Source organism: Phytohabitans aurantiacus (assembly GCF_027923225.1).
In the GTDB taxonomy this organism is placed as follows: domain Bacteria; phylum Actinomycetota; class Actinomycetes; order Mycobacteriales; family Micromonosporaceae; genus Phytohabitans; species Phytohabitans aurantiacus.
Map to the genome: position 1 here is coordinate 153,002 of NZ_BSDI01000001.1, position 53,838 is coordinate 206,839.

At 71.1% G+C, this 53,838-nt stretch carries 68 protein-coding genes, 3 tRNA genes and 1 pseudogene (2 of these 72 only partly in view); 16 read left to right on the forward strand and 56 right to left on the reverse strand.

The features are described from left to right. Together QMG73_RS00720 and QMG73_RS00725 are read right to left on the reverse strand one after the other, a co-directional pair. Positions 1-1,895 carry the 5' portion of an FtsX-like permease family protein gene (locus tag QMG73_RS00720; RefSeq protein ID WP_281891709.1) on the reverse strand. Its footprint begins 763 nt before the window's first position, so 1,895 of the gene's 2,658 nt are visible here — the first part of the coding sequence; the start codon lies at positions 1,893-1,895; the stop codon falls past the left edge of the window. Beyond that, positions 1,892-5,122, reverse strand: a complete 3,231-nt coding sequence (locus tag QMG73_RS00725; protein WP_281891711.1) for an FtsX-like permease family protein — start codon at positions 5,120-5,122, stop codon at positions 1,892-1,894. The genes QMG73_RS00720 and QMG73_RS00725 overlap by 4 nt, the downstream gene beginning before the upstream one ends. A gap of 40 nt (positions 5,123-5,162) precedes the next feature. Between QMG73_RS00725 and QMG73_RS00730 the strand changes: the two genes are divergently transcribed. Continuing rightward, positions 5,163-5,729: a hypothetical protein gene (locus QMG73_RS00730; RefSeq protein WP_281891712.1), complete on the forward strand. Its 567-nt coding sequence runs from the start codon at positions 5,163-5,165 to the stop codon at positions 5,727-5,729. After that, on the forward strand, positions 5,726-7,051 hold the full coding sequence (locus tag QMG73_RS00735) for a PrsW family intramembrane metalloprotease (protein ID WP_281891714.1): 1,326 nt from the start codon (positions 5,726-5,728) through the stop codon (positions 7,049-7,051). Before QMG73_RS00730 ends, QMG73_RS00735 begins: the two co-directional genes overlap by 4 nt. A gap of 36 nt (positions 7,052-7,087) precedes the next feature. Here the strand turns inward: QMG73_RS00735 and QMG73_RS00740 are convergent, their stop codons facing one another. The 3 genes from QMG73_RS00740 to QMG73_RS00750 form a co-directional block, all read right to left on the reverse strand. Next, positions 7,088-7,327 (reverse strand): hypothetical protein, encoded by a 240-nt coding sequence (locus tag QMG73_RS00740; RefSeq protein WP_265246994.1) that lies wholly within the window; start codon positions 7,325-7,327, stop codon positions 7,088-7,090. A 94-nt stretch (positions 7,328-7,421) separates the two neighbouring features. After that, positions 7,422-8,039 (reverse strand): hypothetical protein, encoded by a 618-nt coding sequence (locus tag QMG73_RS00745; RefSeq protein WP_281891716.1) that lies wholly within the window; start codon positions 8,037-8,039, stop codon positions 7,422-7,424. 92 nt (positions 8,040-8,131) lie between these two features. After that, a complete protein-coding gene (locus QMG73_RS00750) occupies positions 8,132-9,466 on the reverse strand; it encodes an ABC transporter substrate-binding protein (protein ID WP_281891717.1) in 1,335 nt (444 codons plus the stop codon). A gap of 184 nt (positions 9,467-9,650) precedes the next feature. Here QMG73_RS00750 and QMG73_RS00755 point away from each other — a divergent pair, with 184 nt between their 5' ends. The 4 genes from QMG73_RS00755 to QMG73_RS00770 all read left to right on the forward strand — a co-directional run bounded on the left by QMG73_RS00755 (position 9,651) and on the right by QMG73_RS00770 (position 12,810). Further along, positions 9,651-10,001, forward strand: coding sequence for a PaaI family thioesterase (locus QMG73_RS00755; RefSeq protein WP_281892184.1), 351 nt, complete (start codon positions 9,651-9,653; stop codon positions 9,999-10,001). A 59-nt stretch (positions 10,002-10,060) separates the two neighbouring features. After that, on the forward strand, positions 10,061-10,450 hold the full coding sequence (locus QMG73_RS00760) for a hypothetical protein (RefSeq protein WP_281891718.1): 390 nt from the start codon (positions 10,061-10,063) through the stop codon (positions 10,448-10,450). A 62-nt stretch (positions 10,451-10,512) separates the two neighbouring features. Continuing rightward, the gene (locus QMG73_RS00765; RefSeq protein ID WP_281891719.1) at positions 10,513-11,202 is read left to right on the forward strand and encodes a DUF2786 domain-containing protein; all 690 of its coding nucleotides are present in this window, start codon (positions 10,513-10,515) and stop codon (positions 11,200-11,202) included. 360 nt (positions 11,203-11,562) lie between these two features. Further along, complete coding sequence (locus QMG73_RS00770) at positions 11,563-12,810, forward strand: helix-turn-helix domain-containing protein (RefSeq protein WP_281891720.1); 1,248 nt, start codon at positions 11,563-11,565, stop codon at positions 12,808-12,810. Here QMG73_RS00770 and cutA read toward each other — a convergent pair. Then, entirely contained in the window at positions 12,743-13,078 is a 336-nt protein-coding gene (gene cutA / locus QMG73_RS00775) for a divalent-cation tolerance protein CutA (protein ID WP_281891721.1), read from the reverse strand. The two genes, QMG73_RS00770 and cutA, sit on opposite strands and share 68 nt — an antisense overlap. A gap of 186 nt (positions 13,079-13,264) precedes the next feature. On the opposite strand from cutA, the gene QMG73_RS00780 reads away from it, so the two are divergent. The 4 genes from QMG73_RS00780 (at position 13,265) to QMG73_RS00795 (ending at position 14,606) form a co-directional block, all read left to right on the forward strand. Further along, positions 13,265-13,495 (forward strand): hypothetical protein, encoded by a 231-nt coding sequence (locus QMG73_RS00780; RefSeq protein ID WP_281891722.1) that lies wholly within the window; start codon positions 13,265-13,267, stop codon positions 13,493-13,495. Beyond that, positions 13,492-13,758, forward strand: coding sequence for a hypothetical protein (locus QMG73_RS00785; protein WP_281891723.1), 267 nt, complete (start codon positions 13,492-13,494; stop codon positions 13,756-13,758). Before QMG73_RS00780 ends, QMG73_RS00785 begins: the two co-directional genes overlap by 4 nt. After that, entirely contained in the window at positions 13,742-13,921 is a 180-nt protein-coding gene (locus QMG73_RS00790; protein WP_281891724.1) for a hypothetical protein, read from the forward strand. Before QMG73_RS00785 ends, QMG73_RS00790 begins: the two co-directional genes overlap by 17 nt. Positions 13,922-14,099: 178 nt before the next feature. Continuing rightward, entirely contained in the window at positions 14,100-14,606 is a 507-nt protein-coding gene (locus QMG73_RS00795; RefSeq protein ID WP_281891725.1) for a hypothetical protein, read from the forward strand. Positions 14,607-14,684: 78 nt separating this feature from the next. Here QMG73_RS00795 and QMG73_RS00800 read toward each other — a convergent pair whose 3' ends face one another. From QMG73_RS00800 to QMG73_RS01000, 42 genes and pseudogenes are all read right to left on the reverse strand, one after another. Then, complete coding sequence (locus QMG73_RS00800) at positions 14,685-15,074, reverse strand: hypothetical protein (RefSeq protein ID WP_281891726.1); 390 nt, start codon at positions 15,072-15,074, stop codon at positions 14,685-14,687. Positions 15,075-15,308: 234 nt separating this feature from the next. Then, positions 15,309-15,722: a hypothetical protein gene (locus tag QMG73_RS00805; RefSeq protein WP_281891727.1), complete on the reverse strand. Its 414-nt coding sequence runs from the start codon at positions 15,720-15,722 to the stop codon at positions 15,309-15,311. 3 nt (positions 15,723-15,725) lie between these two features. Continuing rightward, a complete protein-coding gene (locus QMG73_RS00810) occupies positions 15,726-16,568 on the reverse strand; it encodes a hypothetical protein (RefSeq protein WP_281891728.1) in 843 nt (280 codons plus the stop codon). Positions 16,569-16,583: 15 nt separating this feature from the next. After that, entirely contained in the window at positions 16,584-17,096 is a 513-nt protein-coding gene (locus QMG73_RS00815; RefSeq protein WP_281891730.1) for a hypothetical protein, read from the reverse strand. Positions 17,097-17,106: 10 nt separating this feature from the next. Then, positions 17,107-19,227 carry a hypothetical protein gene (locus tag QMG73_RS00820; RefSeq protein WP_281891731.1) on the reverse strand — a complete coding sequence of 707 codons (2,121 nt, stop codon included), beginning with the start codon at positions 19,225-19,227 and terminating at the stop codon, positions 17,107-17,109. Continuing rightward, positions 19,220-21,205, reverse strand: coding sequence for a phage tail tape measure protein (locus tag QMG73_RS00825; RefSeq protein WP_281891732.1), 1,986 nt, complete (start codon positions 21,203-21,205; stop codon positions 19,220-19,222). Before QMG73_RS00825 ends, QMG73_RS00820 begins: the two co-directional genes overlap by 8 nt. Further along, positions 21,096-21,623: a phage tail assembly protein T gene (locus tag QMG73_RS46580; RefSeq protein ID WP_456107246.1), complete on the reverse strand. Its 528-nt coding sequence runs from the start codon at positions 21,621-21,623 to the stop codon at positions 21,096-21,098. The genes QMG73_RS00825 and QMG73_RS46580 overlap by 110 nt, the downstream gene beginning before the upstream one ends. After that, the gene (locus QMG73_RS00830; RefSeq protein ID WP_281891733.1) at positions 21,530-21,925 is read right to left on the reverse strand and encodes a hypothetical protein; all 396 of its coding nucleotides are present in this window, start codon (positions 21,923-21,925) and stop codon (positions 21,530-21,532) included. The genes QMG73_RS46580 and QMG73_RS00830 overlap by 94 nt, the downstream gene beginning before the upstream one ends. Positions 21,926-21,927: 2 nt before the next feature. Continuing rightward, entirely contained in the window at positions 21,928-22,365 is a 438-nt protein-coding gene (locus QMG73_RS00835; RefSeq protein WP_281891734.1) for a phage tail tube protein, read from the reverse strand. Positions 22,366-22,368: 3 nt separating this feature from the next. Beyond that, entirely contained in the window at positions 22,369-22,797 is a 429-nt protein-coding gene (locus tag QMG73_RS00840; RefSeq protein WP_281891735.1) for a DUF3168 domain-containing protein, read from the reverse strand. Continuing rightward, positions 22,794-23,183 (reverse strand): hypothetical protein, encoded by a 390-nt coding sequence (locus tag QMG73_RS00845; protein ID WP_281891736.1) that lies wholly within the window; start codon positions 23,181-23,183, stop codon positions 22,794-22,796. Before QMG73_RS00845 ends, QMG73_RS00840 begins: the two co-directional genes overlap by 4 nt. Further along, positions 23,183-23,344, reverse strand: a complete 162-nt coding sequence (locus QMG73_RS00850) for a hypothetical protein (protein WP_281891737.1) — start codon at positions 23,342-23,344, stop codon at positions 23,183-23,185. The genes QMG73_RS00845 and QMG73_RS00850 overlap by 1 nt, the downstream gene beginning before the upstream one ends. Further along, entirely contained in the window at positions 23,334-24,008 is a 675-nt protein-coding gene (locus QMG73_RS00855) for an Lsr2 family DNA-binding protein (RefSeq protein ID WP_281891738.1), read from the reverse strand. Before QMG73_RS00855 ends, QMG73_RS00850 begins: the two co-directional genes overlap by 11 nt. Continuing rightward, entirely contained in the window at positions 23,998-24,636 is a 639-nt protein-coding gene (locus tag QMG73_RS00860; RefSeq protein ID WP_281891739.1) for an FkbM family methyltransferase, read from the reverse strand. The genes QMG73_RS00855 and QMG73_RS00860 overlap by 11 nt, the downstream gene beginning before the upstream one ends. Continuing rightward, the gene (locus tag QMG73_RS00865) at positions 24,633-25,334 is read right to left on the reverse strand and encodes a hypothetical protein (protein WP_281891740.1); all 702 of its coding nucleotides are present in this window, start codon (positions 25,332-25,334) and stop codon (positions 24,633-24,635) included. The genes QMG73_RS00860 and QMG73_RS00865 overlap by 4 nt, the downstream gene beginning before the upstream one ends. Then, positions 25,331-25,987 (reverse strand): NTP transferase domain-containing protein, encoded by a 657-nt coding sequence (locus QMG73_RS00870; RefSeq protein ID WP_281891741.1) that lies wholly within the window; start codon positions 25,985-25,987, stop codon positions 25,331-25,333. Before QMG73_RS00870 ends, QMG73_RS00865 begins: the two co-directional genes overlap by 4 nt. Further along, the gene (locus QMG73_RS00875; RefSeq protein ID WP_281891743.1) at positions 25,984-26,154 is read right to left on the reverse strand and encodes a hypothetical protein; all 171 of its coding nucleotides are present in this window, start codon (positions 26,152-26,154) and stop codon (positions 25,984-25,986) included. Before QMG73_RS00875 ends, QMG73_RS00870 begins: the two co-directional genes overlap by 4 nt. Further along, positions 26,151-27,095: a glycosyltransferase family protein gene (locus QMG73_RS00880; RefSeq protein WP_281891745.1), complete on the reverse strand. Its 945-nt coding sequence runs from the start codon at positions 27,093-27,095 to the stop codon at positions 26,151-26,153. The genes QMG73_RS00875 and QMG73_RS00880 overlap by 4 nt, the downstream gene beginning before the upstream one ends. Next, complete coding sequence (locus QMG73_RS00885) at positions 27,082-27,432, reverse strand: phage head closure protein (RefSeq protein ID WP_281891746.1); 351 nt, start codon at positions 27,430-27,432, stop codon at positions 27,082-27,084. The genes QMG73_RS00880 and QMG73_RS00885 overlap by 14 nt, the downstream gene beginning before the upstream one ends. After that, positions 27,429-27,869 (reverse strand): hypothetical protein, encoded by a 441-nt coding sequence (locus tag QMG73_RS00890; RefSeq protein WP_281891747.1) that lies wholly within the window; start codon positions 27,867-27,869, stop codon positions 27,429-27,431. The genes QMG73_RS00885 and QMG73_RS00890 overlap by 4 nt, the downstream gene beginning before the upstream one ends. Further along, a complete protein-coding gene (locus QMG73_RS00895; RefSeq protein WP_281891748.1) occupies positions 27,869-28,750 on the reverse strand; it encodes a P22 phage major capsid protein family protein in 882 nt (293 codons plus the stop codon). Before QMG73_RS00895 ends, QMG73_RS00890 begins: the two co-directional genes overlap by 1 nt. A 57-nt stretch (positions 28,751-28,807) precedes the next feature. Beyond that, positions 28,808-29,440 carry a hypothetical protein gene (locus QMG73_RS00900; RefSeq protein WP_281891749.1) on the reverse strand — a complete coding sequence of 211 codons (633 nt, stop codon included), beginning with the start codon at positions 29,438-29,440 and terminating at the stop codon, positions 28,808-28,810. Positions 29,441-29,489: 49 nt separating this feature from the next. Then, positions 29,490-30,257: a VG15 protein gene (locus tag QMG73_RS00905; RefSeq protein WP_281891750.1), complete on the reverse strand. Its 768-nt coding sequence runs from the start codon at positions 30,255-30,257 to the stop codon at positions 29,490-29,492. Continuing rightward, positions 30,241-31,671, reverse strand: coding sequence for a phage portal protein (locus tag QMG73_RS00910; RefSeq protein ID WP_281891751.1), 1,431 nt, complete (start codon positions 31,669-31,671; stop codon positions 30,241-30,243). Before QMG73_RS00910 ends, QMG73_RS00905 begins: the two co-directional genes overlap by 17 nt. Continuing rightward, complete coding sequence (locus tag QMG73_RS00915; protein WP_281891752.1) at positions 31,671-33,428, reverse strand: terminase; 1,758 nt, start codon at positions 33,426-33,428, stop codon at positions 31,671-31,673. The genes QMG73_RS00910 and QMG73_RS00915 overlap by 1 nt, the downstream gene beginning before the upstream one ends. Next, entirely contained in the window at positions 33,412-33,873 is a 462-nt protein-coding gene (locus QMG73_RS00920; RefSeq protein WP_281891753.1) for a phage terminase small subunit, read from the reverse strand. Before QMG73_RS00920 ends, QMG73_RS00915 begins: the two co-directional genes overlap by 17 nt. A gap of 135 nt (positions 33,874-34,008) precedes the next feature. Further along, positions 34,009-34,314 carry an HNH endonuclease gene (locus QMG73_RS00925; RefSeq protein WP_281891754.1) on the reverse strand — a complete coding sequence of 102 codons (306 nt, stop codon included), beginning with the start codon at positions 34,312-34,314 and terminating at the stop codon, positions 34,009-34,011. A 141-nt stretch (positions 34,315-34,455) separates the two neighbouring features. Then, positions 34,456-34,788 carry a DUF6221 family protein gene (locus QMG73_RS00930; protein WP_281891755.1) on the reverse strand — a complete coding sequence of 111 codons (333 nt, stop codon included), beginning with the start codon at positions 34,786-34,788 and terminating at the stop codon, positions 34,456-34,458. Next, positions 34,785-35,978, reverse strand: a complete 1,194-nt coding sequence (locus QMG73_RS00935; protein ID WP_281891757.1) for a hypothetical protein — start codon at positions 35,976-35,978, stop codon at positions 34,785-34,787. The genes QMG73_RS00930 and QMG73_RS00935 overlap by 4 nt, the downstream gene beginning before the upstream one ends. Next, positions 35,975-36,130, reverse strand: a complete 156-nt coding sequence (locus QMG73_RS00940; RefSeq protein WP_281891758.1) for a hypothetical protein — start codon at positions 36,128-36,130, stop codon at positions 35,975-35,977. Before QMG73_RS00940 ends, QMG73_RS00935 begins: the two co-directional genes overlap by 4 nt. Beyond that, on the reverse strand, positions 36,127-37,290 hold the full coding sequence (locus QMG73_RS00945; protein WP_281891760.1) for an HNH endonuclease: 1,164 nt from the start codon (positions 37,288-37,290) through the stop codon (positions 36,127-36,129). Before QMG73_RS00945 ends, QMG73_RS00940 begins: the two co-directional genes overlap by 4 nt. Positions 37,291-37,445: 155 nt before the next feature. Further along, a complete protein-coding gene (locus tag QMG73_RS00950) occupies positions 37,446-37,838 on the reverse strand; it encodes an LPXTG cell wall anchor domain-containing protein (RefSeq protein WP_281891761.1) in 393 nt (130 codons plus the stop codon). Continuing rightward, positions 37,835-38,203 (reverse strand): hypothetical protein, encoded by a 369-nt coding sequence (locus QMG73_RS00955; protein ID WP_281891762.1) that lies wholly within the window; start codon positions 38,201-38,203, stop codon positions 37,835-37,837. The genes QMG73_RS00950 and QMG73_RS00955 overlap by 4 nt, the downstream gene beginning before the upstream one ends. A 20-nt stretch (positions 38,204-38,223) precedes the next feature. Further along, the gene (locus QMG73_RS00960) at positions 38,224-38,463 is read right to left on the reverse strand and encodes a hypothetical protein (RefSeq protein WP_281891764.1); all 240 of its coding nucleotides are present in this window, start codon (positions 38,461-38,463) and stop codon (positions 38,224-38,226) included. Positions 38,464-38,466: 3 nt separating this feature from the next. After that, positions 38,467-39,375: a hypothetical protein gene (locus QMG73_RS00965; RefSeq protein WP_281891765.1), complete on the reverse strand. Its 909-nt coding sequence runs from the start codon at positions 39,373-39,375 to the stop codon at positions 38,467-38,469. 5 nt (positions 39,376-39,380) lie between these two features. Next, the gene (locus tag QMG73_RS00970; protein WP_281891767.1) at positions 39,381-39,860 is read right to left on the reverse strand and encodes a DUF6011 domain-containing protein; all 480 of its coding nucleotides are present in this window, start codon (positions 39,858-39,860) and stop codon (positions 39,381-39,383) included. A 5-nt stretch (positions 39,861-39,865) separates the two neighbouring features. Further along, complete coding sequence (locus QMG73_RS00975; RefSeq protein ID WP_281891768.1) at positions 39,866-40,129, reverse strand: hypothetical protein; 264 nt, start codon at positions 40,127-40,129, stop codon at positions 39,866-39,868. Then, positions 40,122-40,457, reverse strand: coding sequence for a hypothetical protein (locus tag QMG73_RS00980; protein ID WP_281891769.1), 336 nt, complete (start codon positions 40,455-40,457; stop codon positions 40,122-40,124). Before QMG73_RS00980 ends, QMG73_RS00975 begins: the two co-directional genes overlap by 8 nt. Continuing rightward, positions 40,448-41,017: pseudogene (locus QMG73_RS00985) on the reverse strand (sigma-70 family RNA polymerase sigma factor); the annotation flags it as partial. The gene QMG73_RS00980 and the pseudogene QMG73_RS00985, both read right to left, overlap by 10 nt. A 178-nt stretch (positions 41,018-41,195) precedes the next feature. Beyond that, a complete protein-coding gene (locus QMG73_RS00990) occupies positions 41,196-42,023 on the reverse strand; it encodes a hypothetical protein (RefSeq protein ID WP_281891770.1) in 828 nt (275 codons plus the stop codon). After that, complete coding sequence (locus QMG73_RS00995; protein ID WP_281891771.1) at positions 42,020-42,349, reverse strand: hypothetical protein; 330 nt, start codon at positions 42,347-42,349, stop codon at positions 42,020-42,022. The genes QMG73_RS00990 and QMG73_RS00995 overlap by 4 nt, the downstream gene beginning before the upstream one ends. Before the next feature lie 144 nt (positions 42,350-42,493). Next, positions 42,494-42,772 carry a helix-turn-helix domain-containing protein gene (locus QMG73_RS01000; RefSeq protein ID WP_281891772.1) on the reverse strand — a complete coding sequence of 93 codons (279 nt, stop codon included), beginning with the start codon at positions 42,770-42,772 and terminating at the stop codon, positions 42,494-42,496. Between the two features lie 207 nt (positions 42,773-42,979). On the opposite strand from QMG73_RS01000, the gene QMG73_RS01005 reads away from it, so the two are divergent. The 3 genes from QMG73_RS01005 to QMG73_RS01015 all read left to right on the forward strand — a co-directional run bounded on the left by QMG73_RS01005 (position 42,980) and on the right by QMG73_RS01015 (position 45,461). Then, positions 42,980-43,405, forward strand: coding sequence for a transcriptional regulator (locus tag QMG73_RS01005; protein WP_281891774.1), 426 nt, complete (start codon positions 42,980-42,982; stop codon positions 43,403-43,405). 141 nt (positions 43,406-43,546) lie between these two features. Continuing rightward, positions 43,547-43,996 carry a hypothetical protein gene (locus QMG73_RS01010; protein WP_281891776.1) on the forward strand — a complete coding sequence of 150 codons (450 nt, stop codon included), beginning with the start codon at positions 43,547-43,549 and terminating at the stop codon, positions 43,994-43,996. A 28-nt stretch (positions 43,997-44,024) separates the two neighbouring features. Next, positions 44,025-45,461 carry a tyrosine-type recombinase/integrase gene (locus tag QMG73_RS01015; RefSeq protein WP_281891777.1) on the forward strand — a complete coding sequence of 479 codons (1,437 nt, stop codon included), beginning with the start codon at positions 44,025-44,027 and terminating at the stop codon, positions 45,459-45,461. Positions 45,462-45,538: 77 nt separating this feature from the next. On the opposite strand, the gene QMG73_RS01020 is transcribed toward QMG73_RS01015, so the two are convergent. From QMG73_RS01020 to crtI, 7 genes are all read right to left on the reverse strand, one after another. Then, positions 45,539-45,612: transfer RNA gene (locus QMG73_RS01020), tRNA-Phe, on the reverse strand. Positions 45,613-45,617: 5 nt separating this feature from the next. Then, positions 45,618-45,691, reverse strand: a tRNA-Asp gene (locus QMG73_RS01025). 25 nt (positions 45,692-45,716) lie between these two features. Beyond that, positions 45,717-45,789, reverse strand: a tRNA-Glu gene (locus tag QMG73_RS01030). 142 nt (positions 45,790-45,931) lie between these two features. Then, the gene (locus QMG73_RS01035) at positions 45,932-46,768 is read right to left on the reverse strand and encodes a polysaccharide deacetylase family protein (protein ID WP_281891778.1); all 837 of its coding nucleotides are present in this window, start codon (positions 46,766-46,768) and stop codon (positions 45,932-45,934) included. A 74-nt stretch (positions 46,769-46,842) separates the two neighbouring features. Continuing rightward, complete coding sequence (locus QMG73_RS01040; protein ID WP_281891779.1) at positions 46,843-47,724, reverse strand: MerR family transcriptional regulator; 882 nt, start codon at positions 47,722-47,724, stop codon at positions 46,843-46,845. Beyond that, positions 47,714-48,277 carry an isopentenyl-diphosphate Delta-isomerase gene (idi, locus tag QMG73_RS01045; RefSeq protein WP_281892185.1) on the reverse strand — a complete coding sequence of 188 codons (564 nt, stop codon included), beginning with the start codon at positions 48,275-48,277 and terminating at the stop codon, positions 47,714-47,716. The genes QMG73_RS01040 and idi overlap by 11 nt, the downstream gene beginning before the upstream one ends. After that, positions 48,277-49,743, reverse strand: coding sequence for a phytoene desaturase family protein (gene crtI, locus QMG73_RS01050; protein ID WP_281891781.1), 1,467 nt, complete (start codon positions 49,741-49,743; stop codon positions 48,277-48,279). Before crtI ends, idi begins: the two co-directional genes overlap by 1 nt. A gap of 65 nt (positions 49,744-49,808) precedes the next feature. On the opposite strand from crtI, the gene QMG73_RS01055 reads away from it, so the two are divergent. The 3 genes from QMG73_RS01055 to QMG73_RS01065 are packed head-to-tail and all read left to right on the forward strand — an operon-like array spanning position 49,809 to position 53,300. Then, positions 49,809-50,729 carry a phytoene/squalene synthase family protein gene (locus tag QMG73_RS01055; protein WP_281891783.1) on the forward strand — a complete coding sequence of 307 codons (921 nt, stop codon included), beginning with the start codon at positions 49,809-49,811 and terminating at the stop codon, positions 50,727-50,729. Continuing rightward, on the forward strand, positions 50,726-51,922 hold the full coding sequence (locus tag QMG73_RS01060) for a cryptochrome/photolyase family protein (protein ID WP_281891784.1): 1,197 nt from the start codon (positions 50,726-50,728) through the stop codon (positions 51,920-51,922). Before QMG73_RS01055 ends, QMG73_RS01060 begins: the two co-directional genes overlap by 4 nt. A gap of 19 nt (positions 51,923-51,941) precedes the next feature. Next, positions 51,942-53,300 carry a dihydrolipoyl dehydrogenase family protein gene (locus tag QMG73_RS01065; RefSeq protein ID WP_281891785.1) on the forward strand — a complete coding sequence of 453 codons (1,359 nt, stop codon included), beginning with the start codon at positions 51,942-51,944 and terminating at the stop codon, positions 53,298-53,300. A gap of 46 nt (positions 53,301-53,346) precedes the next feature. Here QMG73_RS01065 and QMG73_RS01070 read toward each other — a convergent pair whose 3' ends face one another. Continuing rightward, positions 53,347-53,838, reverse strand: the 3' portion of a protein-coding gene (locus QMG73_RS01070) for an EamA family transporter (RefSeq protein ID WP_281891786.1). Its footprint extends 402 nt past the window's final position; the window shows 492 of its 894 coding nt (coding positions 403-894); the start codon falls outside the window, past its right edge — the gene reads right to left on this strand; the stop codon is at positions 53,347-53,349.

The window sequence follows — 53,838 nt, forward strand, 5'->3', positions numbered from 1 at the left end:
CCGGCCGAGACCACCGCCGGCACCGGTCCCTCGCCCGGCTTGGCCGCGCTCAACGCGCCGGGCAGCCGTACGTCGACCCCGCTCGCCTTGACCACCTCGGCGAACCTGCTCCCGTCGACGACGAGCACCTGCGCCTGCGTGAGGTCGTTCGCAGTCGACCGCACGGTCGTGCCCGCGGCGAAGGCCACCGGCGCGACCGCCGCCACGCCCGGTACCTCGGCCAGCCGCTCGGCGGTGCCCGCGGCGAAGACGTAGCCGTTGAGCACGGCGTCCGCCGGTACGTCGTGGTTGGCCGCCCGGTCGCGCGCGTCGTCGACGGCGGTGAAGACCGCGCCGCTGAAGATGCCCGTGCTGATCGCGATCACAAGCACGGCCAGCGGGCCGGCCGTGACCGGACCGCCCCGGCCGGCCCGGGCCAAGCCGATGAACGCCACCGCACCCCGGGCCCCCGCGGTGAGCCGGCCCAACTGGCGCAAGGGCCACGGGAAGATCCGCAACGCGACGAGCGCCGCGCCGGTCGCCAGCAGCACCGGTACCGCCGACAGGAACGGGTCGACGCCCCGCTCGGCGGTCAGCCCGCGCTGGCGCAGCAGATACGCCCCCAGTACGGCCACCACCAGCACGAACACCTCTGCGGTCAACCGGCGCACCGACGGCTTGTGCCGGGTCAGGTCGTGCCGGCGGGTGACGAAGGTCAGCCTGCGCTGGCCCGCCGCCGCCAGCACCGGTACCGCCAGCGTGGCGACCACGCCGATCACGAGGGCGAGCCACTCCATGGCGCTGGGCCGCCCGGGCGCCAGCCGGCCCAGGAGCCACCCCGCGACCGTGGCGGCCGGTACGACGACAACCGCCTCGGCCAGCGTGCGCCCGCCGATCGCGAGCACGGCACCCCCACGCGCCCGCAGCAACGCGAACTCGGACCGCCGGCGCTCCACCGCCAGACTCGCCGCCAAGGCGATCAGGCCGAACAGGGTGGCCAGCAACCCGGCCTGCACGACGGCCAGCAGCGCCTGCACGGCCCGCAGCTGGTCGGTGAAGCGGGCGAGGTTGCTGTCGAGCGCGGAGGTCACCGTACTCAGGGCAGGGGGCTGGCGCTTGACCTGTGCCAGGGCGGCCGTCACCGCGTCCAGGTCGCCACTGTCGAGCCGGTTCTCATCGATCCGGTACCGCCACGAGTAGCTCAGCGCTCGCAGCCGCTCGGCCGCGATCGTCATGCCCATGTGATCCGTGACCGCGATGCTCCGGGGCGGTACGTCGGGCGGGAGGCCGGGGAACGGCTCCAGCGCCAGCCTCATGTCGTCCCAGACCGGGGCGGTGGCGTCCAGCGGCTCGAAGATCCCGACCACGACCGCCGGGAGCGGCCTCGGGTCGGCCGCGGTCACCGGCAGTACCGAGCCGACCGTGACACCGAGCGCCCGCGCCACCGCTGCCGAAAGCGCGATCTCCACCTGGGGCGCGGACTCCTCGGTCGCCGGCCACCGCCCCGACGTGATCCGGCCCGCTTCCTCAACCCCGGTCTGCGTGCGCAGCCCGAAGTCGACAACCGGTCCCGAGCCCACACGGGTGCTGACCCGGTCCGGGCCGGTGCTCGCCGCGAACCACTTGTCGCCGATCAAGCCGGGCAGCGGCTGCGGCAGCGTCGCGCGGTACCGGTCGAGCTCGGCTTGGGCCCTCGCCACGATCAGGGCGTCTCCGAATGGCTGCGGCTTCTGCGAAAGGGTGAGGTCACGGGCGGCTGTCGGCAGCCTGCGGACGTCCTCCCGAAGTGCCCGGTCAGCGAGATCGTTGGCCATTCGCGGCGCGCCCGTGACAAGCGCGGCGGCGCCCGCCGCGAGTACCGCCAACAGCAGGAACTGGCCGACGAACACCCGCACCCGGTGAAGTACCTGGATCACGTGTCGGCTCCGATCCTGAGCTGGGCAGCGGCCAGGCGTTGTCGAACCGTGGTGGCTACCAGGGCGCTCAGCACGAGCGTCAACCCCAGCAGTCCCGCCGCGGTCGCGAGCACCGGCGTCCAAGCGATGTCGAGCAGCGGCTCGGGCACCGGGCGGGCCGCCGATGGGGTGAGGATGACGAGCGGTGCCATCGTGGCGGCGACCGCGATCCCGACGGCCGCCCCGGCGAGCACCCCGATGCCCGCGAGGAAAACCTGCTCGGCGAGGAGCGACCGGGCCAGCAGGCGCGGCCCGGCACCCAGCGTGTGCAGGACGGCCAGTTCGTTGACCCGCCTTCGCGCGGTGGCTCGCATCTCCACGCCGACCCCGGTGCCGGCGAGCAGGATCGCGCCCAGCGCGGCGGCGAACAGGGCCGCGCGTGCTCCGACGCCGTACGGGTCGCGGCTGGCGTCGGCGGCGAGGGTGACCCGGTCGAGTACCTCCATCCCGGCGAGCTTGGCCGCGGCGTCAGCGGCCACGGCGTGCTCGCCGGGCCGGGTCGCGAGCCACCACTCCTGTGGTTGTCGCACGGTGCCGTGTTCGTAGAACATCTCGGCTGCCAGCGCCGCCCGGTCGACCAGCATCGCGGAGGCACCCGCCGTTCCCGGTACCGCCGCCACACTGCCCGCGACCCGGACGTCGACCTCGGACTGGCCCAGCGTCAGCCTTGTCTTGTCGCCGACGCCCATCCGCAGGCCCGCGAGCGCCTCGGGCGTGGCCACCAGCGGCACCGTGCCGGCCGCGCGCTGGCGGGTCACGACGAGGTGCGTGGCGCTGTTGATGCCCCAACCGCCCTGCGACACCGACTCGTACCCGATCGACAGGTCGGGCTTGATGCCCACTTTGCCGCCGGACCGGTCGCGGGCCTGCCAGGGACCGGCGCCGGGAAGGTCGACGGCGGCCGCGCCGACCCGCAGCGACCTGACCTGCCAGTTCACGATCATGTCGCTCGCGCCCCGGGTGTCGACCAAGAAGCCGGCGAGCTTGGCGGGTTGGAAAGTGGCCAGGTCGATCGAGAAGCGCAGCGGCTGGCCGGTGCGGCTCTGGCCAAGCGGCACCCGGTGGTACCCGGTCGCCGTCGCGAAGACCGCCTCCGTGGCCACGGGCGGCTCGACCACCACGAACGGCGGCGCCTCCCACCGGGACAGTCCGGTGACCACCTCGCCGGTCAGGCGGTCACCCGCCGGCAGGTCGACGGTCGGGGCGTCGACCGGCTCTTCCATGCCGGCGAAGAGCCCACCGGGAGCGATATCTTTCCGCGCGCGCATGACGTCGCGGGCGGCTCGCGTGTCGACGACCACCACCGAGGTCTCCTCCTCGCTGCCGTCCTGGCGCAGGCTCTCCCGCCAGCCGGACGCGGCGGCGGCGACGCCGGGCAGCTTCGTCACCTGCTCGGCACGGCCGTCGGGTGGGAGGTTTCCAAGCTCGGTCAGCCGCAGGTCGGCGCCCACCTGGTGGTCGACCTGATCGACCTGCGACTGCTCGGCGGTACTGGCCAGGCACCAGGCCAGCGTGCTCACCGCCACCGCGAGCGCCAGCAGGAGCACCGGACCCGCCTGCGGCCGCCGGCCCGCCTGCCACATGCCGAGCACCGTCGCTGTCCAGTTCCGCCGGGCGACGTACCGCTCCGCGAACCGGGTCACCGGTGGCAGTACCCGCAGCGCCACCACCGCGCCGGCGAGCACGCCGAGCGTCGGGGTGGCCGCCAGCAGCGGGTCGATGCCGAGGCCCGCGCTGGTGAGCGGCGACGAGTACTGCCGAAGCTGCACCCAGCCGAGAACGGCCAGCCCGATCAGTGCCAGGTCGAAGCCGACCCGCTGCGCCGCCGCCCACCGGGTCGGCCGGGACCGGGCGGCCAGCTCGGCCACGTACGTGCTGCCCCGGCGCAGGCTCGGGCCCACCATGGCGAGCGCGCATCCGGTGGCGGCCGCCGCGGCGACCAGCCAGGTCAGGGCGTCGAGCCGGGGCGCGAGCTGGAGGACTCCCTCGGTCAGGACCGGTGCCCGGTCGGCCTGCCGAAGCACTTCGGTCGCCAGGATCGGCGCGAGCGCGGCCGCTGGCAGTACGACCAGTGCCGACTCGCGGATCGCCAGGCCGGCGAGCTGCACGCGGGCGGCTCCACGCGCCCGCAGGAGGGCGGTCTCGCCCCGGCGGTGCTCGTTGAGCAGCCCTGCGACCAATATCAGGGCGTACCCGCCGAGCACGACCATGAGGAGCATCGGCGTGACGAGCGCGGACCGGCCCACCAGGTCGGCTCGTTCCTGCCGGTCGGCGAGCTGGTCGATCCGCGACGTCACCAGGCCCGACGACCCGAAGCCGACCTCTGTGGCGAGGTTCGTGGTGAGGCTGTTGGCGTCACGGCGCGCGGCTTGCAGCCCGGCGACGTCGGCGCCGACCAGGTCCGGCTCGATCAGCCAGGCGGCCGACGCGGTCGTCGCGAATCCGGCGCGGAAGTCGTCGGGCGTCACCACCAGTGGCCCGTACGTCGAGGACGACGGCAGTTGGCCATCGGCGACCCCGGGTACCAGCAGCCAGAACGGGTCGGTGAGGTCACGGGGGCGCCAGATGCCACTGACCGTGACGCTGCCGACCTTCTTGCTCAGCCGGTCGGTGATCTCGATCGGGTCTCCCACCTCGGCCCGCAGGGTGGCGGCCGCCGCCTCGGCCAGCGTGGCCTGCACCGGGGCGGCTCCCGGCTGCGGCCACGCGCCGGCTATCAGGTCGGCGTGCTCGGGCAGCCCTTCGAGGAAGAGCACGGACGCGAAGACCACGCCGTCCGCGTTCGGCACGGCTCCACCCGTGTCGCCGCTGAGCTGCCGCCCGGTCGCGTACCCGGCCGCGATGACCTGGGTGTCGAAGCCGGCGAGTCCACCCGCGAGCTTGTCCCGGAGTGTCCGATCTCGCTCGGACAGCTGGGTCGGTGACCCGGCCGGGCCCTGCACCAGTACCGAGCGCTCGTCGGGCGCCGACGAGAGGATCGCGCTACGAGCGCCCGCGTCGACCACGTCTCTGCTGTAGTCCGCAAGGCCGGTGAGCAGCACGGTAGCGATGAGGGTGGCCCCGGTGGCGGCCAGCAGGAGGCTCTTCGCCGCGCGAGCCCTGCGAAATACCAGCGTCACGTGGATGTTGAGCGGCTGGCCGGCGTGGAAGGTTCGCTTGGTTACCTGAACGTGATAGACCGTTCCCAAACACCGAACGAGATTGGGTCGTTACCGCTAGCTTCGATGCATGAGGGTGGCGCGGGGCCGGCTGCTGTCGAATCTCTGCGGCAGCCTCGGCATCCTGCTCACGCTGGGCCTGATCTACGCCGGCCTGCCCGCTCTCGACCGTTCGCTGCCCGCCGACCGGCCGGTGTCCACTGACCGGCCCTACACGGTGGGCGGCGGGGTCACCGTCGTGCCGCCGGCCGGCGCGAAGATCGACGTGACACAGACCCGTCCCAGCGCCCGGCAGGGCACGGTGCTCTTCGTCCTCGGCAAGGTCCGCTACGTGCTGGTGGTCACCCCGTTCCGGGGCGACCTCCACGCGGCTACCGACCGCCTCATCCGCAAGATCGCCAGAGCGGGTGGGCATCAGATCGCCGGGTCGGAGCGGGGCGTCGACACCACCGCCGGCCTGTACGGGCGGCAGGGCGACTACACCGCGAAGGACCGCGGCGGCCGGTACGCGGTGTTCCTCGTCGACGGCGTGTCCATCGAGGTGACGGTCAGCGGCGACGGCGCCGACCTGAACCGGGTCTCCGACGAGATCGCCGCCAGCACCCGCACCATCGCGTACCGGGGCGGCACCTCGTGACAGCCGTGGCGGGCCGGCCCGAGGACGCCAGCGGGGCGAGCGTGCCGCGCAGTGCTCGCACGGCACCGGTACACCCGACGCCGGTGTGGGCGGTGGCTCGCAAGTCGCTGCTGCTGCCCGCGTTCTGGCTGGTCGCGATCCTGCTCGCGGTCGGCGCCGTGCATCTTGTCTCGATCCTGCGGGACGCGTTCCTCGAGTACCCGAAGGCGACCACCCTCACGGTGGCCCTCTTCGCGGTGTACGCGATCCCCTTCTGGCTCTTCGTCGGCGCCCTCGACTACCTGGAGCGTGAGCCGCCGCTGCTGCTCGCCACGGCGTTCGGGTGGGGTGGCCTCGTCGCCACGATGGTCGCCATCCCCGGCAACACCGCCGTGCACAACCTGCTCGCCAAGGTGTACTCGCCGGAGTTCGCCGCCTCGTGGGGGCCGGCCATCGCCGGCCCCACCATCGAGGAGACCGCGCGGGTGCTCGGCGTCGTCGCGATCGTCCTCATCGCACACGCGCAGATCAACAGCATCCTGGACGGCGTCATCTACGGTGCGCTGGTCGGGCTCGGCTTCCAGGTGGTCGAAGACATCGTGTACGCCGTTGGCGCCGTCGACATCGCCGGGCGGGGCGACGACGTGGGCCCGGTGTTCGCCACGTTCTTCGTGCGGGGCTTCCTCGCGGGGCTGTGGAGCCACACCCTCTTCGGGGCGCTGGCCGGGTTCGGCGTCGGCTACCTCGTGGTACGCGGTGACCGGTCGCTCGCGCGGCGGGCGGGTATCGCGGCGCTCGCGCTCGGCGGCGCCTGGGCCTGTCACTTCGTGTGGAATTCGCCGCTGCTCGCCGTCGAGGTCGGCGACAACGGGTACGCGCTGATCGCGGTGCTGCTGGCCAAGGGCATCCCGCCGCTGCTGATGATCCTGCTACTGGTGCGCTCGGCTCGGCACCGGGAGGCGGACTTCTACATTCAGCAGCTCGTCGACCTTCACGATCCGAACATCGCGACACCGGCCGAACTGCACGTGCTCAGCATGGGTCACCTGCGTGCCAACGCGCGCCGGCACGCGTACGGCCGGGCGGGCACCGCGGGCCGGCGGGCGGTGCGCCGGATCCAGCGGGCACAGGCGCGGCTGGCGGTCGCCGTGAGCCGCTCCGACCCGATCGCCGTCGACCGCTGGCGCACCGAGGTACTGGCGCAGCGGGGCAGGCTGCGGGTACTCGGCCATCCCGAGGCGGCCGCGCCAGACGAACGTACCGGCTCGATGCGCCGCCGGATGCTGTACCTACTCATCGGCATAGCGGTGATGGCGGCTCTTTGCACCGCCGCCCTTTTGTGATCAGGGCGCCCGGTCCGGGCGCCCTGATCATGCGACTCACGCCGCCGGCGGGTGCCCGCCGTCGCCGTCGACAACGGTCTCCGGCGTGCCGTCCTGGTCGATGTCGACCATGGTCACGTCGACCTTGCCGTCGTTGTCAGTATCGAACTGGAACAGGTCGGCCTTGCCGTCGCCGTCGGTGTCCGCGGCCCACAGCTCGGGCTTGCCGTCCTTGTTGGTGTCTGCGGTCAGCAGGTCGACGCGCTCGTCGCCGCGGGTCTCCACAGGCTCGCTCATCCCGTCGTCCTTTCTTGTGGTGGAAGTCCTAGGGCACCTTACGGCTCGCACGCAAAAGGCGCCCGCCGTGTCGGCGGGCGCCTTTTCGCGTCTCTCAGCTCGCGGCGTACGGGTTGACTACCGGGTCGGGGTCGCCGTCGCCGTCCGTATCCTGGATCGTCACATCCGGTACGCCATCGGCGTTCACGTCGATCTTCACGACGTCGGGATCGCCGTTGTAGTCGGTGTCTTCGACCCAGGTGTCCGGACGGCCGTTGTAGTCGCTGTCGACAACGAGGTGGTCGATGTTGCCGTCGTCGTTGCGGTCGCTGGCGACGTAGTCGATCCGCCCGTCCTGGTTGGTGTCGGCGAGCACCTGGTCGACGTTTCCGTCGTCGTCGTAGTCACGCAGGATCGTGTCGAGCCGCCCGTCGTGGTTGCTGTCGACGTAGCTGACCTCGGGAGTGCCGTCGCTGTCGCGGTCGTGCTGCACCAGGTCGGCGTAGTGGTCACCGTCGTGGTCGGTCACCACGTCGGTCGAGCCGTCTATGTTGTGCTGCACGATCGAGTGCGGCTCGTGGCCGGGGTCCGACTCCGGGCCGTAGCCGTCGTGGCCGTACGCGTCGGGCGTGTAGGTGTCGCTGGTGTGCTCGTATGACTCGTCACTGGAGCCGAAACCGTCGTGCTCGGTGGTCGGGTCCTCGGTGAGTGTGGGGTCGTCGAGTTCGCTCATCGTGGGCTCCGTCTCGGGATCGCTGTGGTGATGAGAAGACCGTACGGCTCCCGAACCACCCAGTGATCCCCGAAACGTGCCACTGACACGACCTAGTGCTGGAGTTGGACTCCGGCCTTGGAGAGCGCCTTGATGACGTCGGCCGACTCGCCGAAACCGATCACCAGAACGGCGTCGGCACCGAACTCCTTGATCTCCTCGGCGCCCTTGGTGAAGTCGAGGCTGCTCTCGGCGTCCGCGGGCGGCTCGTACGTGATGAGCTTCAGGTGGTCGGCGGTCACGCCGGCCTTTTCCAGCTCGGCACGCACGTTTCCCTGCAGGCCCTCGCCATACGAGTCCTTACGCGCCACGATCACGATCTCCTGAGGCCCGTCGCGCATGATCACGTCGGCCAGCGCGCGGCCCTGGAGGAGGTCGGAAGGCGCGGTACGGAAGTACAGGCCCTTGTCGTCGACGGTGCTGAGCCCCGCGTCGGTGTTGCACGGCGAGAAGAGGATCAGCCCGGCGGCCACCACGTCGGGCAGGACGGCCCGGGAGATGCCCGACGCGCCCGCTCCGATGATCACGTGGACTCCGGCCCTGATGTGCGAGGCCACCGTCTGCTTGGCCTTGTCAGGGTTGGTGCCGTCGTCGCCCGGGATCCACTCGACCGGATCGCCGAGCACGCCACCAGCGGCGTTGACCTCGCGGATCGCGAGCGCGGCACCCGCCTCCAGCGGCGGGTTGGCCAGCGCCAGGTCACCCGTCTGCGGCAGCAGGCCACCGATCTTCAACGGAGCGCCGGCCTCTTCACCGGTCGCACCCTTGCGCGGGTTCGGTGCGCGCTTGGTGCTGGTCGTCGACTCGTCACCCGCGCCGACGAACTCGGTCTTGTTGTCGTCGAGCTTGTCGGACGAGTCGAAGTGCAGCGTGGCGTACGAGGCCGTGGACGGTTCACCCACATCGGTGAATCCTCCGCGCTTGAGCGAGACCCCCCGGTACTCGATGTCGCGCCCGGCGCGGGCCAGGTCGAGGCAGCTGTCGACGGTGTCGCACCGCTCGCCGCCCGTGGTGACGCCGTTGATGTACTTCGCGATTTCGGCCGGCGCGGTGCTCCCGGCGAGCTGTGCCGCCAGCGAGCTGATCACCACCGCGTCGTACGACTCGCCCGAGTACACGAAGTCGCCCAGGTCAGGGTCGACCGACCGGAGCCGCTGCTTGAAGTCGTCGCTCAGCGGCGTGAGGGGTGTGGTGCCCTTCATGCCAGCGAGCAGACCACTCTGGTCCTTGAACTCGTCGCCAAACGAGTTGATCATGTTGCCGTCGGAGCCATAGAGCCGGACGGGACCGTCGGTGGAACTGTCCGTCTCACTCTTCGACGCGCAGCCGACGGTGGTCAGCAGGAGCGCGGCGCAGGCGACCAGGGCGGCGTTGCGCGGGCGGTGCATCTAGGTAGTCCTCCCTCCCCGGGGGTCGGCGGGGGTCCGCTGGGCACACTAGCGTGCCATCGGTACGCAGTGTGATTGCGGTCGTAGGCCATCTTCATACCAACCGGTAACGTGGCGCCACGTGGACGCTGTCACAGACGTCTCGCCCCAGACGTATCCCGCCGCGGGGGCGCTCGCCGAGCGCATGGGCATCACCATCGTCGAAGTATCGGCCGAACGCGTCGTCGGCACCATGCCTGTCGATGGCAACACCCAACCCATGGGACTGTTACACGGTGGCGCGTCCGCCGTGCTGGCCGAAACGCTCGGCTCGTACGGTGCGGCCGTCCACGGGTACTCGGTCGGGCGGCCCATGGCGGTGGGCGTCGAGTTGAACGTCACACACCACCGCAGCGCCCGCACCGGCATCGTCACAGGTGTGGCCGTACCCGTGCACCGGGGCGGCACGCTCGCCACGTATGAGATTGCTATCACCGACGAATCCGGCCGCCGGGTCTGCTCCGGCCGTCTGACCTGCATGTTGAAGTCTGTCTGAATTTCGTTGTGCGGGCCGTTCCGCTGCGGTGCTTGACCGGGCGGCATACCCTTCCGCTCGTGACGGATGTACCGCCCGAGGCGCTCGACGACGCCGCTCAGGTGTTGCGCAGCGCGCTCGCTGGCGACAGCGACGGGGTGGTCGGCACGTTCGACGCCGTTGTCGACCGCTCCGGAGTCGCGGGCGCGTACGACGTCGCGTGGTGCATCGCCGCCACGATGGTGGGCGACAACGTCCCCCGCGGCCGGTGGACGCTCGACTTCCCCGGCATCGACGAAGCCGGCTACGACACCCGCTGGGTGGCCCGCTTCGTGAGCGCGTACGCCAACTCCGACGCCTCCACGGGCGAGGCCCTCTTCGGCGCCGCGATCGCCGACGGCCAGCTCCCCGAGTGCCTGCTCACCCTGGCCGGATCCGCGGTGGCCACCCTCCGCCGCCGCGCCGCCTGACCCCTCCGCCGCGATCAGGGCGGGGTCCCGGCGGGGCTCGGCGCTCTCGTAAGGTCGGCGGCATGTCGGACGCGATTCTCGTCAAGGTCCGCAAGCTGCTCACCAAGGCCGAGGACCCCGCCTGCACCCCCGCCGAAGCCGAGGCGTTCACCGCCAAGGCCACGGAGCTGATCGCCAAATACGGCGTCGACCGGGCATTGCTCGCCGCTCAAGACCCCAGCACAGACCGGGTCGGCGACCGCGTCATCGACGTCGAGCCGCCCTACGCGCTCGACAAGGCCGGCCTGCTCGCCTCCGTCGCCGCCGCCCTGCGCTGCGGCTCGGTGCGCCGGCGCGAGCGCAACGGCCTCGCGGTGCACCTCTTCGGGTTCAGCAGCGACCTGGAGCGTGTCGAGCTCCTCTTCACCTCGCTGCTCGTCCAAGCGGCCCACGGGCTCGCGGCCACCCCGGTGCCAGCCTGGGAGCACGCGGCGGCCTTCCGGCGGTCCTGGCTGGCCGGCTTCGCCGGCGCGATCGCTCGCCGGCTCCGCGAGGCAGAGGCCGCCGCCGCGGCGACACCGACGACATCGGGGCCGTCGGTCGCCCTGGTCCTCGCCGACCGCACCAGCGACGTCAGCCGCCGCATGTCAGAGGCCTACCCAAACGCCCGCACAGCGAGCCGTCGCCGCCTAGCCGGCACCGGCATGCGTCAGGGCTACGCCGCCGGCACAGCGGCCACCCTGACCGACTCCCGAGCCGTAGGCCACACGTAGGGCCTGCACATAGAAGAACGCCCACCGGCGTTTCCGCTGGTAGGCGCTCGATAGCCCGGCGAAAGGCTATGTGGCCAGGGGCGGGGTCGAACCGCCGACCTTCCGATTTTCAGATCGCTGGAAGTGTGTGCCGGCGCATGCCAGCCGCAGCTCAGGGACTATGCCGCACACCCAGGCACACCCCGGCGCACGCCGCTACTGCGGCCATCCGGTGCGGCCACGTTTGCGATCACCAAGCCGCCAACCCGTCCCCCGCCGGCATGTGCCCGTACGCGCCGTCGGGTGCCAGGCGAGCGCGAGCGGTTACCTTATATATGTGTCCTCGGACACAACCCGGATAGGCGACCCAGGGGAGCCACCATGCCGGCCCGGTCCATCGTGGACCCGCGCTTTCCGTCGGAGTTGCGACGCCGACGCATCGAGCGCGGGTACTCCCTGCGCGAACTCGCCCGATCGCTCCACCAAGGGAAGACGTACCTGCACGAACTGGAGACCGGCACCAAGGTGCCCACCGTAGAGGTGGCAAGACGCCTCGACGTCGGTCTCGATGCTGGCGGCGAGCTGGCCGCCCTCGTGTCCGCGGACACCGGAGTACGTCGCCGCGACGTCATCGCCGCTACCGGTCTCGCCGTCACCCTGCCCCGCACAGCCGCGGGGTACGGCCGGCAGGTCGGCGCCGACGTACCCGCCCAACTCGTCGAGCGCACCGCCCGGTTGCGGCGCCTCGACGACTACCTCGGCGGCGCCGACACCTACAGGCTGTTCTCAGCCGAGGTCGCCGCGACGGCAGCCCTGATCCGCGATGGCGCATACACCGAGAACACCGGCCAGAAGTTGCTCGCAGTGCTCTCCGAGCAGGCTCAGCTGGCCGGATGGTCGGCTTTCGACGCCGGCGCGCACACCGAGTCAGACCGGCTCTACCGGATGAGCCTGGACGCCGCACGCGACGCCGACGACCAGGCCCTCGTCGCGAACGCGTTCGCGTTCCTCGCCTACCAGGAGCTCGCCCACGGCCGCCCCGGCGTCGACCTCGCCACCTCGGCCGTCGAGACCGCGGGCGACACAGCGACACCCGGCGTCCGCGCGCTCCTGCACTGCCGGCGAGCATGGGCACACGCGGTCGCCGGCGACGCAGGTAGCACCGAAACGCAACTGGCCCTGGGCGCCACCGCGCTGACCGAGCACGATGATCGGCCAGACCCAGACTGGGTCTACTGGGTCGACAGGTCCGAGATTGAGATCATGACGGGCCGGTGCTGGACCGTGCTGCACCGGCCAATGCGGGCGATCAAGACCCTTGAGCAGGTCCTCGACACGTACGACGACACGCACGCCCGCGACAAGAGCCTCTACATGAGCTGGCTGGCCGACGCGATCCTGGACGGTAACGAGATCGAGCAGGCATGCAACGTCGCATCCAGGGCGATCGACCTTGCCGCCGGCGTCGGCTCGACCCGGCCCTACCGACGTATCGGCGAGGTCGTCGACCGGACCGAACCGCACAAGGCCCTGGAGTGCGTCTCCGATCTGCACGCCAAGTTCAGGACGTGGACTGAGCGGCGGCAGTTGACTGCCGCAGCCACTCCAGACACGCCGCCGAACCCTTGACGATCGGCGTGGCAGTGACCTGCGGCTTGTCCCAGGGATGCTCGTTGATCAGGAGTTGCTCCAACTCCGGGTACCGGTCCCCGGTGGTGTAGAGCAGCACACGGTACTCCTCGCCCTGGCCCTGCTCGCCCAAGTGCCAATAGACCGAGATGACCGGCCCGACGATCTGGGCGTTTCCAGCGAGCCGTGCGCTAACGGCGGATGCCGCCAGTGCGACCGCCTGCTCTCGGGTCTCGGTGGCGGTTGCTACCTCGAAGTATTCGGTCACATCGGCGAGCGTAGGCCACCGATCGGGTGACAGCGCGCTGTCCGCGGACAGCGCGGACAGGATGCGGACACCGACGCCCTGGCAATCACGGACAGCGATCGTGAAGCTACCTGCGTCGGGTCGGCGACCTGGGATGCCCTCCGGTCGTCGACCCGGCCCCCACCGGGCAGCGGAAGGCGGGTAGCGATGGACTGGTCACGACTGGCACCGTGGGGACGCCGGCGGCGGGCCCGTCAGGCGGTGCGACGATCGATCGAGGCGGCTCAGGCCGCGCAGGCTGCGGAGCAGCAAGCGGCCCGGATGCGAGTCATAGCCCAGGCCCACGTCGATCCGCCGCACGGGCGCAACGAGCCAGCGGTCCTGATGACGCCGGGCCAGCAGCACCGGGGCAACGGCGGGACCAGGTGGCCGCGGTGACAGCTACTCGCGACGTCGGGCTCGTGCGGGTCGACCGGCTGAAGGTCGGGACCTGGATTGTCGTCTTCGGCCAGGCCGCAGAGGTGTTGTCCGTGCGCGACAGCAAGGCGTTTCCCGACGTCAAGGAGCTGTGCCTACGCCCGGTCCGCGACAGCAGCGTCACTGCTACCGCCTTGTTCCCGCCGGACTGGGAGTTGCTGCCCATCCCCTGGGCCCTGTCCGGTACCGGTCCTGCCGTGAGCCATCGTGCCCAGCGGCGGTGACCGGTGGGCGGTGCTCGACGACGACAGCCTGCACTGCGGCCGCCCGATGCGCCCCAGTCCCGGCGTGCCGGCCGTCGACCACCCGGACGACGCGGCCGCCGCCGATCATCCCATCGATGGCACCCAAACGCCTGAATCATCGTCAGCCCGGCAGTCGCGTTGAACCTCCCGAGCGCGCGACTCACCCGACGGCCGACGCGAGGGGGTGCCGCGCCTGCTCACGGCAAGAGCGGCGCGGCGCCCCTCAACCTCGAGCTTTCGTTGACTGAGTCAACGGTGCTCGAGTACCCCCGGGCGGTTGTGTCCGGTATCCGTCGAACAACTGCACGGAGGTTCCCCTCATGAGCACCCTGTCACCGATGACTCACCCGCCACAGCCGTCACAGGCGGCCGCCCGCCGCCGGCGCACGAACACCGTCACCATCGTCGTCGGGCTCGCCGTCCTCGGCGTGGTCCTCGGCCTGGCCGCGATCGGCGCGGCGATGAGCAGCTCGTCGGACAAGGACGCCCAGGGCACCACCGCGGCGGCCGCCAGCGAGTCGCCCGCCGCCGCGGCCGCCGTCGACGCGGGTATCCCGCCGGCGCCGGACGCCGCCACCACCACGGCGTACATCACGGCGCTGAAGAAGATCGACCCGGCGATCGTGGGCGACAAGGACCCCAAGACGATCGTCAACCGCGGCCGCGACCAGTGCGGCTCGATCAAGGAACACCCGGACGACGAGCAGCGCCTGGTCGACCTGACGAACAAGCGGTTCACCGCGCCCGGCCACCCGAACGGCTTCGGCGAGGTCAAGGCCAAGAAGATCCTCGCCGCGGTGCGTACCCACATCTGCCCGACCTACTAGCGCCGGCGCCGGACACACGACGAGAGCGCCCCCGGGCCAAGGACCGCAGTCCTCGCCCGGGGGCGCTTCGCGTGGTGCCTAGTACCGCGGTACAGCTCGCGGGGCGGCCGGCGCGGACCCGCGCGCGGCGGCACTCACCGCCGGCGTCGCGCCGACCACGATGACGCCGAGCACGGCCAGGCCCAGGTTCACCGCTTCTGCGGCGGTGATGCCGCCGTGGATGATCGTCACCAGGAAGTTCAGCCCAGCCAGGAGCATGGCCAGCGCGGTCTTGATACCGGGGTGCTGGGGCAGGTTGGGCACAAGCCAGACGCCAGCGGCGGTGGTGACGCCGATGGCCACCTGGACACCCTCATCGGCGCTGATGTGGTTGTCGGTCAGCGCCGATGCCAGCGCGGTGAGTCCGGCGACAATGAGCGCGGCCACGCTCTTGCCGAACCGGCGGTAGATGTCGCGGAGTTTCCGCATGGTCGACCTCCTCAGATCGGGTCGGAAAACTAGAAGCGCCTGCCCGGGGGTCCAGGTCAGGCGCGGGGCGGCCAGTACGCCGCGGTGGTGACGGCGAGCAGGGCCGTTACTGGCATCCGAAGCGCTTGTGGATCTCGCAAAGGTGGATGCAGTGGAATGGCCGGTCGATGGGGGCGACGCGCAGCCTGATCAGGTTTAGCGGGGTCGCGTCGATGAGTGGGCGGCGGCCCGGGTTCACGCCGGCGGCGTCGGCGCGCCGCCGCCGGCCGCGGCGGCGGCCTGGCCGTGGGCGACCAGTGCCTTGAGGTCGGCGACCTCGGCCATGGCTGCCGCCAGGGCGGCCTCTTTCGCGGCGAGCTGCGTGCGCAGGGCGGCCAGCTCTGCGCGCGCGTGATCTCGCTCGCCGCGCAGCTCCTCGACCAGGGCGTCGCGCTCTTCCAGCCGCCGGCGCAGGTCGGCGACCTCGCCGCGGAGCCGGTCGACATCTTGCAGCGCGTCCGCGAGCTCCTCGTCGAGCCGCTTCAGCAGCCGCTCGGCGATCGCGGTTTCCAGGTCGGCGAGCTGGGCGCGCCGCTGCCGACGGCCGACGACGAGGCCGGCCGCGGTGCCGAGCAGGCCCGCGGCGGCGGCGATGGCGGCCGGGTCCATCGGTCAGCCGCTCGCCGGCAGGGCGGGCGCCACGGCGAGCTGGGCGGCCAGCCCGCGCAGCGCCGCGGTGATCGAGGCGGTCAGCTCGGCCTCGTCGATGCCGGCGAGCTGGGCCCGCACTGCGGCGACGATCGCGGGTACGGCGTTGGTGGCCAGGTCGTCGGCCAGCTCACCGCGCAGCACGTCCATCGCGGCCAGCTGCGCGGCCGCGCGGTCGGCGGCCGCGGCCTCGATCGCGGCGAACTCCGTGCGCAGCCGGGCGGCGGTCTGCTCGTCGACGCCGGCGACCACGTCGGCCAGCGCGGCCAGCTTCTGCTCCATCGTGACCTGCCGCTGGTTGATGACGACGGCCTCGCCGCGGGTCGGGCCGCCAGCCACGGCCAGGCGGCCGGCGCCGATCGCCTCGACGCGCCAGATCAGAGCGCGCTGGTCGTCGTCGGACAGTGCGGGCATGATTGCCTCCTCCACGAGCCCCCAGGGGCGCCGGTCCTGCTCCGCCGCGGCGCTTTGGCGGATGCTGAAGTGCACGTGCTGGTTGTGCGGGTTGTCACCGCTGTACGAGCGGCGCCGCCAGCCGTCATCGGCGTCGGCGATCTGCTCCTGGAAGATCCAGTAGTGCGCCGATGGGTGCCGCTGGAAGGCCCGGATGACCTCCCACACGTCGACGCCGTCCTTGTCCATGTCCCAGGCATCGACCGACTCCCGCAAGTTCGGGTTGTGGTCCGACCGGCTGGCCTGATGCGCCGCGTCGCCGATCGTGCCGTCGGAGTCCTTGTCCCGCTTGGGCCACCGCCGGTTCACCTCCGACCGGCCCACCGCGAGCGCAGGTGCGAGATACCAAGCCACGATTGACCTCCCGGTTCAGACCTGCGCGATCCACAGCGATGAGCCCTTGCGCATCACGGTGTTGACGCCGACGGTGTTGGTGTTCTGCGCCCACTGGAGCTGCAGGGTGCCGCCGGACCCGCCGACGAACAGGGTGAACTCGGCGATCGCGCACAGGATGCCGGTGCCCGCACCGACGCCGATTGTGGCCGAGTTGGTGACCGCGGTCAGAGTCTCGCCGCCGTAGTCCACTGTGGTGCCGGCACCGGATGACACCGACGTGGGGATGCGCAACTGGCCCCACGCGAAATCGGAGCTGGGGAATGTCAACCTGAACTTCATGTCCGCGGCGGTGCCGGCACTGATGCTGTAGAGCATCCGGAGCTGGCCCTGGCCGGTGAAGTTTGCTGGCACCGGGATGAACAAGTGATCATCGTTTTGGAGGGTGTCGTTGCCGACGCTCTCGTCGATGGTCTTGACCTTGCGGTAGCCGATGGCGGCGTTCAGGGCGCCGGCGGTGAGTTCTTGGCCGGCGAGAAACGTGGTCATCGGGTGCCTCCTACAGGGCCAACACGATGGGGTTGGCGATGTTGACCGCCGCGCCTGCCAGGTGGGCCTTCGCGGTAGCGGACCGGGTGACGGTGAACGTCTGCGGCGAGGCCGCGCCGGAGATCGCGGTGACGGTCATGACGTCGCCGCCGATCCGGATGACGAACGGCATCTCGCCCGCGTCGGTAGTCCACAGAGGACCGCGGGTCGTGGCCACCGACAGCGAGGTGTCGTTGTCGTCGATGCCGGTGGTCAGCTCAGAGCCCTCGGTGTTGAGCCGGCCCAGCACCGGGTCGTCGAGCTGGGCGACGCTGTACGGGCTGGCGGGCACGCAGTTGAAGGTGATGGTGCGCGTGTGCGTGTGGATCGTCTCGGTGTAGCCGAGCACCAGCAGCCGGACTAGATCGGCTTCGAGGTTGGCGATGGTGAGCACGTCGCCGATGTTGATAGCGTCCACGTCCGCGGTGAGGTCGGGCGCGGCGCCCAGGTCGACGGTGACGGCCGCGTAGCGGATGTCCGGGGTGACGCCCAGGTGCAGCCGCCAGCCGGCGATGTCGGGCAGCGCGGCGTCGAACGCGGTGTTCACGTCGTACTGGGTGACGTACCGGCCGACGCCGTCCGGGTCGGTGGCCGGATCGTTGACGTTGAGCACGCCGGTTTCCTGTACGGCGCGGGCGCTGGAGCCGTTGACACGCTTGACGGTGACGTCGTTGCGCACGTGCGCATCGTCGATGTCTGGGTCGAGCGGCGGCGCGATCTGCCCGGCGGCGAAGTCGAGTTCCAACACCGGGGTCTGGTTGTAGAGCGCGGTGCGGGTGACGTAGGTGAGCCCGAGGCCGCCCCGGGTCTCGTACAGGATGCCGCCGTCGGCGCGTTCGCATTCGGCGAGCTGCTCGGTGAAGGTCGCGATGGGCTGCGGGCCCATCGGCATGGTGTCGCCGGCGGTGCCCTGGAGGTCGAACGTCACGTCCTGCTCTTCGCAGAGCCGTTCCGCGCGGGCGGCCGCGGTCTCCCCTACCCAGCCGGTGAACGCCCGCTCCAGGCCGTCGACGGTGGCCGAGCTGGAGCCGACGACGAACGCGGCCAGCGCGGTGTCGACCAGCCCCGCATCCGGGCCGACGTACACCTCGTCGGGGATGCCGACCGTCTGCGCGGTGAACGTGCCGGTGGCCGCCACACCGGTCTGTGTGCCGTCCGGGTTGAGGCGGTGCGCGGCGAGCTGCCAATCGACGTCGACGCCGTCTTCGGTGACCTCGAAGCCGAGCATCCACGTGCTGCCGTCCAGGCCGGCCGCGATCGGCAGGATGGCGCCGGAGTCCTCGACCACAGCGAACGTGGAGTCCAGGCCCTGCAACTGGAAGGTGCCGTCGAACGGGTTGTCGTACAGCAGCCGCCATACCCGGACGCTGCCGGTGCCCGGGGCCGTGTAGAGGTCGACCAGGCGTTGGGCGGAGCCGAGGCCGGCGGCGGGGAAGGAGATGAACATCCGCCACTTGATGGTGCCGGTGTCCGGCGAGGTCGGGCATCGGCCGTGGAACACCGCGGTGGGCGCCGCGCCCATGTCGATGCACGGGGCGGTGCCGGGGAACGCGTCGGACGAGCCGAGCTGAGGGCTGCCGCCGACGATCCGCATCGGTCCGTGCGTGGTGAGGCCGGCGGCCAGCTCGGTGGCGCCGGCGCCGTCTTCGCCCGGCCACCAGGCGACCACGCCGACACCGGTCTGCCGGTCCACCTCCGCGTAGGCGGGGGAGAGCAGCGGGCTGGTGCCCTGGCCGAGTCGGCGCGTCACACCAGAGGCGGTGACTTCGGTCCAGGCGTCGCCCTTGAGCGCCCGGCGTGGCTTCCACGAGGAGACCTCGCCGACGAACCGGCCGCTGCCGCCCCCGGCGACGCTGACCCAGATCGGTGTGTTCCGGCCGATCTTCCCGAACAGGTCGCTGGAGGGGTTGCGGGGGTTGTACCGGTCGTCGCGGTTGTCGAACGTCAGCGACAGCGTCGACGGCACGAGTTCGGCCTGCTCGTCGCCGCGGCCGCGGGTGATCTCGATCGGGTCGCGGGTATACACGCGGTCGGCGTGGTCGTGCCACCCTCCGTCGTAGAACAGCTCGACGACGACGTCCTGCTCAGCCACGTGCAGCCACCACCTTGTTGTCGCGCACGGTCAGCTGCAGCGCGTTGGTGCGGATCAGCTCCAGGACCAGCTCGGCCACCTTCCGCTGAACGGTGGTGCCGCCGCTTCCGGCCTCGACGGTCGCCGTCATCTCGCCGCCGCCGAGTTGCGATGCGCCGCGCGGTAGCGGCACCACCGCTTCGTCGTGGCGGCCCTCGCCGATCACGGCGAGTGTGCCGCCTGGGGTGGCCGGCACGATGCCGCCGTCCTTGAGGAACGGGATGTTCGGCGTGTTCAGGGTGACCGATGGGATGCTCAGGCCGAGCACCGAGCCGCCACCAAGAGTGAGCGAGAAGTTGTTCCACATCCTGATCAGCGTGTTGATCGCAGACTTGAACGCGCCCACGATGCCGTTCCACATGCCCTTGGCAGCGCTGGCGATCTTGCCGGGCAGGCCCTTCACGAACCCGACAAAGCTGGTGATCTTCCCGATGATCCAGTTCCAGGTATCGGCGGCGATCTGACCGACCTTGCCCCAGAAGCCAGAGAACACCGTCCACCACAGCTTCAAGATCCCGACGACCGTGTTGAACACGAACTTCCAGCCGCCGACGATCCAGTTGAACACGAACATGGCGGCCGCCTTGATCGCGCCCCACACCGCTTCCCAGATCGTCTGGAACCACGTGGTTTTCGTGGCGATGAGCACGATGATCGCGATCAACGCGACGATCGCCAGCACGATCAAACCGATTGGGTTCGCCGCGGCCACGACGTTGTACGCCATCTGCACCGCAGTCCAGATCTTGGTGAGCACGATGATCGTGCCGATCACCACGGCGAGGATGCCCAACCCGATGGCCAGTGGTTTGACCCAGGTGGCGTTTTCCTTCAGGAATGTGCCCGTGTCCCGCAGGTGCGGCACCGCGTCGGCTAGGACGTTGACCAGGGCGGCCTCGGCCTGCCGCTTGAACGCGGTCAGCTCGGTCTTGGAGTTGTCGTTCAGGGTCTTGCCCAGCTCGTCGGTTGCGCCGGCGACCTTGCCCAGCCCGCCCTGCGTGGCGTCGAGCTGCTTGAGGAACTTGGGGATCTCCGAGACGTTCAAGTCCTCCAACGGCGTGCCGAACAGGGCGAGCGCGGCCTGCGACTGCTTGACCGGGTCCTTGATGGCCAGCAGCCCGTCGATGATCTGCTGGAACGCCTTGGCGCCGACCTCGCCGCCGGACAGCAGCTTGCGGGACATGGCCTCTTGCGACAGCCCGAGCGCGTCATAGCCGGCCTTGCTCGTCGCGGACATGTCCGTGGTCAAGATCGTGAACTCTTTGAGCGCGTCGCCGGTCTTGTCCAGACCGAACATGCCCTTCTCAGCGCTCTTGACCAGCAGCCCGAACGCCTTCTCGCCGGTCACACCGATCGAGGCCATGAACGGGCCGTACTCGTCGAGCGCGTCGACCAGGTCCTCGCGGACCGCGGCCGGTACCCGCTGCATCGACACGGTCAACAGGTCCATGGCCTGTGTGGCGTCCTTGGCCAGCCCCGATGAGACGACCTGCCCGACGACCTGGGTCGCCCGGGTCACGTCGAGCTCGAACGCGGCGGCGAAGTCGAGTGCTTTGGCGGTCATCGACTCCAGCGCGGCCTCGCTGGCGCCGCGCATTCCGTCGATCGAGGTGACGACGGCGCCGACCGCGTCGTTGACTTGGCCTATCGACTCGCCCCACGCGCCGGCGTACAGGTCGCCGGCCACCTTGCCGAACCGGCCGGCCTCGTCGGCGCTGGCGCCGAGTTGCGCGGACAGCTTGTCGCTGGCGGCCTCCACGTCGAGCGCCTGAACCGCCGAGGTGGCCACCGCCAGACCGATCGCCGCACCGGCGAGCGCCGCGGTGGCCTTAACCCGGCTCCACGTCTTCTCGAACTTCGACTCGGTTTGCTTGGTGCCCTTGTCGACGCCGGTGTTGTCGACGCCGATCTTGACCAGCAGGTCCGCCAGTGTGCTCATCTGCGTCACCTCCTCGCGTGCGTGTGCGGCCACCCATGGCCTTGTTCAGTTGCTGAACCAGACGCAGGTGGTCCTGTTCGGTCTGGTCGACGGCCGTCCATCGGGCAGGGTCGTCCCACTTGGGCAGGAAGTCGGCCGGCTTGAACGGGCGGCCCTTCTTGCCACGCATCGCGTTGGCCACCGTGCTGGCCACGATCGCGGAGTGCATGTCGGCCCGCTCCGGACCGATCGGCCCGGCGATGCGCTCGTACGCCACCCACGCGGTCAGCTCGCGGGAGTCGATGCGGTGCAGCAGCTCGCGGACGGTGCAGCCCAGGGCGAGGGCTAGGCGGTAGTGGAGTCTTCGCCCTGGGTCTCGTCGAAATCCTCGGTGAGCTTGTCCACGTCGTCCTCGGACAGCCCGGACAGCCGCCGGCAGGCGTCGAAGAGCCGATCTAGCGGCTTGGCGTTCTTCTTGCCCAGCGCGGCCACGTCCTGCTCGCTGAACATGCGCCGGCCGGCCTCGTCGACCGCGCACAGCACGATCAGCTTGGCGCGGGCGTTGCGCATGTTCATCTGCCGGCTGTTGCCGCGCTGCTGGATCAGGCCCTGCTCGTAGCCGTCCCGTTCGGCGCCGGAGATGGAGCGCAGCCGGACGGTGCCGCCCCACTCCGGGCAGTCGACCTCTTCGAAGGTGCGGTCCTCGGCGCCGAGGATCTGATCACGCGAAAGCAGTCCCATGGTCAGCTCCCCGTGGGTGTCAGGGTCGGCTTGCCGGTGATCTTCACCGTCATCGACCGGGACATCTTGTCGTCGTACGGGAACTCGTCGCCCAGCTCGGTCAGGATGCCGGCGAAGTCCCAGGTGTGCTCGTCCTCGGTGTCCGGCAGGATCACGATCTGGTAGTTGCGCGGGTCGTCGTCGTCGAAGTCGTCGTCCAGGTCGTGGGTGGACTCGGCCGGGTCGTAGTTGATGTCGAGCGATACCTCGCCGCCGTCCTTCAGACCGCCGATGAACTCCATGTAGGCGTCCGGCGAACCGTGGGTGGTGACGTCGATGGTCTCGCGGGTCCGGTTGGGACCACCGATGTTCGTGACGTTCGCGATCGTGGTGAACGTCTCGGTCGGCGTCGCGCCGTTGCCGCGTCGGAACTGGGTGCCGAACGCGTTGCGTCCGCTCATGGCCTACTCCTCTTCCTGCTCGGTGGTGATGCGGAACCGCAGCACGTGGTGACGGATCTGCGGGTCTGGGTCAGGCAGCGCCTGGTCGTACTCCTGGCGGATGGACACCACCCGATGCCCGGCCACGTCCAGCTCGCGCTCCTGGTGGTCGAGCAACTCGCCGATCCGCGCGGCGATCTGCTGGCCCTGGCTGTTGCGGCGCGTGCGGGTCCAGACGTGGATGGTCTCGGTGATCTCCCGGCCGTAGCTGGTCAGGTCGTTGTCCGGTGTGGACAGGTGGTCACCGATGCGCACCCACGGGTACGCCTTGTCTTCCGGGACCTGGTCGTACACGCCCTCGACCAGCGCCATGAGCGTGTCGTCGCCGGTGAGCCGGTCGTAGATGGCCTTCTGCACCGGCTGCGCCGGCGACCGGGAGATCGGCGCGGTCACCGCAGCACTTCCTTCAGCTCAGCGCCGACGTGCCGCTTGACCGTGTCTGGGAACCGCTGCCGGGCCCGCTCGGCGGCCGGCAACGCGAACGGCTGGGCCTCGGTGTCGCTGGTGCCGTGCTCGACGAACGTGGAGTGCCGGGCGGTCGCCGCTGCGGTGCCCGACAGCCCGTCCTGACTGATCTCGGCCTGGACGCCCTCGGCGAGCGTGACGGGCTTGGTGGGCGGGTTGCCGCGGGCCGCGTTGCGGCGCATGTCGTCGGCGGTCTCGTCGGTCTCCTCCGTGACCGCCTCGCGGACGCCGTCGGCGATCGTCTTATCGAGCTGCCTGAGCCGCTTGGACAGCAGGCCCATGCCGTCGACGGTCACCGTCTGCTTGCGCGGCATCAGCGACGCCCCTGCCTCAGCTCACGACGCAGTGCGGACAGGTCTCCGGAGATCGCGAGCAGCGCCCACATCACCGACTCGCCGACCTCGCGCTGCTGCGCGGCCTGCTCAGCGCGCCGGCGACATTCCGCCGGCGACAGCTCAGGCAGTTCAGTCGCCACCGTGCGCCGCCCGGTACTGCTCGATCACCGTGGCGGGGATCTTCCCGCGCGGCGACACCTCGATCTCCTGCGTGGCGGCCCAGGCTCGCACAGCGGCCCGGAACTCCGCACTGTCGGTCAGGTACTCGTCGGCCAGCCGCCGCGCGTCGACCAGAGCGGCCTCGCTGGCCAGGTCGGCGGCTGTGTCCTCCGGCTGGTTGACCACGGTCACGCCGCCGTCCAGGGTGCGCGCCTCGATCGGCCCGGGGTCGGCGGTGTGCAGGTCCATGCCGTACGCCGCCGGCGGCTGCGCGGCGTCGTCCTCGGTCGCGGTGCGCTCGTCGATGACGGCCAGTGCGGCGAGGACGACCGCCATCGGCACGGACGCTTCGTCGCCGGCGGCGACCTGGACGTCGTGGCCGCGGTCGGCCAGGCCCTCGGCCAGTGCCCGCAGCGCCTCGTAGACCGGCACGCCGGCGGCCGCGACCGCCGCGTCGTACGCGTCGCCGGCCGGGCCCGTCAACCCGGCCGGGTAGTCGACCTTCAGCCGCTCCCAGAGCCGCGGGTGCTCGGTGACGATGGGGTGTGTGGAGTGGGCGGTGGTGCGGCCCTTGCGGACCATCCGCCGCTGCCCCTCCAGGTACACGATGCCGGGCTTGGCGGCGATCATGATCTCAGGCTGCATGGCTGGACTCCCTTGCGAAGATGACGTCTCGGATCTCGCCGGCGCGCCGGCTGGCGCGGCCGCGGGCCCACCGGTGGACCCGGTCGTAATCGCGCACCCACCGGTCGACCTCGACGAACCCGGCCGCCGCCATGAACGCCACGACGTGCTCGTACAGGTCCGCCATGGTCGGGTCGACCACGGTGCAGGTCTCGACCACCGCAAGATCAAGTAACTCGAGGTCGGCGCCGCGCAGCACGTCGAGCTCCAATCCCTGGGCGTCGACGACCGCGACGTTCGCGCCGGGTGCGACGTCGGCCAGGCGGCGCACGTCGACCGGGATGCTGCCGGTGATGCGGTCCCGGTGGTCCGGGGCGGCGAGCGTGGACATGTTGCTGCGCCGCATCAGGTGCAGCGTTTCCCGGCCGGCCCGTTCGGCGCACGCCACCTGGACGACCTCGGCGTCCGGCCAGTCGGCGGCCAGCTTCGCCGCGAGGGCCGGGATGGGCTCGATCAGGGTGATCCGGCGGAACCCGGCGGCCTGGTAGTAGGGCATCTCCTGGCCCTCGTGGGCACCCACGTGGACCAGATGCCGCGGATCCACACCCAGACGTGCGACCAGGTCCGGGAAGGCGTGGAAGACGTTCACGAGCGGCTCCTGTGGCGTCGGATGGTGGCGACGTCGCGCTGCATGTGCCGGTCCCGCCACCGCAGGTACGCGACGCGGTCGGCGCGGTATCGGGCGGCGGCGTTGACCCGCTGATAGCCGGCGTCCTTGACCGCCTTGTGCGCGGCGTAGTGCAGGTGCTCGATCACGGTGTCCGGCAGGTAGCGGATGCAGCGGGCGGCCCGGCCGAGGTCGAGCACCGACCGGTCGGAGTACAGGTGCTCGACCGGTGCGGGCACCATCCGGCCCAGCAGCCGCACAATGTCGGCGGTCATCGCCCACGCGGTGGGCAGGTCCGGGCCGCGGTGCAGGTCGTTGCCGTACACGATCCCGGTGCCCAGGTGCCGCAGCCCGTCGACGAGCTGGGCGGCCCAGCCGGCGGAGCGCGGCAGGTGGTCGTCGCCGAAGCAGCCCAGGAACGGGTACTGGTCGACCAGCGGCGCCAGCGCCGCCTCCAACGTGGGCACCATCGGCGTCTGCGACCGGTTCACATGCCGGCGCAGACCTGCGCCGGCGGCGATGTCGGCGTACTGGTCGGCGGCCGGGTCGTCGGCGTCCCACGCGATCAGCAGCTCGGCGACACCCTGCGCGCCGGTCGCGGTCCAGGCGGCCAGCATCCGGCGGATGTTCTGCGGCCGCCCACGCGTCGGCACCACGATCAGCAGCTCGGGCAGGCTCATCGCCGCACCTCTCGACGCACCGCGGGGTGCCGGTCGTAGTCGGCCGGGCAATCGAAGTCGTCGGTCGCGTCGTCGACGTCGACGAACGGCGGCCGCCGCACCTGGTGCCGGTGCAGTGGGGTGCCCTGGATCGAGCGCAGCAGCATCCACCCAGGCGGCCGGGTCACCGTGCCCGCGGCCCGGGCGGCGTGCACGAGGGCCAGGTGCCGGTCGAGCAGCTCGTGATGCTGCCGCCACCAGGAGACGGCGAAGATCTCCCCATATCGGGTGCCGGTGACCCGTGATGGGCCGTACCGGCCGAACACCCGGTACTCGGCCGCGGCGGTGCGCATGACCGTGTCGATCGCGTCGTCGGTGAAGTAGACGTCACCGAGCAGCAGCACCGTGCGGCGCCACAGCGACCACCACGTACGGGAGCCGGCGTACTCGCTCGGCGCCGGTCCAGGGTGGACGGTGCGGGCGCCGTCGACCACATAGCGGGGGTCGTCGGCCGGCGCGGTGATGAGCACCTCGTCGGTGTAGCCCTGGGCCTGGCGGACGGTGCGGTGCAGCAGCGGCTCGCCGCCCACCGGCGCGAGGTGCTTGGGCACGCCCAGGTGGTCGCCCCACTTGTCATCCGGTGTCCGGCCGGCGCACGCGATGATCACTCTCATGACGTCCACCGCGCTGCCCAGCGCAGCGTGAACGCGGCGCCGGCGGCCAGCGCGGGCCCGCGCAGCCACCACGGCACGCCGGCGAGCTGCGCGGCGCTCAAGGCGACCGAGAACACCGCGCCGGCGGCGAACCCGAACACGGCCGCCTGCCCGCTTGCGCCGGTCACGGCAGGACCGTCCGGGCGATCTCGGCGAGGCGGTGCCGCCACAGGTGCCGCTCGGACACGAGCGTGATCGCGGCGTCGGTCATCCGGCGGCGGGCGGCCGCGTCCATGCCGGCCAACTGGGCGCCGATCTGGGCGTACCGGCCGCGGTCGTACAGGATCATCACGTCGTCGGTGAAGCCCTGCTCTTCCAGCCCCGGTGTGCGCGGGTAGGCGAACAGCCCGCCGCGGCCCAGGGTGCGCGGCACCCGGTCGGACCAGTAGTGCGGCGCCGGCGCGCTGTCGCCGAGCACGACGTCGACGGACGCGTACAGGTTGTTCAGCTTCCGGTGGTAGAGCCGGGTCCGGGAGGTGCTACCGATGTGGAGGAAGTCGCGCCCCCACTTGCGGCGCCCCCAGGCCAGGAGCTGGGCGCGGTGGTCGCCGTGGATCGAGCGCACATAGCCGCCGACGAACACCGCCCGGGCCCGCACCGTCGGGTCCGGGGTGCCGTAGCCGAGGAAGCGGGTACCGAACGGCGGCGGGCACCAGTGGTGGTTCACCCCACGGGCGGTGAACTTGGCCTGGTTGCCGCCGTCGGCGGTGAACACGTGCTGGGCGGTCCACCACGGCTCGTTGCCGACCCGCCGCTCGCGGGCCGGGATGCCCCAGTACAGGTCCAGGTGCAGCCCGACGGTGACGGTGCCGGCCGCCTCGATGCGGCGCAGCATCGAGTAGCCGTCACCGACCAGGTTGTGTGAGTGGGTGCGCAGCCACAGCAGCATGTCGGCGCCTTTGGCGGCCCGCTCGATGTCCTCGGCGGGCACGTCCCGCACGCGCAGGAAGTCGACCTTCCAGCCCAGCTCGTGGGCGCCGTCGACGACGTCGTCGTGCCACCGCTCGAACGCCTCGCCGCCGATGCCCGGCGCGCCGAGCAGAACCAGGCGAAGTTCACGACTCGTCATTGGGCGGCTCCGATTCGATCCGTTCGCAGTCCGCCCGCAGATACACCGGTTCGGACGGCGTGATGGTGGCCTTGATGCGGAAGGTGTCGCCGTCGCCGCGCAGCTCGTCGCCGCGGCGCACGTCCGCGCTCGGGTGCAGGTACACCGCGGCGGTGTGCTCGGCGCCGGCCTGCATCGCGACGACCCGCTCGGCCGCGGTGGGCTGCGAGACCCGGCCGCGGACCTGGCCGACCTCGACGTACTCGACGTCCTGGCCGCCGGCGCCGTCGTCGACGAGCTCCGGGCGCCACACCTCGAACGCCCGCGGTAGTTCGTGGGCGCCGATCGGGGCGGTCACGAGCCGAGCAGGCTTTCGGTCGCATCACCCGAGTAGGGCGATTCCAGGGTGACCGCCCGGAAGGAGGAGCCGCCGGCGGCCTTGCGTACGGCGCGTTCCTCGGCGTCGGTCAGGTACACGTCCTCGCCGCCTTCCCGGCCGGACCGGTCGAACGACTTGGACGAGTCCGCGATAGAGCGCTGGGTCAACGCTTCCGGGTTGGTGAACGCCCGGGCGGCCGCCGCGAGGCAGATCTTCTCCACCCGCGACGGCACCCCGTCCAGCGCGCCGCCGCCGTCGACCCAGGTCTTGCCGGCCTCGTCGCGGATCAGCTCGCTGACCTCGACCAGCAGCGCCTGCGCGCGGTCCGTCTCGGCCTCGGTGGGGAACCCAGCATCCCCGTAGCCGAGACGGACCGCGAGCTGCGCCGCCGTCGCCAGTGGAGGCAGGTCAGCCATTAGCTGGACGCCGTCTCCATCACGAACACCCGCGGGAACTCGGTGCCCGAGTCGTTGTCCGGCACCGCCGCCGCACCCGCGAACGTCGACACAACGGTCGCGTCGGACAGCTTGTCGGGCACGTACTGGAAGATCTGCCGCATCCCGACGCCGCCACTCTCGGCGGTCGCCGAGGACGTGACACCGCGCGGGGTGACCGGCACCCGGTTGGAGAACGCGAACCCGGACCGGTGGTACGCCAGCGCCCGGCCCGCGCTCAGCCCGTTGGACTCGACCACGGTGAAGCCGCGGTAGCGGCCGATCACCGCGTCGCGCAGCGCCGAGCTGTTCCCGGACCGGTCCACATCGGACAGGTTCTCCAGCGCCAGCACGAACGTGGCCACCTCCGGCGACACCGCCAGGAAGCGGTTGTCCGGCGGGCAGTCGTTGCGGGTCAGCTGCTCCCGGGCTTCCAGGATCAGCTCTTCGATGTTCGACCCGTCCACGTCGATCGTGCCGTCCGCGGTCAGGTTGTTCATCGCGGTGCCGAGCAGGTTCTCCGCCCGGGTCGCGACCGCCGCCACCTGCGGCCGGGTGATCTGCCGGCCGAAGTCCTCCAGCTGCATCGACAGCTCCTGGTCGGAGACCAGCTTGGCGTGGTACAGGTGCGACATGGTCACGTCGACGGGCACCTCGTCGACGTCGTCGTACGTGATCGTCGCCCCGGGCGTGGCCTGGGTGCGGGCGGTGCTGGGCTGCGGCACCCGCACCGTGAGGGTGTCGCCGTTGCTGCCGGCGAACTCGGCGCCCGGAATCCGGGAGACGGTCATCGGCAACACCAGGGTGCGCGTGAGCAGCTCCACGGCCAGCGAGGAGATGCCCTGCGCGGTCAGCACAGTCACTGCGATTCACTCCACTTCGTACAAAGGTCCACACAGCGCTGTGCCATGGGACGCGGGTCAGAAATCGTTCGCGAGGATCGCGTCGGCCAGCTGCGCCGGCGTCTTGTCGCCGGTCGGACTGGCGCCGGCGGCCGGTACCGCACCGGCGGTCAGCTTCTCCTTCGGCCGCCCGGACGGCGGCAGCTCGCGGCGGGTCTCGCCGCTCTCACTGCCCTTGCCGTCACCGGCACCCGTGGTGCTGCCGGTGCCGCTGGCGGCGTCGCCGGCCTTCCCCTCGCCCGCCTTGCCGTCACCGTCGGTGCCGTCGCCGTTCGTGCCGTCCTTGTCGGCCGGCTTGAACGCGGTCAGCAGCTCGTCGGCGTCGGAGAGCAGCTCCTCGCGGGTGTTGCCCTGAAGGCGTCGGGCCTGCGCCGCGGTGAGCTTCTTCTCCGCGGCCACGTCCGAGATGAGGGCCTGGCGCTCCGCCTTGGCGGCGCGCTCCTCCATCGCGGCCAGCTTCTCCATCACCTTGTCCATGTCGGACTTGGTGGCGTCGCTGCTGGCCCTGAGCTTGTCCAGCTCGGTGTGGTTCGCCTTGGCCTGCTCCTCGTGCTTACGCGCGAGGGCCTTCCACTTCTCGGCCTCGGCTTCCCAGTCCTTGCCGCCCGTGCCGGCCGGCGCGTTCTGGGTGTTCTTTTCGTCATCCGCCATCGCGGTTTTCCCCTTGTCGGGATTGGCCAGCCCCTGTCGGGCCGGTGGTCTACTGCGGCTGCCCGGCGCCGGCCAGGTGCCGGCGGAACGCGTTCAGCGCGTCGTTGGACGTGCCGCGGTGCAGCTCGTCGGCCTCCTTGGCCTCGCGCTGCGCGGTCTCCCACTGCTTCGCGAACCGCTGGTTAGCGGCCAGCTCCCGCGAGCCGGTGTAGAACGGCTCAGCGGTGCACGCGCAGTGGTCGTGCGCCTGAAACCTCGCGGAGCGCTGGCTCTTGAACGTCGGGCCTCGGCTGGCGACCATGGCGCAGAACGCGCACGGCGTGCCCGAGGTGGCGCGCTGCCAGCCGCGGGCCTGCCGATCGGCGCGCACCGAGTCGACAATCGTGTTCCGGCCGCCACCGAGCACCATGGACACTGCCGACCCGGACGCGCGCACGAATCCGTTGCGGGCGGCCGCCTGCAAGCTTTGCCCAGCACGGCGGGCGTTGAGCGCACCCATGAGTCCGGACGCGCGCAGCCGGTCACGGACCAGCTCGCTCGCCGGCGTGGCCGCGATCCGTGGTGTGGCGGTGCCGGGGATGCCCTCGACGAGCCGGAACCGCTCGAAGTAGGCAGCGGACAGACCGGCTGAGTCGCCGTGCCGGGTCCGGATCAGGACGTCGGCGGCCGCGGCGAATCGGGCGAACGACGCGCTCAGGTCGGTCGCGTCGAAGGTGGCCCACAGCCGGGTCATGTCGCGCAGCACATCCGCGCGGAGCACGAGCTGGGCGTGCCGGTGCTGACGGGTCAGCGTGGCGCCCTCAGCCGTTATCGCCATCGTCCGGGTCGACTTCGGGGTCCGGGCCGCCGACGGCCTGCCGGTCCAGCATTCCGGTCAGCTGTGCCAAGGCGTCGCCCTGTGCGGCCGCGGCCTTCCACCGGCGGATGTCCTGCTGGGTGGCGCCCGGGATGCGGTCCCACAGCTCCTGCTGCGGTACGCCGAGCATCTGCGCGAGCTTGCCCAGCCCGTCGACGATCGCGCCGAACGCCCGCGCCGAGGTGTCGCGCCAGACCATCTGCGCGTCGTCCGGGATGTCGATGCCCATGAGCGAGCCGACCGCCTCGAACGTCTGCTCGTGCGACTCGCCCAAGCCGGTCTTGCGCTCGTCGACCTTCCTGTCCCGGCCGGCCTCCGCCGCCGCTAGGGCCTCGGCGGAGAGGTTGACCAGCTCGCCGACCAGCTCGTGCACCGGCGTCTGGCTCAGGGTCGCCGCGTACTTCAGGGCGGCCTCACGCGACTTGAGGAACCCGTCCAGGGTGGTCTCGTTGAACTCGCCCAGCTGCACATCGTCGGGCATCTCGTCGAAGGTCCACAGCTGCGACGCCGCGGCCCTCATCCGCTGGTCCGCCTTCTCCGGCGTCCACCCGACGATCCACCGCTGCCGGAACGCGGAGTACCACTCCGCCGCCTTCAGCGAGAACGACGTCAGGTTGATCTGGTCCTGCAACGACATCAGCGGCGCGACCTGCCCGGCCACCACCCGGGTCTGGCTGCTCGCGAACCCGGCCAGCCCGGCGGACACCTCCGGTTCGGCCTCGTCCTCCAGGTCCAGGTCCTCAGCGTCCCGGTACCGGATCACCGGGCACACCGGCGCACCGGTGCGGTCGGTCACCCCGTGCAGCAGCGGCTCGCCGAGCAGCTCGAACCCGCGCTCGCCGGCATAGAACACGTATACCGACTCGGCGTCGTACATACGCCAGTCGCCGGCGGTCGGCCGCTTCTCCAACGCCATCACCGGCCAGTCCGGATCGGCGCCGTACACGGCGGTCAACTGCCGCGGCGACACCGGCCGGATCACCGGCACCGGCTCACCCGGCGTCACCACCGTGTACGCGGTGCCGTACGCGACCGTCGCCCGATGCAGACCGGCCTGCCGCTTGTTCATCCGGTTGCCCAGCCACGCCTGCCACACCGGCACGGTGACGTCGTCGCCGGTCTCCTCGTCGCGGGCCCGAATCCCGTCGACGAACAGCGCCTGAGTCAGCGCCTGGACCACGATGTCGATGACGTTGACCCGCGCGATCCGGGCCATCTCCCGCACCTCGGCCGGCGCGTCGGCGGGGATGATCGCGGGCAGGCGCTGCTTACCGGTCCAGTACCGGCGCAGCACGTCCAACTCCGTGCGCTCGCTGTGGTGCAGGTCGCGTAGCTCGTTGGCGCGCGCGACCGCGGCGGCGGCATCCAAGGGCATCAGAACACCGCCTTTCCTGAGCGCTTCTGGCGGACCTTGCCGCTGTTGAGCGCGATCCTTCGGCCCATCCGGGCACCGACCATGCACACCGCGAGGTCGACTAGCTTCGTCGAGTCGCGGGTGATCTTCCCGAGCGAGACACCCCACGGGTTCGGACGCCGGCGCGCGTTGTGTACGTGCATCCGCAGCCCGGCGTCGCCGTCGTGAGTCAGCGTGCGGTGCTCGTCGATGTCCTTGGCCGTCTGCCCGGCGGCCTCGGTGAACTGCTGGTTGCGCTGCACACCGCCGGTGGTGCGGATGCGCATGTCGTACAACACGCTGTGGCCCTTGGCGCCCGGGGTGGCCCACACCGGCAGCTTGCGATGGAAGTCGCGGTGCCAGCCGTCGATCGTCGGCATCCAGTACAGGTGCTCATCCTCGTCGTCGCGCGCCGGCGACGGGTCGACACCGAACCACACCACCCGGTACCGCTCGACGGCGGCACGCACCACCGCGTCGACCTCGTGCCGCGGCGCCAGCCAGCCTTTACCGCGCTCGCCGTGCGGCCGCTGCCACATCCCCAGCGTGAACACGTGCCCGTCCGACAGCCGGCACCCGACCAGCCCGGTCGCGTCGCTGCTCTTGGAACAGTCCAGGAACATCGCGACCTGCTCCTTGTCGCCGACCACGAACGCCGGCTTGGCCAGGTCGTCGAACACCCGCGGATCCACCCAGGCGTCCTCGGCCGTCGCCAACCCGTTGAGGTAGAACCGGATCGAGTCGGCCACGCTCGTCGACGGGTCGATCATCTCGTCGCCGAGTCGCTCCAGATCGGCCCACGGGGCGTCCATGTACGCGGCCCTCAGCCCGGCCATCCGGGACTCGTCGTCGTACAGGTCGGTGTTCGGCGGAGCCTCGATCGAGTCGTACAGGATGTCGCGCTTCTTGGCCTTTCCGGACACCTGTTTCTGCCACGCCTCGAAAGATCGCTCGGCTTCCGATTCGCTGCCCTGCTGGTGCGCATTTGTGAATTCACACAGCCTGGCCTGTAGATGGGCGGGCGACTTGCCGACGTTTCTCCGCGCCACCGCCGCGACTTTATGACCGCCCGATGATTCGGTCATGTGGTGCGACTCGTTTAGGCCCACGAATGTGGCCGGGTCACCCTCGGCGGTCTTTTCCGATGCGGTCAGGATCTCCATCCGGCCGCCGCCGGTGTCCTTCAACACGGTCCGCGTCTCGCCGCAGTCGATGCTGTAGAAGTCGCGCGTCTCCTGCGGTAGCAACGCGTTCGCGATCCGCATCATGTCCTTCGACTGCGCCTCGCTATTGCTCGCGATCTGGACCAGCGGCATCCGGTGCCGCTCACCGACCCACCGGCCATCGCGCTGGACCAAAAGCGTCGGGCCGACGAATTCGCAGTCACACATCGCCGCCCCGAACGGGTCTTTCCCCGTGCCTTTCGCACCGCGCTTTACCGCCCGCCGCCAAAGCCACCTTCCGGTAAGCGGATCGTAGGCGTACCACAAATGCAGAAAGCGACGCTGACCCGGCGTGAATCGCCACGGCTCACCGGTCAGGTAATGGATGAGACCTGGCTCGCCGGTCTGCTCGTAAGAACGCCACTCCGCCCAGGCGATGACCTGCGGGCCGATCGACGGCGGCAGGTCGGCCAGGTCGTCCGGCCACGGCAGCGTGCACCACGCGCCGGTACCCCGCCACTTGTCCCGGTAGTACCCGGGCAGCAGCTCGAAGTGCTGATCAACCGTAGAGGTCACGGTAATCGTCCAGCTGCACCACACCGGCCGGCTGCTCGCCGTCGCCCTGGCGCTCATTCTTCGGAGGCACGTACTGGATCCGCAGCGACCGCCGGGCGTCCACCGTGGTGCCCAGCTGGCGCTCGCGGATGCGGACCTCGGTCGCGCCGCGGCCGCCGGTCACCCACCGGGCGTGCACCTCGGCCGTGTCGATCGCGAACTGCCAGTCAGCCCGGGTCCATAGGCAGCAGTGCGGCATCGTCGACACGGTGTCCCACCAGCGGACCGTCGCGGCCGGCCACGTCGACCGCTTCCGCTCACCCTCGTCGGTCGTGATCCACCGCACCGGCAGGTCCGGACGCTCCCCGTCGTACGGGACGTCCTCCACCTCAACCCACTCGTGCGTCAATGCGTGCCGGTTGCGCCGCTCACCCTCCGGCTTCGGCCTGCGCCCAGGTACACCCACGCTGACCTCCGCATATTCAAGACGATCACAGGATTTCCGGTCAAGATTCACACAGTGGCTGAGGCGCTAACCCCCGCCGCCATCCTGTCCCCGGGGTGGGGGGCACCCCCCACCCTCCGCTGTCGCACGACTACGTCAGGTGATGCCTGGGTGGCGTGGTGCCGGCCGTCGACGACTCGGCCGCCGCGCGTTCGCCGCCGCCGCACCCTGCTGCCCCGTGCGGTGCGCGTGGCACGTGTGGCACACGCCGCGCAGGTTCCTGTCGCTGTGGTCGTTCGGGTCGCCGATGTGGTCGACCTCTTCGGACGCCGCACCCTGACACCTCGTGCGCAGCGTGCACTGTGGATCGCGGTGCAGGATGCGCTTGCGGATCTTCACCCAGCCACGAGGTAGGGGGACGGTGCGCCACTCCTGGGGGGAGGGCTTCACGGTTCGACGCATGACCACCTCCGCGTACCCCCTTGGATACGACGATGGCCCCCGCGCGTTGCGAGGGCCATCGTGGGCGTTCGTCCGGTAGGTGGGCACACTTCACCTGCTGGCACCCATCCTGAGATATCGGACGGATCAGGTCAAGTCGCGCTAGTCCGGCCGCGTGTCGCCCGCCTGCGGCCGCCACTCCTCGCGGTAGTCCAGATGCTCGGCGTACGGCAGGGCGAGAAGTCGCAAGAGCACGGTGCCGAGGTAGGGCTCGGCTACCAGATCGCGGGAGCCGACCCGGAACTCCCCATCAACCTGTTCATCCAGCCCGGTCGCCTCATCAACAACCTCGGCCAGGATGCGCCGCTTGGCGTCGACCTCGGCCAGGTGGAAATCCCAGTACCCTTGCTCGCCTTGATCGGCCAGGTGACGCCAGCGCTCCTCGTCCTCGTCGAGCCGGGCGCGTAGGAACTCGATCAGGTCCATGGTGCTCATGCTGCCCTCCGGTTGCGGCCCTTGGTGGTGCGGGCCAGGTGCTCGTCGACGTCCAGTAGCTGCTCGGCCCGGTACCACGAGATCGACCCGTCCCTCCATGGCGGATCGAGCCGCGGGAAGTCGGGGTTGGTCGCGCTGCGCCGGGCCCAGTCCCACAGGTTCTGCGGCTTGACGCCCAGCTGGGCACAGGCTCGCTCGCGGTCCCACCACAGCACGCCGTCGTTGTCGCGCTGGGCCCGGCCAACCCGGCGCGGTACGCGCCGTTCGGACCAGCCGCCGTGTCCGGCCGTCTCGGAGCCGACGCGGGCCTCCGGGCCGCGCCGGCGACGGTCGGCGGCCGCGATGGCATGCCACAGCCCGAACGGGCCGGCCAGCTCGCCGTACGACCACGCGTGACGCCGGCCCTCGTACCGGACGCGCTGGCGGCAGCCGCAGCCTTCGCCGGCGCAGCGGCAGGCGATGCTGATGCACGAGACGGTCCAGCGGCGGCGGGCCTGCTCGCGCACGGCGCCGTCGACCAGCTCCTGTTGGCTGCCGTAGTCCAGTTCCAGGGATCGGCGGCCGCATGCGGGGCACCGGTGGTCGACCGGGGCGACCGGGTCGCCGTCGACGTCCCGGGCGGCTCGTCGGGCGACTCGCAGGGCCCGCTGGAGCGCGACGTCGACGGCGGCCAGGGCGTCGACGTCGCGCACGTCGACGATCGCGCCGGCGGGGTCGCGCCACCAGATCACGCCGGCGACGGTGGCCACCCAGCACGGGCGCGGGCCGTCGATGAACTCCAGGGCATCCAGCACCGCGGCGGCGCCGGCGCGGCCGCCGACGTAGGACGCGTGCAGGAACCCGGCGACCAGGCGGGCGGTCTCCAGCACCATGCCGTGCACGGTGGCGCGGGCGTCGATCACGCCCAGGCGGGCGCCGGCCCGGGTCGCCGGCGACGCGTACGCCGAGGTCGGCGCGAACTGGCGGGCCCCGTACGGCAGGTTGACCGGCGGGGCGAGCCGGTCGACGCGTTCGGCTGCGGCGACCTCGTCGAGCCGGGCCCGCTGGTCGTCGGACAGCACCGGCATGGGCGCCGAGTCGCGGCCAGGTTCGACGAGCTCGTCGAGCCACCCCCACGCTGTGCGCAGGTCGATGATCGTGATCCGGATCTGCTCGACCACGTACGGCGCCGAGTCGATCAGCCCGCTCATGCCAGCCACGCCAGCACGGTCATGCCGACGACGAAGGCGATACACATCCCGGCGCCGGTGGCCATCCCGATGAGCAGGTGCACGAGCAGTGTCCGGGCCAAGGACCAGCTGGGTACCCGGACATGGACATCCAGGGTGATGGTCTTGGTCATGGGTCCTCCTGGGTAGGGCGATGTGCTCGACCACGGCGGCCTCTCCTGCGCCTGTTGCGGTTCGTCGTGGGCGGGCTCAGGGCAGGGCCTCCCGACCCGTCCCGATCCCGACCCGACCCGGTCAGGTCCGGCAGGCTGCCGATCTGCCGATTTCTGCCGGCTCCGGCAGGTTCGCCGCCTGGCGAGCGCTGTTGATCTTGGCTGGGTGCGAGCGTGGTCCGGCCGGCCGCCGGGTCGCCGGGCGCTGCGGGCGGTGTCGGGCTGGTGGCCCGGTCGCGGGGGTGCTGGGCGCGGTGTCCACCGGGCTGGCGGGTCGCGGCGGTGTTGCGTGCGCGGTGCTCGGCTGGCTGCCGGGTCGCGGTGGGCTTGCTGGGCGCGGTGTCCGCCGGGCTGGCGGGTCGCGTGGGCGGTGCGGGTAGAGCTGGTCGCGTGGTCCCGCTGGGTGCAGGGTCGCCGGGTGCTGGGGTCGCGTGGTCCGGCACGGTGCCGGGTCGCGGTGGTGTGGACATCGGAACGGTGATGCCGTGCTCGGCGAGCAGCGCAACCGTCAGCTCGCCGTAGAACGGGGTCGCCGGCGCGGGCAGCGCGGCGAACGCGTCCGGGTTGTCGCCGCGGGCGCTGTTGCAGCCGCCGCAGCACACCCGCAGGTCGTCAGGACCCCGGGCGGCCTTGCCGGGGTACACGTGGTCGTAGGTGCCGGCGCGGCTGCCGCGCCTGGCTTTCCAGTCGACGACGCGGCCGCAGTAGCGGCAGCCGTCGCCATCACGGAGCCTGACCGGGATGGTCAACGCTGGGTTGCCGTTGTCGCGTTTTCTAGTCCGCTCCCATTCCTTCTCGGCGCGTAGCCGGATGTTGAACAGGTGCTCGCTGTCGTCGATCAGCAACCAGCCGCCGCCGTCGACGCGGGTCCAGTAGCCGGCACGCCTTGCCTGCTCGGCGCGTAGCTGCCAGTTCTGTCCGGCCACAAAGGACACCGTGGCGTCCGAGATGACGTAGTCGGTGTCGTACTGGGCGGAGTGCAAGGCGCATCGGTTGACGAATCCGAATAGGAGGTTGGCCAGGTCCTCGCGGAACACGTCGCCGTCTTGTGCTGGCCACGCCAATGGGCTCAGCACCACCGGGTGGTTGCCGGCCGTGTCCGAGGACTTCAGCCACGTCACCGCACCACCCCCCTAATGATCAACATCTATGGTTCCCCCCGATACGCCGCGGCCCGGCCGCTCCCACGGAAGACGGCCGGGCCGGGCAGCTGCGCGCGGCTGGTGCTGGGCGGGAAGGGCCCGGCGGCAGGGAAGTCGCCGCCGGGCCCCAGTCGTCAGGCCACGTACCGCCGGCGGCGGCGTCCGATGGCAATCGCCAGCACGCCGATCAGGACCAGCACCGCGCCGAGCGTGCCGACCGCCCACACCGCCGTACCGGTCTGCGGCAGGTCGCTGCCACCGTCCGGCGGCGCCGTGCCCGTCGACGGGGACGCGGCCGGATCGGTGGCCGACGGCGTCGGGTCGACGCCCGCGGTCACGGTCGGCTCCACGGTGGCCGACGGCTCCGGCGACGCGCTGACGGTCGGCTCGGCCGACGCGGTCGCGGACGGCGAGCTGCTCGGGTCGCCGATGGGCTCCGTCGCTACGGCCGGTGCGGTCAGCGCCATCACCACGGCGGCCGCGAGCGCGACCATGACGAGCACGCCGGCCTGGATCTTGCGGATCAAGATGTCTCCTCGGATCGGGTTGCCCCCGCCGCAGACGCGGCCGGGGAGTCTGTAGGCGTGCCCCAGGTGTCGGCCTCGGCGAGCGCGAGCGCCTCCTGCGCGCGGGCCTCATCGAGGAGCCGGGCGCCGAGCTGGGTGAGCCGGTAGGCGCGGACGCCGTACTGGTCGGCCTGGTCCTCGTCGACCAGGTCGACCAGCTGCCACCGTTTGAAGGGCCGCAGCCGCTGAGTGGCTCGCCGGCGCATCACTGGCGGGCCTGGGTCGACCTCGAAGTCCGGTGCCGTGAACCGCGGATCGTGTTCGACGCGGCCCTGCTCGACCGCGACCAGCATGGTCACGTCGTCGGCGTTGAGCGTGATCTCCATTCGGGCACCTCCATCGGGTCTCATGCCGCGTCGGCCGTACGCCGCGGCGGCGGGTGTTTGACCGGCACCAGGTAGCGGCCGTCGATCGACTCGCACAGCCGCCGCCGGCGTGCTTCGGTCACCGCCGGGTCCTCCGCCACCCGGCGCAGCAACGCCGGCCGGTCCACGAGTACCGGGCGCGGCAGGTCGGGCAGCGGGGGCGGTCCGAACCGCTCGGCCAGCAGCGCGTCGAGCAGCTCCTGACGCGCGGCGCGGTCCATCGGTCACTGCCTTGCGGTGAGCCGGGCCAGCTGCGAAGGACGACCGGCCGGTGTAGCGCGCACGGCGTCCCAGTCGATCGCGGGATGCTCCGCGAGCACGTCCAGGTCAGCCTGCCGGTACAGGGCCACCTCGGGCCGGTCGCGGCGACGCTGCCACGGGCCCAGCACGTACGTGGTGGGCTTGAGCCACCCGGCCCGGATCAGGTGGTCCACATCGGACCGTCGCACCCGGAAGTAGGCGGCGACCCGGTCAGCGGTGTGGAGCCGGCCGCGCTCGATGGCCTTGTCGAGCGCGCTCCTGTCGTTGAACGTCTCCAGCGTGCGGCCGCAGTACAGCGGGTGGTCCTTGTACGTGCCAACGCATGGGAGCAGGTCCATGTTGGACAGCTCCAGCACCGCGCCGGTGTGCACGTCGACGCCGAAGCGTTCGGACAGCAGCTCGGCGGCGCGGACCGCGCCGACGTCGGGCACCGAACCGACCGCGGCACGGATCTCGCCGGCCCGCGCGGTGAGCGCGGCGACGGTCGCAGCCGACCAGCCGCGGGCCGCGTCCCGCGGTGGGATCAGCCCGGCGGCCAGCGCCCGGTCGAACTGGAAGACGTGCAGGCCCAGCTCGTCCTGAAGCTGCTGCGGCCCGTACCCGCCGGGCGGCCCGGCCGGTCCGGTCCGGGCGGCCTCGCCGGCGTCGGTGGTGCGCCACTCGACGCCGGCGTCGTCCTCCTCCACCCAGCCTGCGGCCTCCAGCTCGCGCACCCGCGCGGTCACCGTCTGCCGGGTCTGCCACTCCGTAGGCGCGTTCGGGAAAAGCAGGATGACGTCCAGCGCCGGCGCCGTGATGTCGGTGAGCACCTGCGCGTTCGCGATCGCGTCGAGCAACGCGCGGCGGGTCTTGGTCGGGTACAGCTCAGCCATGCTGATCACTCCTCGTCGTCGCGTTCGCCCAGGACCGCCCGGTCGCGCTCCCTGCCAGCCGCGGCGAGCAGCTCGCGGCGGGGATCGCGGGAGGTTCGTGGGGTCCGTGGGCGGCGGTGGATGCTGTTCTTGCGCGGCCGCTGGCACCACCGGCACGGCGCCGCCGGCTTGCCGGACCAATCGCGGGTCTCGTCGGCCGGGTCCGCCTCGTAGTCGTGCGGCGCCTTCGGGTCCGGACGTTCCGCCGGCGCGGCCGCAGCAGTCGTGTCGGTGGCCGCGTCGAGCGGCAAGGCGGTCTGGCCGGGCTGCGCCGCGACGAACGCGGCGCGGGGCAGCAGCGGAAGCGCCACGCCAGCGCGGGCAATCCGCAGCCGGCGCCGGCACTTCGGGCCGCGATGCAGCGCCTTGGACAGCGGGTCGCGCAACGGCTGCCCGCAATCCAGACACTCCACATCGGACACCCAAGGTCCCCGGCCGACCGCCATGACGCTCACCCCCGCCCGGTCGCCGGCCACGCGTACCGGTGCACCGGCGTCGCCCGCTGCGAATGCGCCGCCGGCCGGGCCAACTCGGCCAGCCGGAACGCATCGTCAGCCGCGGCGCCCGGCGGCCGGTGCCGGCCGGCGTACCCGCCGACGTCGACGAGCTGGGCACGCCGCCGGCGGCGCACGACCACCAGCACCGCCCAGCCGGTCACGTTCGCACCGATCAGCGCGGCCGCCGGCACCGCGAGCAGCGTCTGCACATCAACCACGCCAACCACCCGCCCGCTGCCGCAACTGGCGGTTGACGGCGGCCGCGGACACGCCGCGCTGGCCCGCCGCTGGCGGCTCCTGGTCGCCTATCACGTGGTGCCCGTCCGGCTGCCACCGCTCGGCCGTCAGCGTCGCCAGGTGCTGCACCGTCGACCGCCGATCCGGCGGCGCCGAGCGCACCGCCAGGTCGACCAGGTCGGCCAGGATTTGCGCGATGTTGGCGTCGTCGTCGCGGCGGCGGGCCCGCACCGCCAGGCCGACGGTCACGGCGCCGACCAACGCACCGGCCAGGGCCGCGATGACCGCGACCGTCACGTTCAGCACCACGGTGCCTCCTCGAAGCCGTCGGGCAGCAGCCGCGCCAGCGCGCGGAGCGCCCGGTACTGGAGGGCCTTGATCGCGCCCTCTTTCTTGCCCATCGCCGCCGCGGTCTCGGACACCGAGTAGCCGTCCAGGAAGCGCCGGACGATGCACTCCTGCTGCTCGGGGTTGAGCCGTGCGACGGCGTCCAGCAGGGTGAGGTTGGTGATGTGGTCGACCACGGCCGTCTCGGGTGAGCCCTCCGGGCCGCGGGCCTCCCGGTCGACGTCGAACATGTCGCCGGTGGTGACCTCCAGCCGGTACCGGGCCGACTTGAAGCGGTCCGCGACCAGGTTCCGGGCGATCGTCACGAACCAGGCGCCCGGGTCGCGGCCCTGCCAGGTGAAGGAGCCGATCCGGCGCAGGGCGCGCAGGAACGTGTCCTGCGTCAGGTCCTCTGCCACCTGCCGGTTCCCCCCGGTCCGGAAGTACACGAACCGGAACACGACGTCCTGATACCGGCTGTAGATCGTGCCGAACGCGTCCCGGTCGCCGGCCTGGGCCGCCACGATCAGCGCCCACACCTCGGCGTGCGCACCGGTCGGCTCGTCGACAGGTCCGGCCTGCACCGGCACCACCGACGGCGCCGCCACCGCGGCGGTCACCGGGCACCCGCCCGCACGCACAGGGCCAGGAACAGGGCCACGGCGATCAGGCCACCGGCCTCCGGCGCGGCCTCGCGCACCCCGGCGACGATCGCGGCGATCACGCGGCCACCGCCAACGCCCGGCCCGCGCGCTCCGGCCAAGCGAGGGACCCGATGTCGTCCGCGAGCGGCGCCGGCAGCAGACCGGCGACGTCGACCGTGCACCGCAAGTTCAGCGTCCAGGGGTGGTCCCGGCCGGCGCAGGTGACCCGGCGGACCACGCCGCGCTGCTTGCGGATCGTCGACCGCAGCGTGTCGGCGACGCCGAGCTGCGCTGCCCACGCGACGACGGCGGCCTCGTCGGGCAGGTCGACCTGCAGCACCCAACCGTCGGGCGACACGTCCACGTGCGCCGGCGGCGGGCACCCGGCCTCCAGCGCGCTAGTTACCGCCGCCCACCGGTCGACGCGCCGCTGCGCCTGGTCCTCGTCGACGAGCACCACCGCGGCGGCGCCGACCGGCTCCGGTACGGGTACCGGGCGCACGTACGCCGGCGCGACCGCGGCGACCGCCGCGAGCCGCTCGGCCGGGTCCGGCAGGTACTCCTCGCCCAGCCGCGTCAGGTCAGCCAGGTCGTCGACGGCGCCGGCCTGCTCGCCCTCGCCGCCGCCCGGGCCCTGCGGGTCCTGCGCGGTCAGGCGGACATGGATGTGCATCCACAGCACCCACGACGTCGCCCGCACACCGCCGTCAACGTGCTCGATCAGCACCTCCTCATCGGATGCGCCGAGCACGACCAGCCACCGCCGCAGGTCGCCGATCGACTCCAACTCCAGGTGCAGATGCGCATCGGCCGGCTCCGGAGCGAACCGGATGCCGCGCGGGGTCGGCTCGGCGAGCGCGATCGTCTTCAGCAGGGCGCGCCGGAACTCGCTGGGCAGCCTCATCGCGCACCGCCATCCCCGCGCCGGGCGCGCTTGCTCGCGGGTACCACGGTCACCTCGTACGGCACGCCCTCCGCGTGCCTGGAAGCCAGCAGCCGGAACCGCTCGGCCAGAATCTGGTCCGAGTCGCTCCACAGCTGGTCCGTCGTCATCAGGCCCAAGGGCTGCCCGTCACGGGTCGACATCGTGTAGAGGTGGCGCTCGATCGGCTGGACCGTGGCGCCGTAGGCCACGATCTGCAACATCAGCGAGCCGGTCACGTTGATGACCACCCCGTCCGGCGCGCCCTGGGGCAGCGTCACCGGCGGGTGATCAGTACCGTTGGTCATCGAAACCAAGTCCTTTCCTGGATCGGGTTCTCTGGCCCTCGCGCGGGTGCCACCGTCGCGAGGGCCGCTCTTAGTCGCTGTCCTTCGGACCAGGCCCAGCCGGACCGCTAGGTCCGGGACCGGCAGGGCCGGACGGGTGCGTCATCACGCCGCCGACGTAGCGGCCGCCAGCCGCTGCTCGGCCGCGTCGTCGCGGAGCTTCCTCGCGTAGATGTGCAGCGACTCCACGACGACGAGCCGGCGGCGCCCCTTGTTGACGCCCTCCAGGTCGCCGTCGTCCATGAGCCGATAGATCTCGCGCCGGCTCAGCGAGAGGGCCAGCGCTGCGTCATCGACGCTGACGAAGATCGCGGGCACCGCCGGCTGGCGGCGCGAGTCCTGAGTGCCACGTGCAGGACTGGATGTGTCTGGAGTGCCGTGCATGGCACCACAGTAGATCAGTGCCACGCGCGGCACCGCTCATACTTTCGGACAGTTTTTTGGATCACCTGATTGCCCTACCGTGTGGGCATGCGCGTACTAAGAATCGCTGGCACACGCAGACACGACACGACACATCCAGGGTGCCGCAGACGGGACTTATCCCGCCCACGGGACTCACGTCCCCCGTATGGCACCTACCGTCGTACCGTGCAAGCCCGGCCGTCACTCAAGGCACGTCAGGTCGCATTCAGTCGCTTCGTACGGCGGGCGCTCGACGACGCCTTGATGCATCGCGGCTGGAATCAGGTGACGGTTCTCGAAAAGACCGGCACCAAGAAGAGCACACTGCACCGCTGGTTGCGCGGCGACTGGACGGAGGACCCGAAAGCGGGTCAGGTGCTCGACTTCTGTGACGGCCTCGACATCCCGCCGGCGGCCGCGTTCCTGATCTTGTGGCCAGGCAAGCGCGACCGCTCGCCGATGCCAGGGCCGCCGCCGATGGACCCGGACGTCGAGCTGGTGCTGCGCCGCCTGGTCGACCCCAAGGTCACGGAGCAGGAGAAATACCACATCCGCGAGACTCTGCGGGCTCTGGCACGCCGTCCCGGGCCGCCGTCACAACGTGCCAGCTGATTCGGTGGATCAATACCACCCAAACGTCTGACCTCAGACAGTAACCACCACGGCTACCTTTCGTTACCTTCGACTTCACCCCAGCGGGGGCATACGCAGGGGCGACCCTTAGTCAGCAAGTCGCTAGGAGGCCGACCCAGCATGCTGTCTGAAACCATGCCCACTCAGGACATCCGAATCGACCGCCGCCGCGAGGACCGCCGCCAGATAGGGCTCGACGTCCTATTCGGACTCGTCGCTTTCTTGTGGTGCGGTGCGGCAATGATCGTCGCCCTGACGTGGGACTGGCACACAGCAGTACTCGCGAACGCAGCCTTGCTCTGCGCCGGCGTCGTTTCGGTCGTCACCGTGCAGCTCGCCGTCTCCTGGGCCTCACAGAGGCGGTGGCGGCGGCGGCACGACCGAGCAGAGCGGCAAGCGGAGCAGCGGCACCGCGAGCTGGCCAGAGGCTTGGCCGCACTTGCGGCACAGGTCGAGCAGCTCGGCACCACTACCGGCGCAAAGCGCTGGATGGACTGGGCGCAGGAAGTCGCGAGCCAGGAGTACGGCCAGGAGAACCTGGTGCCGTTCCCGGCGCGGCACGAAAGGTAGCTCTACCTCAAGATCCGAGGAGTAGAGCATGGGGCGACAACCCAACCGCAGACCCAAGATTCGCCCATACGGCGACCGCTGGCGTATCGACGTCACTGTCGGCACCAAGCCCGACGGGAGCCTTGACCGCCGAAAGCTGACCGGAAAGACTGCCGCCGCAGTGGCGGCCAAGTACGACGCGCTCGCGGAGCAACTCGGCCAGGGCCACGTGCCCGAGATCGGCACCGCACCGACAGTCGCTGAGTGGCTCCGGCACTGGCTCCAGAACATCGTCAAACCCAACCGCCGATACAAGACGTACGCGGCATACAAGCCGATCATCGAGACGCACCTGATTCCGCGCATCGGGCAATGGCGCCTGGCCGGAACGACGCGGCTAATCCAGCCCGAACACGTCGAGCAGGCGTACACCGACCTCCGTGAGGCGGGGATGGCTCCGGCCTACGTCCTCCAATGCCACAGGGTGCTGAGCCGGGCGCTGAAGGTCGCACACCGGCGCGGTCGCGCCGCCCGGAACGTCTGCGCCCTGATCGATGCTCCCGACGGCACCGCCAAGCGGATCAAGCCTCTCGACCTGGACGCAGTCAAGAAGGTCTTGATGGCCATCGTCAACGACCGCCTGGAGGCTCGCTGGCTGATCGCGCTCATGCTTGGCCTGCGACAGGGAGAGGTGCTCGGGCTTCGCTGGTCCCAGATTCATCTCGATGGGGAAGCGCCCTACCTGGAGCTGGAGAAACAGGCTCAGCGGCGTACCTGGCGGCACGGGTGCAAGGACCCGGCCGCCTGCGCGGCGCAGCGGTGCCGGCAGAAGCCCTGCCCGCGTCGCTGGGAGCATGGATGTGCCGACCCAGGTGTCTGCAAGGGGCGGCCACACTACTGCCCGCAGCGGCAGGTCCTGCCGGGCTGCTCGCGACACTCTCGGCCATGTCCGCCACTCTGCCCGCCAGGGTGCACTGACCACGCCCGTGGGTGCCCGGATCGCACCGGCGGCGGCATCGTCGATGTCGACCTCAAGACGGACAGCGTGCGGCCGCTCGCGCTCGATCCCATGCTGGTCGCCGCGCTGCGACGCCACCGCGATCAACAGGAATCGGAGCGACAGGACGCCGGCCCGGTCTGGGTCGAGCACGACCTGGTGTTCTGCCAGTCCACCGGCGCACGGCTCGACTCCCGCCAGGACCACGCCCTGTGGGAACAGGTGCTCGTGAACGCCGGCGTACCGGACGCGCGGCTGCACGCTGCCCGACACACCGCCGGAACCATGCTTGTGGCAACCGGGACAGACATCCGCGTTGTCCAGGAGATCCTCGGGCATGCGCGAATCACGACGACCCAGCGGTACGTCGACCCCAGCGAGGCAATGAAGCGGCAGGCAGTCGCGCGGCTGGGTGAGATGCTCGCATCGGGCGAGGTAGCCCTGACGCTACTGCGGCCATCTGGTGCGGCCGTCCCGGGACCGACGTGATCTCTTTCATCGAAAATAGGAGAACGCCCACCGGCGTTTCCGCTGGTAGGCGCTCGGTAGCCCGGCGAAAGGCTATGTGGCCAGGGGCGGGGTCGAACCGCCGACCTTCCGATTTTCAGTCGGACGCTCGTACCAACTGAGCTACCTGGCCTTAAGCGGTCCTGACGGGACTTGAACCCGCGACCTCCGCCTTGACAGGGCGGCGAGCACTCCAACTGCTCCACAGGACCTTGCTCCTCCGGCTAGGCCGGACCGTGCCCCCAACGGGATTCGAACCCGTGCTACCGCCTTGAAAGGGCGGCGTCCTGGGCCGCTAGACGATGAGGGCGGCCTCGCCATCATTGCACATGACAACTCTGGCAGCTGTGCTCCCATCCGGCCCCGCCGGAGGCTTCGAAAGCATACGCGACGCCGCACCCTCCATCCAAACCGGTTCCGGGCGCGTCACGTCCGAGTTCCGGAGAAGCAGGTCAGCGCAGCAGGGTGATGCCGTACTTGCGCTTGAGAGCCGGTATCAGCGACTTGCACGCGGCCACCGTGCCGGCTCGGTCTCCGCCGCCGTCGTGCAGCAGGATGATCGAGCCGGATCTGGTCTTGGACATGACGCGCTGCTTGATGGCCTCGGCACCCGGCTTTGACCAGTCGGTCGGGTCGACGTCCCAGTCCAGCGAGGTCATGCCCAACTCGCGGGCGACCTTGACCGCCGCGGCGGTCCACATTCCACCCGGATGGCGGAAGTATTTGACCCGCGCACCGGGGACGGCGCGATGGATCTCCCGGTTGGTGGAGATCATGTTTGCCCTGATCTCCTGCTCCGCCTTGGTGCCGAGGTCGAACTCGTGGTGCCAGCTGTGGTTGCACAGCGTGTGACCCTCGCGCACGATGCGTTTGATCAGGGCAGGGTTCTGCCGCACCTCGGTGCCGACCACGCAGAAGGTGGCCTTGACCTTGTTGGCCCGCAGCAGGTCGAGCACCTGCGGCGTCCACGACGGGTTGGGCCCGTCGTCGAAGGTCAGCGCCACCCCGCGGCTACCAGTCATCCGCCTTGTGCCGAACGGACCGACCTTGGACCGCGGGCCGGGCTTGGTGGTCTTCGTCGGCGCCGGCTTCTTGGGCGCCGCTGGAGCCCGGGACGGCGTGGCGGCTGGCGTCGGTGTCGGTGTCGGCGATGGCGAAACAGGCGCCGCGTGGTTGCCCAGCGCCTGGTGAGCCACGGTCTCGGTGGGCTGTCGACCCATGGCCCAGCGACCGCCGACAAGGATCGTCAGTACGAGCAGTGCGGCGGTGAACGCCCCACGTCGCGTCATCAGTGAGACTCCCGAGGGGTTCGGGAACAAAGCGACAACACGCTACTTGAGTGGCGCCCGAGAATCGAGGGCTTCTAGCCGACTAACGTCCGATTACTCAATAGGGTGAGTGCCGCGTCGAGGCTGTCTGGTCGTTCGATGACAACCGGCAGTTCGTCCCACCCCGGACCGGCCGCGATGATGAGAGGCGGACGGTGTTCACCCGATCGCAGCGCGTCAAGCTGGCGGGGGTCGGCGGTGGATTGTGAATGTGACCACACCACGACGGCGTCCGGGCCGGTACGCCGCACCGCTCCGGCGAGGGCGGATGGCGGCACGCGGGCACCGAGGAGCCGGCACGGCAGGCCCACCTCGGCGAGCGCGGCGGCCAGCGCCTCCAGCGGCAGGCTGTGCTGCTCCTCGTCGGCGCAGGCCAGGAGGATGCGGGGCGATCCCGCGTTCGCGGGCGGGCGGGCGACCGCGCCCAGCGCCTCGGATACGCAGCGGGACAGCAGGTGCTCCACCTCGACGACCGCGTGCCGGTCTCCCACACCCACGAGGACCGGGCGCAGCAGGCCGTTCCAGGTGGCCACGACGCCGGAGGCTTCGATCGAGCGGTCGATGATCTCGCGCATCGCGGCCGCGTCGAGGCGCATCGCGGCGTGAGCGAGACCGCGGGCGGCATCGCCCGCCGCGCCTACGGCGATCACCCGCCCGCCACCATGTCGCCGGTCGACCACCTGCCGCGGGCCGGCGCCGCGCGCCCAGCGGGCCGCCTCAGCGGGCGCCACGCCCTCCGAGGTCAGCTCGCGCATCACGTCCAGACGGGCAAGATCTTCCTGGGTGTACCGGCGGTGGTGGCCCGGGACGTGCCCGCTCGGGCCGAGCCCGTACCGCTGGTGCCAGGTGCGAAGTGTGGTGACCGCCACACCGAGGCGGCGCGCCACCGCTCCCGCGCTCAGCCCGTCATCGGCCACCCGACCGCTCCGCAGCGTCCTGGATGGAAGGCAGCGCCTCAACGACACCGCCGAGCCACGGCGCGTACGCCCTGGGCTGCTCCCGTAGCTCGGTGCGAACCTCGTCGAGCGGGACCCACCGCACGGCGGCCACCTCCTGCGGGTCGGGCCGCACCGGCACGTCGGCGTCGACCGCCCCGAGGAGCACGTGGTCGTACTCGTACTCCACCCGCCCGGTCGCCGGGTCCTCGGCGAAGTACCGGTACACGCCCACCTCGGTCAGCGCCACCGGGTCGAGGCCCAGCTCTTCGCCGAGCCGCTTGGTGGCCGCCGTGATCAGGTCTTCGCCCGGTGCCGGGTGCCCGCAGCAGGCGTTGGCCCAGCGCAGCGGGAAGCGGCTCTTGACCTGGGCGCGCTGCTGGAGCAGGAGGCGTCCGCCGGGATCGACGAGGACCACCGAGAACGCCCTGTGCAACTGCCCCGGCGCCTGGTGCGCGTCTTCCACAGTGGACGACCCGAGCGCCCGGCCAGCTTCGTCGACGAGCTCCACCAGATGCAACGAGCGAGGATCCATCATCGAGCGCCTCCCGTGACGCGGTGAGCGGCGAGCTTGCCGGAGATCAGCACCATGGGGACGCCGACGCCCGGCTGCGTGCCCGAGCCGACGAAGACGACATTGTCCACTGTGGGATGGAGGTTACCGGGGCGGAACGGGCCGGTCTGCCGGAATGTGTGGGCCGCCCCGAACGGGGTACCCGCCGCTAGTCCGGAAGTCGCCCAGTCGGTGGGAGTCACGAGTTGCGCCACCTCGATGCCGTCCCGAAAACCCCGGTAGCCGCGCGCCTCCAGCACGTCGACCAGCTCGTCGGCGTACCGCTGGCGCAGGCCGCCCTCCCAGTCGAGCGGCTGGCGGTGAGCGAGGTGCGGTACGGGTGCGAGCACGTAGTACGCGTGCCGCCCGCCGGGTGCGCCGGCCGGCGGGCGCGTGACGAGCAGCGAGGGGTCTGACATGAGCTCGCCGCGCCGGATCACCTCGTCGAAGGTGCCGCGCCAGGCCCGTCCGAAGTGGAGGTTGTGGTGCGCGATCCGGCTGTACTCCTGCGTGGAACCCACGTGCAGCACGACGCACGACGGCGAGTAGCGCAGCGGGCGCGGGCGTGCCCCCGACAGTGCCCACGCGACCGGCAGGTCGGGGTTGAGGACCACGACGTCGGCGGGGATGCGCTCACCATCGGCGGTGCGGACCCCGACGGCGCGCCCGCCCGCGGTCTCGACCCCGGTGACCGTGGTGCCGTACCGGATTGTCACGCCGTGCTTCTCCGCCGCGCCGGCCATGGCGCGCGGCACCGCGTGGATGCCGCCTTCGGGGAAGTAGACGCCGGCGACGGAGTCGAGGTATGCGATGACCGCGTAGATGGCGAGCGCGTCATGCGGCGACAGGCCGGCATACATCGCCTGGAACGAGAAGATCCGCCGCGTGCGCGGGTCGGCGAAGAACTGGTCGATCTTGCTCTGGAGCCGCCGGAACCCGCCCATCCACAGCAGTTTCAGCAGGTTGAGAGTGACCAGGTCGCGCGGGGAGTCGAAGTTGCGCTCGATGAAGTCGGCCCGCTCCAGCCGCCACAGCTGCCGCGCGAAGTCGACGAACCGCAGATATCCGTCGGCCTCCCGCGGCCCGCACACCCGCCCGATCTCCGCCGCCATCCGAGCGGTATCGGTGATCACGTCGAGCGTGGACCCGTCGGGGTAGTGGGCGCGGTAGGCGGGGTCGAGAGGCGTGAGCCGGAGCCAGTCGGAGAGCCGCTCGCCGACCGCGCCGAGCGCCTCTTCGAGCAGGTCAGGCATGGTGAGCACGGTCGGTCCGGTGTCGAACTCGTATCCGCCGACCGCGAGCCGCCCGGCCCGACCGCCCGGCACCGGCTCGCGCTCGAGCACGGTGACCTGCCGGCCGGCGCCGGCCAGGTGCAGGGCGCACGCCAGCCCGCCGAGGCCGGCACCGACGACGATCACCCGATCGGTCGGCCCGCTCACTCTTCGCATGGCGACGAGGGTACCCTAGGCGGAGAGTTGCGTCGATTACTGAGTCGATTGGCGGTGAGGTAGCGGTGGACGACGAGCTTGCCTCGGCCTACGAACGCTGCCGTGAGCTGCACAAACGGCACGGGCGGACGTACTATCTGGCAACCCGGCTGCTGCCCGGCTGGAAACGCCGGCACGTCCACGCGCTGTATGGATTCACCCGATACGCGGACGAGATCGTCGACCGCACCGACGCGCTGCCGCCGGCCGAGCGGGCCGCCAAGCTGCGCGACTGGTCCGACCGTTTCCTCGCGGGCCTGCGCGGTGCCCCGGCCGATGATCCACTCCTGCCCGCCGTGCTGCACACGATCGCCACGTTCGATCTCGACCACGCCGACTTCGCCGCGTTCCTGCGCAGCATGGCGATGGATCTCACGGTCACCTCGTACGCCACCTACACCGACCTGCTCGACTACATGGAGGGGTCGGCGGCCGTGATCGGCACGATGATGCTGCCGATCCTCGGCGCCAGCGACCTCGCCGCCGCCCGCGAGCCGGCCCGCCAGCTCGGGCTCGCCTTCCAGCTCACCAACTTCATCCGTGACGTCGCCGAAGACCTCGATCGCGGCCGCACCTACCTGCCCGACGAAGACCTCGCCAGGTTCGGGGTCACCCGGCCCGATCTCGTCTCCTGCGCCGCGCGACGCGCGGCCACACCGCAGGTCCAGCAGCTCATCGAGTACGAGGTGAGGCGCGCGCAGGCCCACTATGGCGCGGCGGCGTCCGGGGTGAGCATGCTGGAGCCCGCCTCGCAGGCGTGCATCCGCAGCGCGTACCGGCTCTACGGCGGCATCCTCGACGAGATCGCGGCGGCCGGGTTCGACGTCTTCGCTCGGCGGGCCGTCGTGCCGGGCTGGCGCAAGGTGGCGGTGGCGGCGCACTCCCTGCTGGTGGCCACCGGCACGCCCGTGCGGGTGCCGGGCCCGCCCCAACTGGTGGCGCCGTGAAGACCGCGGTCGTGTTGTTCACGCGCGACCTCCGAGTACGCGATCATCCCGCCCTCGCCGCGGCCTGTGCCAACGCCGAGCGGGTCCTCCCGCTGTACGTCCTCGATCCGGAGCTGGCCGGCCGCTCGCCGAACCGCGACCGTTTCCTGCACCAGTGCCTCGCCGACCTCCGTGACGCCCTGCGAAAGCGTGGCGCCGATCTCCTCATCCGTCGGGGTGACCCGGTCGCCGAGACCATCCGCCTCGCCCGCGACGTGGGCGCCGAGGGCGTCGCGATCTCCGGTGACATCAGCCGGTACGCCCGCAGGCGCGAGCGGCGGCTGCGCGCCGAGTGCGACCGGCACCGGATCGCCCTGCGGATCTTCCCGGGACTCACGATCGTCGACCCTGGAGCGGTGACACCGGCGGGTGGCGACCACTACAAGGTCTTCACGCCGTATCACCGGGCCTGGCTGGGTGCGAAGTGGCGGGACGAGGTGGCCACGCCCCGCCGGATCACGCTCCCGTCCGGGCTGGACGCCGGTCACCTGCCCGCACCGCCGGCCGGAGAGTCACCGGACACCGCCGCGGGTGGCGAGGGGGAAGCCCGGCGCCGGCTACGCGACTGGCTCCGGCGCGTCGACCGGTACCAGGAGAATCACGACGCGCTCGCCCTCGACGCGACGTCGCACCTGAGCGCGTACCTCCGCTTCGGTTGCCTGTCGCCGCTGTCGGTGGCGAACGCGGTGGACGACCCCGACGGCGCCTTCGTCCGCCAGCTCTGCTGGCGCGACTTCTACCACCAGGTGGCGCTGGCGTTTCCCGACCTGTCCACCGTGGCGTACCGCCGAGGCGTGCGCGAAGACTGGCGATATGACCCGGAGACTCTGGCGCGCTGGCAGGAGGGGTCAACCGGCGTACCGCTCGTCGACGCGGGCATGCGGCAGCTCCGCCAGGAAGGGTGGATGCACAACCGGGCGCGGTTGGTGGTGGCCGACTACCTGACCAAGCACCTGGAGCTGGACTGGCGTGAGGGCCTGCGGTGGTTCTACCGCTGGCTGATCGACGGCGACGTGGCCAACAACTCCGGCAACTGGCAGTGGACCGCGGGCACCGGCAACGACACGCGGCCGTACCGGCGTTTCAACCCGCTGCGCCAGGCAGAGCGGTACGACCCCGAGGGCGAGTACGTCAACCGGTACGCACCGCGCTGAACCGTGAAATGCTGGCGGCATGGCGGAACAGGTGGACGTTGTCGTCGTCGGGCTGGGCGTCGGTGGTGAAGAGGTTGCCGGCAAGCTCGCCGCGGCTGGACTGTCAGTGGTCGGCATCGAGCACAACCTGGTCGGCGGCGAGTGCCCGTACTGGGGCTGCATACCCAGCAAGATGATGATCCGGGCGGCCAACGCGCTGACCGAGGCGCGCCGCGTCGAAGGGCTCGCCGGTCGTGCGGAGGTGCACCCCGACTGGGCGCCGGTCGCGAAACGCATCCGCGAAGAGGCCACCGACAACTGGGACGACAAGGTGGCCGTCGACCGGTTCACGGGCAAGGGCGGGCGGTTCGTGCGCGGATACGGCACGCTCACCGGACCGGGGCGCGTCCAGGTGGGCGACGACGTCTTCGAGGCTCGCCGGGGCGTGGTGGTCGGCACCGGCACGTCAGCCGCGATCCCGCCGATCGAAGGTCTCGCTGGCACGCCGTACTGGACCAACCGCGAAGCCATCGAGACCGAGACGCTGCCCGCGTCACTTGTCGTACTCGGGGGCGGTGCGATCGGGCTGGAGCTGGCGCAGGTGTTCGCCCGGTTCGGCGTACGGGTCACGATCGTCGAGGCGCTCGACCGCCTCCTGGCGATGGAAGAGCCCGAGTCGTCCAAGCTGGCGGCCGAGGTGCTGGGCGCTGACGGCATCGAGATCCGGTCCGGCGCCAAGGCCGAGCGGATCAGCCACGATGGCGGCGAGTTCACCGTGCACCTGTCCGGCGGTGACGCCGTTTCCGGGGAGAAGCTGCTGGTGGCGACAGGGCGCCGGGCGCAGCTCGGCGATTTGGGCCTCGACACGGTCGGCCTGGACCCGAAGGCGCGCACTCTCGAGGTCGACGACCGCCTGCGGGCCGGCGACAAGCTGTGGGGCGTCGGCGACGTCACCGGGCACGGCGCGTTCACGCATGTGGCGATGTACCAGGCGGGCATCGTGATCCGCGACATCCTCGGCCAGGAGGGCCCGCCGGCTGACTACCGGGCGCTCCCCCGGGTCACCTTCACCGACCCGGAGATCGGCGCGGTCGGACTGACCGAGCAGCAGGCCCGCGAACGCGGTGTCACCGTGCGCGCGTCGGTCAGCCCGTTGCCGGAGTCGTCACGCGGCTGGATCCACAAGGTGGGCAACGAGGGCTTCATTAAGCTCGTCGCCGACACCGACCGCGGCGTACTGGTGGGCGCGACGTCGGCGGGGCCGATGGGCGGCGAGGTGCTGAGCGGGCTGGCGGTGGCGGTCCACGGCGAGGTGCCGATCGAGCGGCTGCGCCACATGATCTACGCGTACCCGACCTTCCACCGCGCCATCGAAGACGCCCTCGCAAGACTTTCGTGATCAGGGCGTCCCTCAAGTCGTTAGAGCAGCTTGAGGGACGCCCTGATCATGGGTGCTGGCGTTCTGAGCGGGACCAGCGGGTGGCGCCGACGGACGCGCCGACCACGCAGGCGATGCCCACCAGCTGTGGCCACGCCAGCAGCTCGTGCAGCACCACGATGCCGACCAGCGCGGCCACCGCTGGTTCGAGGCTGAGCAGCACCGCGAAGACCCGCGCCGGCATCCGCCGGAGGGCGGCCAGCTCGGCGGAGTAGGGCAGCACCGACGACAGCAGCGCCACCCCGAACCCGAGCACGAGCGTCCAGGTGTCGAGCAGCTGGGTGCCGCTGGTGGCGATGCCGAGGGGCAGTACCGCGATGGCACCGACAGCCATGCCCAGAGCCAGCCCTCGGCCGCCCGGAGCCCGATCGCTCACCGCCTTGCCGAGCAGGATGTACGCGGCCCAGCAGAGCGCGCAGGCGGCACAGAGCAGCAGGCCCGTGCGGTCGATGGCGCTGTCGCCGACGCCGGCTAGTAGTACGACGCCGGCGCTGGCCAG

Coding starts and splice junctions, on each gene's coding strand:
- QMG73_RS00730 (WP_281891712.1), top strand. CDS start 5,163: ATGAGGGTGGCGCGGGGCCGGCTGCTGTCGAATCTCTGCGGCAGCCTC.
- QMG73_RS00740 (WP_265246994.1), bottom strand. CDS start 7,327: ATGAGCGAGCCTGTGGAGACCCGCGGCGACGAGCGCGTCGACCTGCTG.
- QMG73_RS00745 (WP_281891716.1), bottom strand. CDS start 8,039: ATGAGCGAACTCGACGACCCCACACTCACCGAGGACCCGACCACCGAG.
- QMG73_RS00750 (WP_281891717.1), bottom strand. CDS start 9,466: ATGCACCGCCCGCGCAACGCCGCCCTGGTCGCCTGCGCCGCGCTCCTG.
- QMG73_RS00755 (WP_281892184.1), top strand. CDS start 9,651: ATGGGCATCACCATCGTCGAAGTATCGGCCGAACGCGTCGTCGGCACC.
- QMG73_RS00765 (WP_281891719.1), top strand. CDS start 10,513: ATGTCGGACGCGATTCTCGTCAAGGTCCGCAAGCTGCTCACCAAGGCC.
- QMG73_RS00770 (WP_281891720.1), top strand. CDS start 11,563: ATGCCGGCCCGGTCCATCGTGGACCCGCGCTTTCCGTCGGAGTTGCGA.
- QMG73_RS00780 (WP_281891722.1), top strand. CDS start 13,265: ATGGACTGGTCACGACTGGCACCGTGGGGACGCCGGCGGCGGGCCCGT.
- QMG73_RS00795 (WP_281891725.1), top strand. CDS start 14,100: ATGAGCACCCTGTCACCGATGACTCACCCGCCACAGCCGTCACAGGCG.
- QMG73_RS00800 (WP_281891726.1), bottom strand. CDS start 15,074: ATGCGGAAACTCCGCGACATCTACCGCCGGTTCGGCAAGAGCGTGGCC.
- QMG73_RS00805 (WP_281891727.1), bottom strand. CDS start 15,722: ATGGACCCGGCCGCCATCGCCGCCGCCGCGGGCCTGCTCGGCACCGCG.
- QMG73_RS00815 (WP_281891730.1), bottom strand. CDS start 17,096: ATGACCACGTTTCTCGCCGGCCAAGAACTCACCGCCGGCGCCCTGAAC.
- QMG73_RS00825 (WP_281891732.1), bottom strand. CDS start 21,205: ATGAGCACACTGGCGGACCTGCTGGTCAAGATCGGCGTCGACAACACC.
- QMG73_RS00830 (WP_281891733.1), bottom strand. CDS start 21,925: ATGGGACTGCTTTCGCGTGATCAGATCCTCGGCGCCGAGGACCGCACC.
- QMG73_RS00835 (WP_281891734.1), bottom strand. CDS start 22,365: ATGAGCGGACGCAACGCGTTCGGCACCCAGTTCCGACGCGGCAACGGC.
- QMG73_RS00845 (WP_281891736.1), bottom strand. CDS start 23,183: ATGCCGCGCAAGCAGACGGTGACCGTCGACGGCATGGGCCTGCTGTCC.
- QMG73_RS00855 (WP_281891738.1), bottom strand. CDS start 24,008: ATGCAGCCTGAGATCATGATCGCCGCCAAGCCCGGCATCGTGTACCTG.
- QMG73_RS00865 (WP_281891740.1), bottom strand. CDS start 25,334: ATGAGCCTGCCCGAGCTGCTGATCGTGGTGCCGACGCGTGGGCGGCCG.
- QMG73_RS00870 (WP_281891741.1), bottom strand. CDS start 25,987: ATGAGAGTGATCATCGCGTGCGCCGGCCGGACACCGGATGACAAGTGG.
- QMG73_RS00880 (WP_281891745.1), bottom strand. CDS start 27,095: ATGACGAGTCGTGAACTTCGCCTGGTTCTGCTCGGCGCGCCGGGCATC.
- QMG73_RS00890 (WP_281891747.1), bottom strand. CDS start 27,869: ATGGCTGACCTGCCTCCACTGGCGACGGCGGCGCAGCTCGCGGTCCGT.
- QMG73_RS00900 (WP_281891749.1), bottom strand. CDS start 29,440: ATGGCGGATGACGAAAAGAACACCCAGAACGCGCCGGCCGGCACGGGC.
- QMG73_RS00905 (WP_281891750.1), bottom strand. CDS start 30,257: ATGGCGATAACGGCTGAGGGCGCCACGCTGACCCGTCAGCACCGGCAC.
- QMG73_RS00910 (WP_281891751.1), bottom strand. CDS start 31,671: ATGCCCTTGGATGCCGCCGCCGCGGTCGCGCGCGCCAACGAGCTACGC.
- QMG73_RS00925 (WP_281891754.1), bottom strand. CDS start 34,314: ATGCGTCGAACCGTGAAGCCCTCCCCCCAGGAGTGGCGCACCGTCCCC.
- QMG73_RS00930 (WP_281891755.1), bottom strand. CDS start 34,788: ATGAGCACCATGGACCTGATCGAGTTCCTACGCGCCCGGCTCGACGAG.
- QMG73_RS00935 (WP_281891757.1), bottom strand. CDS start 35,978: ATGAGCGGGCTGATCGACTCGGCGCCGTACGTGGTCGAGCAGATCCGG.
- QMG73_RS00940 (WP_281891758.1), bottom strand. CDS start 36,130: ATGACCAAGACCATCACCCTGGATGTCCATGTCCGGGTACCCAGCTGG.
- QMG73_RS00955 (WP_281891762.1), bottom strand. CDS start 38,203: ATGGAGATCACGCTCAACGCCGACGACGTGACCATGCTGGTCGCGGTC.
- QMG73_RS00960 (WP_281891764.1), bottom strand. CDS start 38,463: ATGGACCGCGCCGCGCGTCAGGAGCTGCTCGACGCGCTGCTGGCCGAG.
- QMG73_RS00965 (WP_281891765.1), bottom strand. CDS start 39,375: ATGGCTGAGCTGTACCCGACCAAGACCCGCCGCGCGTTGCTCGACGCG.
- QMG73_RS00970 (WP_281891767.1), bottom strand. CDS start 39,860: ATGGCGGTCGGCCGGGGACCTTGGGTGTCCGATGTGGAGTGTCTGGAT.
- QMG73_RS00990 (WP_281891770.1), bottom strand. CDS start 42,023: ATGAGGCTGCCCAGCGAGTTCCGGCGCGCCCTGCTGAAGACGATCGCG.
- QMG73_RS00995 (WP_281891771.1), bottom strand. CDS start 42,349: ATGACCAACGGTACTGATCACCCGCCGGTGACGCTGCCCCAGGGCGCG.
- QMG73_RS01000 (WP_281891772.1), bottom strand. CDS start 42,772: ATGCACGGCACTCCAGACACATCCAGTCCTGCACGTGGCACTCAGGAC.
- QMG73_RS01010 (WP_281891776.1), top strand. CDS start 43,547: ATGCTGTCTGAAACCATGCCCACTCAGGACATCCGAATCGACCGCCGC.
- QMG73_RS01015 (WP_281891777.1), top strand. CDS start 44,025: ATGGGGCGACAACCCAACCGCAGACCCAAGATTCGCCCATACGGCGAC.
- QMG73_RS01035 (WP_281891778.1), bottom strand. CDS start 46,768: ATGACGCGACGTGGGGCGTTCACCGCCGCACTGCTCGTACTGACGATC.
- idi (WP_281892185.1), bottom strand. CDS start 48,277: ATGGATCCTCGCTCGTTGCATCTGGTGGAGCTCGTCGACGAAGCTGGC.
- crtI (WP_281891781.1), bottom strand. CDS start 49,743: ATGCGAAGAGTGAGCGGGCCGACCGATCGGGTGATCGTCGTCGGTGCC.
- QMG73_RS01065 (WP_281891785.1), top strand. CDS start 51,942: ATGGCGGAACAGGTGGACGTTGTCGTCGTCGGGCTGGGCGTCGGTGGT.